Raw genomic sequence first — 55,814 nt, 5'->3', positions numbered from 1 at the left:
GCCGTCCGGACGGGCACCCGGGCTGTAGCCGCGCTGATCGATGGTGACGGTGCGCAGGCCCGCATCGTGAATCCGGGGAAGGGCCGCGTCGAAGCAGGACGAGTTCACCGGGAACCCGTGCAGCAGCACGACGGCCGGCGCCTGTTCCGGTCCGCCGAGCGCCACGTCGAAGACGAGTCCGTCGACGTCGATCCGGCGGTGCGTGGTGGTGTGCTGCCCCGATTCCATGCCTGTCAGCTTAGGCGGGAGGGTCGTTTCCGCTCATCTCGGCGACCGGTGATTGTGCTCATATCGGCCAGGTCACAGGCGGTGAGCAGGCGTGGCGGAGCTTGCTCCGGCGTGCGGGCGGAGGGGCCCGCCGCTACCGATCCCGGTCCGGAAGGGTCAGGACCTCGGCACCGCTGTCGGTCACGACCAGGGTGTGTTCGAACTGGGCGGTCCACCGGCGGTCGCCGGTCACGACGGTCCAGCCGTCGTCCCACTGCTCCCAGGTGTCGGCGCCCAGGTTGATCATCGGCTCGATGGTGAACACCATGCCGGGCTCGATGACGGTGTCGATGTTCGGCTGGTCGTAGTGCAGGACGACGAGGCCGTTGTGGAAGGTCTCGCCGATTCCGTGGCCGGTGAAGTCGTGGACGACCGAGTAGCCGAAGCGGCTCGCGTAGGCCTCGATGACGCGGCCGATCACGTTGAGTTCGCGCCCCGGCTTGACCGCCTTGATGGCGCGATCCATCGCGTTGCGGGTGCGCTCGACCAGCAGACGGTGTTCTTCGGAGACGTCGCCGGCGAGGAAGGTGGCGTTGGTGTCGCCGTGCGCGCCGTCGATGTAGGCGGTCACGTCGATGTTGACGATGTCGCCGTCCTCGATGACCGTCGAGTCCGGAATGCCGTGACAGATCACCTCGTTGAGGGAGGTGCAGCACGACTTCGGGAAGTCCTTGTAGCCGAGTGTGGACGGGTAGGCGCCGTGATCGCACATGTACTCGTGGGCGATACGGTCGAGGTGATCCGTGGTGACGCCGGGGGCCACGGCCTTCCCGGCTTCGGCGAGGGCGTTGGCGGCGATCCTGCTGGCGACCCGCACCTTCTCGATGACCTCCGGAGTCTGGACCCACGGTTCGCTGCCTTCGTTGACCGTGTCCTTCCACACGTACTCCGGGCGCTCGATCGCGTCGGGAACGGGCAGGGTCGGCGACACCACGCCGGGGGTCAACAGGGCACGCTCACTCATGGCCGCCAGTCTACGGCCGCCGGACGGGACCGGGTCGCCGCACCGGCGCGGCCGGCATGCCCGGCGCGCGAGGTAAGGTTTGCCTAAACCCCACCGCTGGAGAAGGACACCGTGTTGCGCCGATCGCCCCGACTCGACCGCCGTGGCCGGCGGCGCGGCGCGGTCGCCGCGATTCTGGCCGTGGTGGCGGTGCTGGCCACCGGTTGCAGTACGGCGCCCATCGACATCGCTTCGGCCGGCGACCCCGCAGCGGCGCATCTGCGGGGCGGTGATCAGATCGCCACGATTCCGGCCGACGCTCCGGTTCCGGTCACCACCGATCCTGCAGCCGGGCCGCAGGCGGACCGGATCATCGCGATCGACCGCAACGGAACCCTGGCCGCCACCGTGTTCGCCCTCGGTCTCGGACCGCATGTGGTGGGCCGGGACGGGTCCACCACCTTCACGGCGGCCGCCGGTCTTCCGCAGGTGACCGATCCGGGGCATGCGATCAACGTCGAACGCGTCCTCGAGCAGCGGCCGACGATCATCCTCACCGGTGAGGATGCCAATCCGAACGGCGTTCTGGACCAGCTCCGGGCCGCGCACGTCAACGTGGTCACCTTCTCCCCCGAGCGCAGCGTCGCCGGGACTCCCGCCCTGATCCGGAAGGTGGCGGCCGCATTGGGTGCCGAGAAGGCCGGCGAACAGCTCGTGACCCGCACCGAATCACAGATCGCCGAGGCGAAGGCCGCACAGCCGACACCGACCGGCGATCCGACCATCGCGTTCCTGTACATCCGCGGCGAGCGCCTCATCCTGCTCGCCGGACCGGGCAGCGGTGCCGATGATCTGATCGAGAACCTGGGCGGTCGGGATGCCGGCACCGAAGCGGGAATGACCGCCGCGTTCACGGTGGTCGGCACCGAGTCGCTGACGCGTGCCGATCCCGAGGTGATCCTGGTGATGACGCAGGGTGCCGACTCGGTGGGAGGCATGGACAAGGTGCTGGCACTGCCGGCGGTCGCCGGTACCCGCGCGGGACGCGCGCATCGGATCGTCGCGATGGACGAGACCCAGATCCTGTCGTTCGGGCCGGATGTCGGCCTCATTCTGACCGCGATGTCGAAAGCGATCTACCGGTGAGCACGCGACGGCCCCGCGGCCGCGCCGCGGCGGTGCTGGCCGGCACTCTGGTCCTGCTGCTGGTGGTGGTCGTCGTATCCGCCGGTACCGGGCAGTTGCACGTCCCCGCCTCCCAGGTGCTCGGATCGATCGCCCACCACTGGCATCTCGACCTGGGTCCGCTGCCGTCCGATCAGGCCGCCGAGGACGCCCTCTGGGTCTCCCGGTTCCCGCGCATCGTGCTGGGGATCTTCGTGGGCGCTGCGCTCGGTGCGGCCGGGTGTCTGTTGCAGGGTGCGCTCGCGAATCCGCTGGCCGAGCCCGGGATCATCGGCGTCTCCTCGGGCGCGGCGGTCGGCGCGTGCCTGATGTTCGTTCTGGGCGGCACCTCACCGAACAGCTGGGCGATCGCCGGCGCGGCCGCCGTGTTCGGGCTGGCGACCACGTTCGCGGTCTACACGCTGAGCATGCGCGACGGCGGGGCGTCGGTGGTGATGATCGTGCTCACCGGTATCGCGGTCAACGCGTTCGGGCTCGGCGTCATCGCGTATCTGACGACCATCGCGTCGACCGCTACGCGCGAGCAGATCGTGTTCTGGCAGCTCGGCTCGCTGGCCGGCGCGGTCACCTGGACCCAGGTGTGGGTGGTGGCCCCGCTGGTGGTCGCCGCGGTCGCGGCGTCGTTCCTGCTCGTGCACAAACTCGACCTGCTGGCGCTCGGTGAGATCCAGGCGAGTTCGCTGGGCATCAACGTCGAGACGGTGCGGCGGCAGGTGATCGTGCTCGTCGCGCTCCTCACCGCGGCCGCCGTCGCGTTCACCGGCATCGTGATGTTCGTGGGCCTGATCGTGCCGCACGTCATGCGTCTTCTGGTCGGACCGCGACACCGCATCCTGCTGCCGGCCTCGGTGCTCGGCGGTGCGCTCGCCATCGCCGCGGCCGATCTGGGCGCGCGCACCCTGACCCACGGCGAACTGCCGCTGGGCATGCTGACCTCGCTGATCGGCGGCCCGGTGTTCTTCCTGCTGCTGCGCCGCACCGCGAAGACGGGGTGGTGACGTGACCGGACCTTCCCTCGTCGCCGACGACGTTCGTGTCGCTCTCGGCGGGCGCCCCGTTCTGCACGGCGTCAGCCTGACCGCGCGACCCGGCGAGATCCTTGCGCTGGTCGGCCGCAACGGCTGCGGCAAGTCGACACTGCTGTCGGTGCTCGCCGGCATCCGGCGGCCCGATTCCGGTTCTGTACGCATGGGCGACCGCATCGTGGCTGACGTCCCGCCGCGTGAGCTGGCACGTCATCGTGCCCTGGTGACCCAGAGCAACCGGGTCGACACCCCGTTCACGGTGCGCGAGGTGGTGGAATTGGGCCGCTATCCGTGGCTGCGCGAACCCGAGGCCGCCGGGTCGCCCCGGATCATCGACGAGGCGTTGCGGGCCTGCGAGATCGACGATCTGGCCGACCGTCCGTTCCCTCAGCTGTCCGGCGGCCAGCAGGCCCGGGTCAGCCTGGCCCGGGCCCTCGCCCAGAGCACCCCGATCCTGCTGCTCGACGAGCCGACCGCGGCTCTGGACATCGGCCATACCGAGCAGGTGCTGACTCTCCTCACCGACCGTGCGAAGGCGGGCGCCACCGTCGTGCTGGTGGTGCACGACCTGTCATCGGCCGCCGCGTACGCCGATCGTGTCGCGTTGATGAAGGACGGCGGGCTGCTGGCCGTCGGTCCGGTCGCCGAGACCATGACCGCCGAGCTGCTGGGCCGGACCTATGACCATCCGGTCCGGGTGACCGACCATCCCGACACCGGCGAGCTGATCATCACCCCGGAGCGACCGGCGGCGCGCTAGCGACGTCAGGCGTTCTCGGTCTCCGCATGCGGCCGGTAGACGATCCACATGCCGACCACCACCAGCGCCAGCCCGGACAGGGCCAGCAGCCAGGGACCGAATCCGGGCGTGAAATTCACGACGTGGTTCTCGATTCCGTCCGGCAAATGCGCCCGTGACCCGTGGAGCCGATCCGAGCCGATGAGGGCGTCGAACCCGTATCCGGCCAGCACGACCCCGCAGATCAGCAGGATCGTCTTCGCCACCACCGTCAGCAGCCGGTTCCGCGAGACGATGACCGTGATCGCGAAGATCAGTGCGACCAGCGCCACCACGAGGACGACCACACCGCCGTCGAAGTCGAGTCCGGCGAGACTGCCCGAATAGCCGTCGCCGGCGTACCGGGACCACGGTGCGAACACCGATCCGAGTGCCAGGACGCTGAGCACCAGCGTCAGCCAGGCGGTGATGTCGAACGAGTCGCGAGTCATGTGTCAGCCTCCCGGGCCCAGGAACGAGAAGAAGTCTCGGGTCACGTTGACCGAGTTGGTCGAGTCCCCGCCGCCGACGATGAGTGTCGCGAAGGCGAGATCCCCACGGTAACCGGCGAACCAGGCGTGTGAGCCGCCATTGAACTCGGCTTCACCGGTCTTGCCGTAGACCTCTCCCTGCCCGGCGATCGACGTCGCTGTGCCGCTGGTGACGACCGCGCGCATCATCGGGCGCAACTGGTCGTACACCTGTGAGGCGAGTTCGGCTTTGGGGCCCTCGACGGTGGTCCGGGTGCCCTCGATCAGCAGCGGGGTCGGCGGCTTGCCCGTGTCGGCGGTGGCGGCCACGACGGCCATTCCCAGCGGCGTGGCCAGCACGGTGCCCTGCCCGAAACCGTCCTCGGCACGGCGAACCAGGTCGGGCTCGATCGGCACCGAACCGGATTTGGCGTCGATGCCGGCGATCGAATACTGCGCGCCGAGCCCCATCGCGGTGGCCGCATGGGACAGGTCCGAGGCACCCATCTGGCCGGCCAGGTTCGCGAAGGTCGTGTTGCACGACTGGGCGAACGCCTCGGTCAGTGGGACCGTGCCCAGGGAGAAGCCGTCGTAGTTGGGGACGACGCGGGTACCGATGGTGATCTCGCCGGGGCACGGCACCATCGCCTGCGGGTCGGTCAGGTGGGCGGACATGGCCGCAGACGCGGTGACCATCTTGAAGGTCGAACCGGGCGGATAGGTGCCCATGGTGGCCAGCAGGCCGTCACGGTCGGCGGCCGGGTTCTGGGCGACGGCGAGGATCTTGCCGGTCGACGCCTGCAGCACCACCATCATCGCCTGCCGGCTGACGGCGTTCACCGCCTGTTGTGCGGCGTTCTGCACATGCCGGGACAGGGTCAGCCGGACGGCCGGCGACGGCACCGCCGCGTGATCCTCCACCACGTCGGCGACGACGCCGTTGTCGTTGAGGACGGACACCTGCCAGCCGGGGGTGCCACCGCCGTCGTTGGTGACGCGCGTACGGACCTGGGCGAGCAGCGCCGACGCGAACCCGGGGTCGACCGGCGCCAGGCTGGACTTCTCGGTGGCCACTACTCCGGGGATGTCGAGTTGCTGGCGCAGCCGGTCGTAGTCCGGTCCGGACAGGTCGCCGATCGGGATGGGCTGATCGGAGGCGGTGGACTTCTCGGCGATCGCCTGCGCCGACAGTCCCGGCACCAGCGGATTGAGCACGTTCACCATGGCGTTGACCGAGTCGATCACCGGCCCCGACAGGGCGGCGGCCTGGGCGTCGAAGCTGATGCCGACGCTGCGGCTCTCCCCCATCACCTCACTGCCGTCGGCTTCGTTGACGGCGCCGCGGGGCGGGCTGATGACACTGAGGGCGAGGGTCTGGTCGGCGCCGAGTTCGGGGTGCACGACAGTGGATGCCCAGCGCACCGACCAGCCTGTGTCGCTGCGGCCCATCGTCAGTCGCGCCGGGTACGACCAGGTGCGGTTCCCGTCCAGTGTCCAGTCGTAGGTGACGTCGACGTCGGCGATGTCCTGGTTCTCGCGGACCCGCCCGGTGTGCGCGGTCATTCCGGTGGCCTTCAAGCCGGACCACGCTTCTTTCAGCGTGGGCTGAGCACGGTCCGGGGCGGTCGTCATCTGTGCGGCGTCGGCGTACTCGCGCTGCCCGAAGGCGTCGAGGAAGCGCTGGGCGGCGCCGCGCGGACCGGAATCGGTGCCGCACGAGGCCAGCAGCACGATCAGCGGAGCCAGCACGGCGACGACGGCGCCGGCGCGCACACTCGTCGACGTCCGGCTTCTCACCGGGTCGATGATAGGTGTGTTCCGACCACGGACCGGTGAGGCGCAGGGGCGCGTCCGGAGTTTGCAGTCAACGGTCGTGATCAAGAACCGAAACTCAGACCGTTTCCACCCTATTCCCACCCCAGTAGCATCGAGGTATGAAGCTGAGTGTCAGCCTGAGCGAGAGTGACCTCGCCGATCTCGACCGCTATGTCGAGGAATATTCGCTGCCGTCCCGCTCGGCCGCCGTCCAGCGCGCCATCCGTCTTCTCGGCCGGTCGGCACTGAGGTCGGAGTACGACATCGCCTTCACCGAATGGACGACCTCAGGCGACGATGCGGCCTGGGATTCCACTGCGGCGGACGGACTGACCGATGAGACGTGGTGACATCTGCCTCGTTGAACTCGATCCGGTGAGGGGCGCCGAGGCCCGGCAGCGCCCGCTAAGAGAGAGTTCGGCTGGCGTTCGGGGGTCGCTTTCCACTACGGCGCTCCATCGAGTCTTGGGTGAAGTAGTCGTGTTCAGGTGCGGTGGTCAAACCCGACTGGAGTTGGTGGACGAGCCTCGCGAGCAGTCCTTTCCCTTCTTTCCGGGGAGGCAGTTTCCGCATAACTGCCTTCACCTCGGGAGAGGCGTGGCTGATCTGCCACAGAACCTCGCCGTGGGCGGCCTTCTCTCCTTCCGGTTCGGCGTGGGACAGAGCGAGTGCACCGTAGGTAACCCCTGGCGCATGGGAAGCCATGTGAGCGGTCGCGACCGCGTGGCCCGTTGCTCTGGCGGCTGCGATAGCTGCCGGGCTAGAGACCTCCCGCGCCGCAGCATGGGCGCTGGCGGCCAAAGCACGCGCGACGCCAATGCGTATCTCATCGTGTGCGAAGGCCCGTGCTCCTTCGATGGCTTCGCGCGGTCTCGGGTCGTCGGGGGCCTCGGCCAGGAACAGCGGTAGCGTGCGCTCGGCACAGTCGGCGGCCCACAACGCGAGGATTCGACGGTCGTTCTCACCCAGAGTGAGGGCGCCCGGTGCCTTGGTTCTCGCCCGATCCTTCGCGACCTGCGCTCGACCTGGGACGGCGCCGTCTCCCGATGCTGTGTTGTTCTGCTGTGCCATGTTCATCAATGATATCCCTGAACATCCTGTTGGCACTTTCCGCCGATGTACCTCTCAGACACAACGTAAACCCTCAAACGGAGGTCAAAGTTGAGGTCTATCGGCCCGATCATCGGACAGGTGCCGTCAGCGGTGATGGACAGGATCGACGACGCGATCCGGCTGCACCTCGACCTGTGAACGGTCAGTCGATGAGGACGGTGGCGAACGTGCCGACCTGCTCGAAGCCCACCCGTCGATAGACCTCGCGGGCCGGACCGTTGTAGGCGTTCACATACAGGCTCGCCGCCCGGCCGTGACGTTCGACGGCCTCGACGACGGCGGCGGTGCCGGCGACGCCGTGGCCCCGTCCGCGAGAGGCCGGATCCACCCAGACGCCCTGGATCTGCCCGACCGCGCGGGACATCGAGCCGACTTCGGCCTTGTAGACCACCCGGTCGCCGTCGAATCGGGCGAACACGCGGCCGGCGGCCACCAGGGCGGCCAGCCGGCGCCGATACGACCGGCCGTCGTCGCCGATGCGGGGATCGACACCCACTTCACCGATGAACATCTCGACGGCGGCCGGGAAGTACACGTCCATGTCCTCGGGGGTCACCCGCCGCACCAGCGGATCGGCGGTCACCCGAGGCGGGCCCGCCATCGCCATCAGTGGCTGTTCCGGGCGGATCTCCCGGGCGGTGCCCCACTCCGAGGCGACGCGGCCCCACAGTCCGAGTGCGAGGTCGGCGGGACCGACCACCGAGGAGCACTGGCGCGGATTCGCGAGTGCCCATTCGGCGAACCGGTCGAGGTGGTCGTGCGAGCCGCGCAGCGGCATCAGATTGGCGCCGGAGAAGCAGAGGGAATCCTCCGGATGCGACGCCGTCCAGAGACGTCCGCCGAGAAATCGCGGGGAAAGACCGTAGGCCTCGACGCGGGCGGCGACCATGCAGGAGACGACCGGATCGGCGTCGAGGGCGCGCGCGACGGCGGCCGCGTCGCGGGCACCGAGCGGGCGGTCTCCCACGAGTCCGAGCATGTCACCTCCGCCGGCGGGTCGTCGCTGTCCCGCCGTCAGCTCACGGTGACGACGGGTGTTCCTCCCCCAGTGTCCCCCGACTCCTCGGCGATCCGCATCGCTTCTTCGATCAGCGTTTCGACGATCTGTGCCTCGGGCACGGTCTTGATGACCTCGCCCTTGACGAAGATCTGGCCCTTGCCGTTACCGGAGGCCACACCCAGATCGGCTTCCCGCGCCTCACCGGGACCGTTCACCACGCAGCCCATGACGGCGACGCGCAACGGCACCTCCATGCCCTCCAGGCCGGCGGTCACCTCGTTCGCGAGCTTGTAGACGTCCACCTGGGCGCGGCCGCACGACGGGCACGAGACGATCTCCAGCTTGCGCGGGCGCAGGTTGAGTGACTGCAGGATCGCGTCACCGACCTTGATCTCTTCGGCCGGCGGCGCCGACAGCGAGACACGGATGGTGTCGCCGATGCCCTCGGACAGGAGCGCACCGAACGCGACCGCCGACTTGATGGTGCCCTGGAAGGCCGGTCCGGCCTCGGTGACACCCAGATGCAGCGGATAGTCGCACTGGGCGGCGAGTTGGCGGTACGCCTCCACCATGATCACCGGATCGTTGTGCTTGACCGAGATCTTGATGTCGCCGAAGCCGTGTTCCTCGAAGAGGCCGGCCTCCCACAGTGCCGACTCGACCAGCGCCTCCGGGGTGGCCTTGCCGTACTTCTCCAGCAGACGCTTGTCGAGGGATCCGGCGTTCACGCCGATCCGGATGGGGATGCCCGCGTCGCCGGCCGCCTTGGCGACATCCTTGACGCGACCGTCGAACTCCTTGATGTTGCCCGGGTTGACGCGCACCGCGGCACAGCCGGCGTCGATGGCGGCGAAGATGTACTTCGGCTGGAAGTGGATGTCGGCGATCACCGGGATCTGCGAGTGCTGGGCGATCTCGGCGAGCGCCTCGGCGTCCTCGTTGCGCGGGCAGGCGACGCGCACCATGTCGCAGCCCGAGGCGGTCAGCTGCGCGATCTGCTGCAGGGTGGCGTTCACGTCGTGGGTGGGCGTGGTGCACATCGACTGCACGGAGATCGGCGAATCACTGCCGACGCCGACCTTGCCGACCTTCAGCTGCCTCGTCTTGCGCCGCGGCGCGAGCACCGGCGGCGGGACCGGGATGCCCAGTCCGATCGGTTGACTCATCTCGTACTCCTCAGAAGACCTTGATCGGGTTGATGATGTCGGCCGAGATGGTCAGCACCATGAAGGCGCCCATCACGACGACCACCGCGTACGTCAGCGGCATCAGTTTGTAGTAGTCGACGGGGCCGGCGGCCGGCCGGCCGAACAGGCGGCGGATCCGGTCGCGCACGCTCTGATAGATCGCGATCGCCATGTGACCGCCGTCCAGCGGCAGCAACGGCACCAGGTTGAACGCGCCCAGGAAGAAGTTCACGCTCAGCAACAGGCCCAGGAACATGTCCCAGTAGCCGCGTTCGACGGCCTGCCCGCCGATCACCGAGGCCCCGACGATGCTGACCGGTCCGTCCACGTCGCGCTGGCCACCGGTGACCGCGTGCCACAGGCCGACGACCTTGGTCGGCAGCGAGACGAGAGCCTTGAAGGTCTCCACGAAGATCGATCCGGTGAACGTGGCCGCCCCCTCCCAGATGGTGGCGGCGTTGTAGTGCTCGACGGTCTTGGGATCCAGCCCGACGCCGACCGCTCCGACGGTTACCGACTTCAGCGAGCCGTCGGAGTTCTGATGCATGCGTTGAACCTGGCTGACCGGGACCGCGATGTCCCGGGTGGCGCCGTCACGCTCCACCGTCAGGGTGACGGTGCCCGAAGCGCCCTGGATCGCGGTGATGAGGTTCTCGCTGCCGGTCACCTTCTGACCGTTCACGTCGACGATCCGGTCCCCGACCTGCACGCCCGCCTGCCCGGCGGGGGCCGGTCCGGTGCACGGCGCGAGATCACCCTTGTCGTTCTGCGACGGCGCCACGCATTCCACCGTGCGCACATAGACGGGCTGGTCGCCGAGGATGGGCAGGCCCCAGCCGAGCCCGAGCACGATCACCAGGACGAAGCCGAGAATGAAGTTCTGGGCGGGTCCGGCGAACAGCACGATCAGGCGCTTCCAGGTGGCCTGCTTGTAGAAGGCGCGGGGCGCGTCCTCCTCACTGATCTCGTCGTACGGGGTCATGCCGGCGATGTCGCAGAAGCCGCCGGCCGGAATCGCCTTGAAGCCGTATTCGGTGACGCCGCCGTCGCGGGACGGACGGGTGGTGGACCACAGTTTGGGTCCGAATCCGATGAAGTAGCGGCGCACCTTCATGCCGGTGGCCTGGGCCGCCCACATGTGTCCGGCCTCATGCCAGGCGACGGAGATGAGGAGGGCGAGTGCGAACAGCACCACGCCCAGGACGAAACTCATTCCCGTTGCCTCACTCGGTCGATGCGGCCGCGACCAGTTCCGCGGCTCGTCGGCGCGCCCAGCTGTCGGCGGCCAGTACGTCGTCCACAGTACCCGGCTCGGCCGACCACTGATCGGCGCCGGCGAGCACGTCGGAGATCACGCCCACGATGTCCGGGAACCGGATCGCGCCGGCGAAGAATCCGTCGGCGGCGACCTCGTTGGCGGCGTTGTAGACGGCGGTCAGACTGCCGCCGCCCTCCCCCGCCTGGCGGGCGACCCGGATGGCCGGGAAGACGTCCTCGTCGACCGGTTCGAAGGTCCACGACGACGCGGTCGAGAAGTCGCAGGGCGCCGAGGAACCCGGCACCCGGTCGGGCCAGCCGAGGGCGAGGGCGATGGGCAGCTTCATCGACGGCGGCGACGCCTTGGCGATGGTGGCGCCGTCGACGAACGTCACCATCGAGTGCACGATCGACTGCGGGTGGACGGTCACGTCGATGCGGTCGTAGGGCACGTCAAACAGCAGGTGCGCCTCGATCACCTCGAGGGCCTTGTTGACCAGGGTCGCCGAGTTCAAGGTGATCAGCGGGCCCATCGACCAGGTGGGGTGTTTGCCGGCCTGTTCGGGGGTCACGTCACGGAGCCGTTCGGCGGTCCAGCCGCGGAACGGCCCGCCGGAGGCGGTCAGCACGAGCCGGTCGACTTCGTCGGCGGTGCCGCCGCGCAGGCACTGGGCGATCGCCGAGTGTTCGGAGTCGACGGGCACGATCTGTCCGGGTGCCGCGGCGTCGAGGACCAGGGAGCCGCCTGCCACGAGGGACTCTTTGTTGGCCAATGCCAGTCGTGCACCGCTGTGCAGGGTCGCCAGGCTCGGACGAAGACCGATGGCGCCGACGACGCCGTTGAGCACCACGTCGGCGGACACCGACTCGATGAGGTCGACCATGGCGTCGTCGCCACCCAGGACGGTGCCGCCCAGGACGGTGCCGCCCAGCCTGTCCGACAGTGTCTTGGCCGCCTCGGGGTCGGCCACCGCCACCTGTGTGGGGGCCAGACCGGTGGCCGCCACCTGCTGTTCGAGCAGATCGAGGTTGCCGCCGCCGGCGCCGAGACCGACGAGCTCGAAACGGTCGGGGTGTTCGGCGATCACCTCCAGCGCCTGCGTCCCGATGGATCCGGTGGAGCCGAGAACAAGAACCCGCTGCCGGGACCGGAGCGAGCGGGCCGAATCGTCAGATGTGGTCACACCGGTCATTGTCGCCTACCCGGATCGGGTTATGCTGTACCGCGTACTACTACCGACTGTCAGACCCGGTCGGTGATCACCGGCTGATACCGAGGAGCAGACGTGGCAAGCACCGATGTGGAACCCATCGACACCGGCTGGGTTCGTGAGGATCCCGACGCCCCTTCGGCTCGTTTCGGCTGGTCCGGCACGGCACCGCGTCTCTACTTGATCGCGGGCATCGTCAGTTCGCTGCTTCTGCTCGCCATGCTGATCGGTAACCAGATCGGCCATGTGGAGGACATCTGGCTGGTCGCTATCGCCGTGGTGATCTTCTTCGGCAGCATCGGCATGTATGTCCGTGACTCGCGCCGCTGGCGCGCGCGCTGACGCAGAACGCTTTCCGCGAAGGCTCCTCACCGGTCGGTGGGGAGCCTTCGTCGTACTCCACCTGTCGTCCTCCACCTGTCGTCCTCCATTTGTCTGCCCTCCAGCAAATCCCTGGCGGGCTCACAGCGGCCTGCCAGACATGTCCGGAACGATGGTTTTCACCGCGCCGAGATCTCGTCGGCGCCTGTGAGAAGGACGACCATGGTCACCCGTAAGAAAAAGGACGACATCACTGCTGCTGAGACGGCCGTGAACGCCGTCGAGCAGACTTCCCCTGTTGCCGCCGCCGCACCGGTCACCGGTGCTGCCGGCACACCTGCCGCACCGCAGCCCACCGAGGTGTCCGCAGTGAAGGTGCAGGCACCGAAGGCCACCGTCACCGCCCCGGTTCCGCCGGTGGCGCCGGGCACCGTCGCCGCGGCCACGGTTCCCGGCGCGGCGGCCCCTGCACCGGTACCCGCACCCGCACCGGTCACCACGCTGACCGAGACGGCGAAGAAGTGGCTGATCGGGGGTGCTGTGGCCGGCGGCCTGGCACTGTTCCTCATCGGCTTCGGCGGCGGCTACATCGTCGGCTCCAACCACACCGATTCCGGCCGCTCCAGCGAGTTCGGCGGCGGCATGGGCGGCGGCATGGGCGGTATGGGCGGCGGCATGGGTGGCCAGGGCTTCCCCGGCGGCGGCAGCTCGGACGGCCAGATGATGCCGGGCATGCCCGGTGGCCAGGGCGGCGGACAGTCCGGCCAGTACCTGCAGGAACAGCAGCAGCAGCAGGGCCAGAACGGCCAGCAGATGCCGGGCCAGCAGCAGGGTCAGAGCGACCAGCAGCAGACTCCGCAGGATCAGCAGCAGAGCTCGGGCACCTCGAGCTGAGCTACTGCTCCTCGGCGGCCAGCTGACCGCAGGCCGCGGCGATCTCCTGGCCTCGGGTGTCACGCACCGTGCAGGAGACGCCCTGCTCCCGAACCCGTCGGACGAATTCTCGTTCGACGGGTTTCGGGCTGGCGTCCCATTCCGAGCCGGGCGTCGGATTGAGCGGAATCAGGTTGACGTGTACCAGTGAGCCGAGTGCTCCGCGCAGCCGTTTGCCGAGCAGATCGGCGCGCCACGGCTGATCGTTCACATCCCGGATCAGCGCGTACTCGATCGAGACGCGGCGGCCGGTGGTGTCGGCGTAGTACCGGGCGGCCTGGAGGACTTCGGTGACCGACCACCGGTTGTTGACCGGGACCAGGGTGTCGCGGAGTTCGTCGTCGGGGGTGTGCAGCGAGACGGCGAGGGTCACCGACAGTCCCTCATCGGCCAGGCGGCGGATGGCCGGGGCCAGCCCGACCGTGGAGACGGTCACATGGCGGGCCGAGATCCCCATGCCGGCGGGTTCGGGCTCGGTGATCTTGCGGACGGCGTCGACCACCCGCTTGTAGTTGGCGAGCGGTTCACCCATCCCCATGAAGACCACGTTCGACAGCCGGCCCGGCTCCCCCAGGTCCCCGTCGCGCAGCGCACGCGCCGCCGACCGCACCTGGTCGACGATCTCGGCGGTCGACAGGTTACGCTGCAGGCCGCCCTGGCCGGTCGCGCAGAACGGGCACGCCATGCCGCAGCCCGCCTGCGACGAGATGCACAGGGTGTTGCGCTCGCTGTAACGCATGAGTACCGATTCGAGCAGGGTGCCGTCGTGCAGGCGCCAGAGCGTCTTCCGGGTGGTGCCGTCGTCGCAGGAGATGTGCCGCACCGGACTCATCAGCTCCGGAAACAGGGCGGTGCCCACGTCGTCCCGGATTCCCGCCGGCAGATCCGTCATCTCGGCGACGTCCGCGTTCAACCGGCCGTAGTACTGCTTGGCCAGCTGGTTGGCCCGGAATTTCGGCAGCCCCAGCTTCTCGACGGCCGCGATCCGTCCGGCCTCGTCGAGGTCGGCGAAATGGGTCGGCGGCTTTCCGCGCTTGGGCGCGTCGAAGACGAGGGGCAGGCTGGTCACCCGACCATTCTCTCACGGCGGCCGAGTGCGGCGAGAATCGTGAACTACATCAAGACGGTCAGGACGGCCCAGGTGACGAACGCCGACGGAAGCAGCGAATCGAGGCGGTCCATGATGCCGCCGTGGCCGGGCAGCAGAGTGCCCATGTCCTTGATGCCCAGGTCACGTTTGATCTGCGACTCGATGAGATCACCGCAGGTCGCCACCAGCACCATCAACGGGCCGAGGATCAGGCCCACCCACCAGTGGGTCTGCAGAAGCCATTGGGCGCAGCCGACGGCCGCGACGGTGCCGAACAGCAGCGAGCCGCCCATGCCCTCCCACGACTTCTTCGGGCTGATCGCCGGCACCATCGGATGCTTGCCGAACAGGACGCCGGCGATGTAGCCGCCGACGTCGGAGGCGACCACGATGATGAGCAGCGTGAACACCCGGTAGCGGCCGTCGTCCTGCTGCACCATGTCCACACCGAACGCGCCCATCAGCGGCAGCCAGGCCAGGACCAGGATGCTCAGTGCCACGTCCCGCGTGTAGTTCTTCGGCGCATCCGCCAGTCCCTGCGCGAACAGCTTCCACGCCATGACGACCAGCGTGGTCGCGGCGAACGCCGCCATCGCTCCACGCATGCCCCACGGCCAGGTGGACCAGATGATCGCCTGTCCGCCGGCGAGCAGCGGGATCAGGGCCACATCCATGCCGCCCTCACGGAGACGCTTGGCGACCTCCCAGGTGGCGATGGCCAGTGCGACCGCGACGACCCCGAACCAGACGCGGGGCACGTAGGCGAGCACCGCGATCAGACCGACGCCGAGAAGCACCCCGACGCCGATGGCGGCGGGGAGGTTACGTCCGGCCTTGGACGTCTTGGGAGCGTCGGCCTGGGGTGCGGCGGTCATACCTCGAGCAGCTCGGCTTCCTTGTGCTTCACCAGCTCGTCGACCTGGGCGACATAGCCCGAGGTGGTCTTGTCGAGATCCTTCTCGGCGCGAACCACCTCGTCCTCGCCGGCCTCGCCGTCCTTCTGGATGCGCTTGAGCTCGTCGACGGCCTTGCGGCGGATGTTACGGATCGAGATCTTCGCGTCCTCACCCTTGCCCCGGGCCTGCTTGACCAGGTCCTTGCGGCGTTCCTCGGTGAGCTGCGGGATGGCCACGCGGATCACGTTGCCGTCGTTGGTCGGGTTGACGCCCAGATCGGAGTTGCGGATGGCCGTCTCGATGTCGCCCATGATGTTGGCCTCGTACGGCTTGATGACCACGAGGCGCGGTTCCGGCGTCGAGATGCTGGACACCTGCGTGATCGGCGTGAGTGCGCCGTAGTACTCCACCATCACCTTGTTGAACATCGCCGGGTTGGCGCGGCCGGTGCGGATCGAGGCCATGTCGTCGCGGGCGACGGACACCGCCTTCTCCATCTTCTCCTCGGCGTCGAGCAGAGCGTCGTCGATCATCTTCGATGTCCTTATCCGTGGTGGTGCTGTGGTCGTGTGGTCTGTGCCGGCCCGGTCAGGAGACCAGGGTGCCGATGCGCTCGCCGGCCACCGCACGTGCGATATTGCCGCGTTCGAGCAGATTGAACACGAGAATCGGCATGTTGTTGTCCATGCAGAGCGAGAACGACGTCGCGTCGGCGACCTTGAGCTGCTTGTCGAGGACTTCGCGGTAGGTGATGTCGTGGAACATGGTCGCGTCCGGGTTGGTGCGCGGATCGGAATCGTAGATCCCGTCGACCGCCTTGGCCATCAGCACCGCCTCCGCCTTGATCTCCAGGGCGCGCTGGGCCGCGGTGGTGTCGGTGGAGAAGTACGGCATGCCCATGCCCGCGCCGAAGATCACCACGCGCCCCTTCTCCAGGTGACGGACCGCGCGCAGCGGAATGTACGGTTCGGCGACCTGACCCATGGTGATGGCGGTCTGGACCCGGGTGTTGATGCCGCGCTTCTCCAGGAAGTCCTGCAACGCCAGGCAGTTCATCACGGTGCCGAGCATGCCCATGTAGTCCGAGCGGGAACGGTCCAGACCGCGCTGCTGCAGTTCCGCACCGCGGAAGAAGTTGCCGCCGCCGATCACGATGCCGACCTGGACGCCGCTCTCGACGACCTCGGCGATCTGGTCGGCGACCGTGGCCACCACGTCGGGGTCGAGGCCGACGGCACCGCCGCCGAACATCTCGCCGCCCAGTTTCAGCAGGACCCGGCTGAAACCTCCGCGTGCCGGATCCGCCGGTTCGAGCGCATCCGATGCCGATTCGGTGGAGGTCGCAGAGTCGGTCATCGTTCCCCTTCGGTTCGCGGCGCGTCGCATGCACACATAGGCACACAAACTCTCTTCATCTTAGGGGGCGAGCACCCGACGGAAACACTCCGGCCCCGAACCCGGCGTGTGCGGGTTCGGGGCCGGAAAGCGTTCAGCCGGATTCAGCCGATCAGGCCTGGCCCACCTCGAAGCGGGTGAAGCCGGTGACGTTCGCGCCGGCCTCGTCGAGGATGGCCTTCACGGTCTTCTTCGAGTCGGTGACCGACGGCTGGTCGAGCAGCACGACGTCCTTGTAGAAGCCGTTGACGCGACCTTCCACGATCTTCGGCAGAGCCTGCTCCGGCTTGCCTTCGGCCTTGGCGGTCTCCTCGGCGATACGACGCTCGTTCTCGACGACGTCGGCGGGGACCTCGTCACGGGTGGCGTACTTGGCCTTCAGCGCGGCGACCTGCATGGCGGCGCCACGGGCGGCCTCGGCGGCGGCATCGCCGTCACCGCTGTAGGCGACCAGCACGCCGACGCTCGGCGGCAGATCCGACGCACGCTTGTGCAGGTAGATCGCGGTCGGGCCGTCGTAGGCGGCGACGCGACGCAGGACCAGCTTCTCGCCGATCTTGGCCGACAGGGCCTCGACGGCCTCGGAGACGGTGCCGTCGCCCAGCGGGGCGGCCAGCAGAGCGTCGACGTCGTTGCTGCGCAGCTCGACGGCTGCACCGAGGACGTCGTCGGCCAGCTTCTGGAACTCGTCGTTCTTGGCGACGAAGTCGGTCTCGCTGTCCAGCTCGATCATGACGCCGTCGCGCGCGGCGACCAGACCTTCGGCGGTCGCGCGCTCAGCGCGCTTGCCGACGTCCTTGGCGCCCTTGATACGGAGCTCCTCGACGGCCTTGTCGAAATCGCCGTCGTTGTTGGCCAGGGCGTTCTTGCAGTCGAGCATGCCCGAGCCGGTGACTTCGCGCAGACGCTTGACGTCTGCGGCGGTGTAGTTCGCCATGTGTGGCGACCCTCCTATGTCAGAAGTGGATGAATCAGGTCAGAACAGTGAGTGAGGTCACTCGGCGGCGGCGGGAGCCTGCGCGGCGGCCTCGGCGGGAGCGGCGTCACCGGCGGGGGCGGTGGCCTCCACCAGCAGATCCTTCTCCCACTCCGGCAGCGGCTCGGCGTCGGCGCCGGCCTCCGGCTTGGCGTCGCCCTCGGTCTTGCCGGCGCGAGCCTGCAGACCCTCGGCGACGGCCGAAGCGACCACGCGGGTCAGCAGCGCGGTGCTGCGGATCGCGTCGTCGTTGGCCGGGATCGGGTAGTCGACCAGATCGGGGTCGCAGTTGGTGTCCAGGATCGCGATGACCGGGATGTTCAGCTTGCGAGCCTCACCGACGGCGATGTGCTCCTTGTTGGTGTCGACGACCCACACGGCCGACGGAACCTTGTTCATGTCGCGGATACCGCCGAGGGTGCGCTCGAGCTTGTTCTTCTCACGCGTGAGCATGAGGATTTCCTTCTTGGTGCGACCCTCGAAGCCACCGGTCTGCTCCATGGTCTCCAGCTCCTTCATGCGCTGGAGACGCTTGTGCACGGTGTTGAAGTTGGTGAGCATGCCACCGAGCCAACGCTGGTTGACGTACGGCATGCCGACGCGGGTCGCCTCGGCGGCGATGGATTCCTGGGCCTGCTTCTTGGTGCCGACGAACAGGATGGTGCCGCCGTGGGCGACGGTCTCCTTGACGAACTCGTAGGCGCTGTCGATGTACGACAGGGTCTGCTGCAGGTCGATGATGTAGATGCCGTTGCGGTCGGTGAAGATGAACCGCTTCATCTTCGGGTTCCAGCGACGGGTCTGGTGTCCGAAGTGGGCGCCGCTGTCGAGCAGCTGCCGCATGGTCACGACTGCCATGGGTATTCCTTTTTCTCGGTTGTCACCGGTCATCGGTCGATGCCGGTCCTGGCGCCTGCCGCCGAACCCGCCCTGACCTGCTCTGATGAGCAGTCGGGACCGTGGGAAACGGTCGTGGTGTCCATCGGCGGATCGGGTGATCGTCGATGGACGCGCAGACGCGCGAAGTCACCCCGTCCACGAGGGACGAGATGCAGTGAGCAAGTCTACGCGTCGACACGCCGGTGACAAAAACGGAGCCGGAGCGGTCCCCGGCACGTCTGAACTGTATGAAGCCCGATTCTGTGTGGCGCGTGGTGTTGGTGGCCGTGACGGTGTTCCTGTGGGTGACCGAGCCGTCGGCGGTGGCGGCGACCGGACGGTACGGCTGGCCGCTGGATCCGCGGCCGGCGGTGGTCCGGGGATTCGATCCGCCCGTCCACCGCTGGGAGCCGGGTCATCGCGGGATCGATCTGGCGGCCTCCGCCGGCTCGGCGGTGCTCGCCGCGGGCGTCGGAACCGTCCGGTTCGCCGGCTCGCTGGCCGGCCGGCCGGTGGTCTCGGTGCTCCATCCCGACGGGATCGTCACCACCTACGAGCCGGTGACGGCGCGCGTACGGGCCGGCGACCGGGTGCGCCGGGGTGAGGTCCTGGGGCTCGTGGAGGCCGGCCATCCCGGCTGCCGATCGTCGGCGTGCCTGCACTGGGGTGCCAGACGGGGTGCCGGGTCGACGGAACGCTATCTGGATCCGCGCACGCTGGTCGGCGGCGTGCGGGTCCGACTCAAGCCGTTCGCGTCCTAAGTGGTGGTCACCGCCGTCAGGCGCGCGGATGCGCCTGATCGTGGACGGCGCGCAGGCGTTCGACGCTCACGTGGGTGTACAGCTGTGTGGTCGCCAGCGACGAGTGACCGAGGAGTTCCTGGACGACGCGCAGGTCGGCACCGCCCTCGAGCAGGTGGGTGGCGGCGCTGTGCCGCAGTCCGTGTGGGCCGATCGACGGACCGTCGCCGGAACCGGTCGCCCGATGCACGACGGTGCGCGCCATCCGCTGGTCGAGGCGTCCACCCTTTACTCCGAGGAGCAGTGCGTCCGCGGAGGCGGCGGTCGCCAGCCTCGGCCGGCCGCGGTGGAGCCAGGCGTCGAGGGCCTCGGCCGCCGGTGTTCCGTAGGGCACAGTGCGCTGTTTGTCGCCCTTGCCGATCACCCGGACGACCCTGCGGTCGGGGTCGACGTCGGACAGGTTCAGGCCGCACAGCTCCCCCACGCGGATGCCGCACGAGTACAGCAGTTCCAGGATGAGCCGGTCCCGGATGCCGACCGGATCGTTCGGGTCGACATCGGCGCCGGCGGCGGCGGTCACCGCGTCGGCCGCCTGCTGCGGGTCGAGAACGGGCGGCAGGGTGCGGTGGGCCTTCGGGGCCTGCAGGCGCACGGCCGGGTCGGTCGGCATGATCTGTTCGCGGACGGCCCAGCCGCAGAAGGTCTTGACCGATGACACCTGGCGCGCGATCGTCGTGCGCGCCGCGCCGCGCCGGGTGTGGTCGGCCAGCCAGGACCGGAGCAGGGACAGGTCGAGGTCGGCGACGCCGGATCCGCGGGCGCCGGCGTAGCTGATCAGGCCGCGGACGTCACCGAGGTAGGCGCGCACGGTGTGCTCACTGCGCCCCTTCTCGAAGCGCAGGTACTCCTCGAACTGCTCGAGCACCTCGGCCATGAGTGTGAGTGTAGGTGCGAGATCGCTGCGGGCGTCGGAGGCGGGGTTCAGGACTCCTGCTTGCGCAGTTCGGCCTTCCACTGCCGGAAGCCCTCTTCGGTGCGGCCGCGGCGCCAGTACCCGGAGATGGACTGACCGCGCTGCGCTCCGACACCGCGCTCCTTGCGGATGTAGGGGCGCAGGTTCTTCATGACGGCCTGCGCCTCCCCGTGCACGAAGACCTGCGGCTCGCCGTCGAGCCATGCGGCGTTCTTGACGGCTGCGATCACCGGGGCGTTGTCGCCGGCGACGTCGTCCCCGGCGGTGTCCGACGAAGCACCCCGGTGCACCCAGGTGATGTCGGCGCCGGCCGGGGCGGTCAGCTCGATCTCGTCGTCGGGTCCGCCGACCTCGATGAAGACCTTGGCGATCGCGTCGTCGGGCAGGGCTTCGAGTGCCGCCGACAGCGCCGGCAGGGCGGCTTCGTCGGCGACGAGCAGATGCCAGGGCGCCTCCGGGTCGGGGCGGTAGCCGCTGCCGGGGCCCAGGAAGCTCACGGTCTCTCCCGGTGCGACGGTCGCGGCCCACGGGCCGGCGATGCCTTCGTCGCCGTGGACGACGAAGTCGATCGCGATCTCCCCGGCGTCCGCGTCGTAGGTGCGGACGGTGTAGGTGCGCAGGATCGGCTGCTGGTCGGCCGGGAAGTCGTCGCGGATCTGTTCGAGGTCCAGCGGCTGGGGGTAGTCGACGCCGTCCGGGGTGAAGACGAGCTTCACGTACATGTCGGTGTCGTGGTCGTCGGCGGTGCCGGCGCCGCCGGCCGGGACGAACTGGTCGAATCCGTCACCACCGAGCCAGACGCGGATCATGTGGTCGGTGAGCTTCTCGGTCCGCTGGACCGTCATGGTGTTCAGACGCCGTGCCATGACACCCACCGTACCGGCCTCCGGCACGATCGGTTAGCCGACCCTAATCTGGTCGGCCGGATCTTTCAGTGGACCGGTTCGGTACAGCTCGACGGCGGATCGACGACCGAGCAGACGGCAGCCGGCCGGGTCGGACGGTAGTGCGGACCGACACCGTCGGCGGCGGTGATCTGCCGGTACACGGCCACCGCGTCGGTCGGTGTGCGGGTGAGCGAGGGATCGGTCTCGACGTCCACGCGGTACAGCCCGAATCGGGTGTGGTAGGTGCCCCATTCGTAGTTGTCGGTGAGGCTCCAGTAGTTGTAGCCGATCACCGGGATCCCGTCGGCCCGGGCACGCTGCACCCAGTAGACGGTGTCGGCGAGGTGATCGCCGCGGCGGTAACCGTCGGCCCGGGGTGCGCCGTCGGCCGTCGGCATTCCGCTCTCCACGATGTAGAGCGGTTTGCCCGGGTAGCGGCGGTGGTTGTAGCGCAGTGCGTAGTAGATGCTGTCGGCGTCGACGGGCAGGCTCGGCATCGCCTTCACCAGCGACAGGTTCCCGCCGGTGAGGGCGGCCGAACCGGCCAGCGGATTCCCCAGCGAGAATCCGTAGTAGTTGTCGATGCCGACGAAGTCGGAGGTCCGCACGAACCGGTCGGTGAGTGCCGGGTCGATCAGCGGCTCGCCGCCGAGCGGCAGGTAGGCGGAGTTGGAGGTCACCATCGCGCCCGGCTGCGTCCGGTGGATCACCCCAGAGATCTGATCGTGCGCCGACACCATCCGGTCGACCGCCGTCGGTGCATCCGCCGCCGGCATCTCGCCGCGCGACACCTGCTGCAGAAGGTTCATGACCGGCTCGTTGAACGTCACCCACATCGGGTTGTATTTCGCGTAGCGGCGCACGATCTCGCGGGCGTAGGTCATCCACCGCTGCGTCGCGGACGGGCTGGTCCAGCCTCCCGCACGCATCACCCACTGCGGATAGACCCAGTGGTCGAGGGTGATCATCGGCCGCATGCCGGCGGCGGCGATCGCCCCGATCATGTCGTCGTAGTAGGCGAGTTCACCCTGGTCGAAGCCGTTCGGCGTGGGCTGGACACGCGCCCACTCGACACCGACCCGGTAGACGCCGACACCGAGCCCCTGCGCCAGGGCGATGTCGGACCGGTAGCGGTGCCGGAAGTCGACCGACCGGCCGACGGCCACGTTGTCCGGCTTGACCACCGTCCAGTTGCTGGCGGGGTGACCGCCGGGTGATCCTTCGGACTGGAATCCGGAGGACGCGACTCCCCACAGGAAGTTCGCGGGCAGTGCCGGGGTGTCCGCCTGTACCGGTGAGGTCACCACCGCGGTGAGCAGAACGACGGCGGCGACCGCCGTGGACAGACGTCGTGACAGAGCGCGCAACTCGGTTCTCCCCCCGCGAGGTTTTCGGTGAGAGTAGCCGTCGAGGGCTGCCCGGACGTCGCCTTCCGTGAACTCCGGCTAGGCCGGACACTGCCACGCGCCCATCAGCGCGCCAACGCCCATGTTCCGCCCGAGCAGACGACGAGGCCACGCAGCTCGAGGATCGCGAGCGCGGCGCGCACCCGGTCGGCCGGCAGGCTCGCCCCGAACGCGATCTCGTCGACGCGGAGGGTTCCGCGTGCGGGCAGCGCCTCGATCACCGCGAACTGTGACGGACTGAGGTCGTCGGTGGGGCGCGGCGACGACGGCGGCTGCGGGTCGTGGCCGTCGGGTTCGGCGAGCGCGGCGGTCGAGGCGGCGTCGGTGACCAGGTGTGCCTGGCCGTCCGCGATCATCTGGTGACAGCCCACCGACGTGGCGCTGGTGACGGGGCCGGGTACGGCGCCGAGCGGCCGGCCGAGCCTTCGCGCCCAGGCGGCGGTGTTGGCGGCCCCCGAACGGCGTCCGGCCTCCACGACCACCACCGCCGACGACATCGCCGCGACGAGGCGGTTGCGGGTCAGGAACCGATGTTTCGCCGCGGTGGTGCCGGGTGGGTATTCGGTGACGATCAGTCCTCGGCGCCCGATCTCAGCCAGCAACCGGGCGTGCCCGGCCGGATAGTCCCGGTCGATTCCGCAGGCCAGGAATGCGATGGTCACGCCGGCAGCGGCCAGGGCCCCGCGGTGGGCCGCTCCGTCAATGCCGTAGGCGCCGCCGGACACCACGGTCCATCCGGCGCTCGCGAGGTCCGCACCGAGCCGCCCCGCCACGTGGTCACCGTACGACGAGGCCGCCCGCGATCCGACGATCCCGATCGAGCGCTGCGTCGCCTCCGCCAGATCATGTTCGCCGCGCACCCACAGCGCGAGCGGCGCACCGCCGCGTGCGGCGGTGCTCGCCTGGTCGAGGGCCAGCAACGACCATGCCGGCCACTCGGCGTCCTCCCGCGTGATCAGCCGCCCACCGCGCCGCTCGCAGGCCTCCAGATCGGCCGCCGACCGGTCGACGGCGTACCGCGCCCGGGTCGCCTCCAGAACGTCGACGTCACCGTCGGTCAGACGCCGGGTGCGGATCCGGTCGGCGGCCTCGACCGCGCCCACGTCCTCGGTGAGCGCGATCACCGGCGCGCACGGGGGTTCGGCCACCGCCGACAGGTACGCCCAGGCGCGTCGTGCGTTCCGGTCGGGGCCGCTCATCGCAGGCTCCGGTCGCGGTACATCAGCGCCTGCGCCACGTCGTCGACGCCGGGCCGGTCCGCGCCGCGCAGGTCGGCGAGCGTCCACGACAATCGGAGCGCGCGGTCCGCGCCGCGCGGCGTGATGCGCCCTTCCCGCAGGAACTGCTCCACCCGGCCGACCGCGTCGGGTTCCGGCGGATACCGGCGGCGCAGTGCACTGCCCGGCACTTCCGCATTGGTCAGCCAGCCGTCGTCACCCCACCGCGCCCGTGCCCGGGCGCGAGCAGCCGCGACGCGCAGTGCGATGGCGTCGCTGGCCTCCCCCGGCTCGGTCATCAGGACCGCGGCGCCGGGCGGCTCCATCTGCACGCGGATGTCGATGCGATCCATCAGCGGCCCGGACAACCGGGCGAGGTAGCGTCGCCGAACCGGTGACGGGCATTCGCAGTCGACGTCGTTGGCGGCGGCGCACGGGCACGGGTTCGCCGCCAGGAGCAGCAGGAATCTCGCCGGATAGGCGGTCACGCCGTCCCTGCGCGAGATCCGCACCGCCCCTTCCTCGAGCGGCTGGCGCAGGCCGTCGAGCACCTTCGGTCCGACCTCCGCGCACTCGTCGAGGAACAGCACGCCGCGGTGTGCCCGGGACACCGCCCCGGGGCCGGCCAGTCCGGTGCCGCCGCCGAGCAGTGCGGCCATCGAGACGCTGTGGTGCGGGGCGACGAACGGCGGTGCGGTGATCAGTCCGGACTGTGGCGGAAGCGTCCCGGCGATCGAGTGGACGGCGGTCACCTCCAGCGATTCCTCCGGTTCGAGGGGCGGCAGGATCCCGGGCAGCCGGGCGGCCAGCATCGTCTTGCCGACGCCCGGTGGGCCGGTCATCAGGACGTGATGACCGCCGGCGGCCGCCACCTCCAGGGCATGCCGGGCGACCGGTTGTCCGACGACGTCGGCCATGTCCGGCACCACCGGGGCCTCGACGGCGGGGCCGGCGTGCACGGTGTCGAGAACGACGTCGCCGGCCATCCAGGCGACCACCTGCGACAGTGAGGACGCTCCGCCCACCTCGAGCCCGTCGACCAGGCTCGCCTCCGCGACGTTCGCCGCCGGGACCACCGCTCGCGTGTATCCGGCACGGCGGGCGCCGAGCAGGAGCGGCAGGATTCCGCGGACACCGCGGATCCGGCCGTCGAGGGCGAGTTCACCGAGGAACACGGTGCCGGCCACCTTCTCGTGCGCGGCCTGTCCGGTGGCGACGAGGACGGCCAGCGCCATCGGCAGGTCGAAGCCGGGGCCGCCTTTCGGCAGGCTGGCCGGCGCCAGCGCCAGCGTCACCTTCCAGTCGTTGATCTTGAATCCGCTGTTGGACGTCGCGGCGCGGACGCGTTCCTTCGCTTCGCGGGCCGACGCGTCGACGGTCCCGGTGACACTGATTCCCGGCATGCCGGCCGAGACGCTGGCCTGGATCTCGATCACGTGCGCAAGGAACCCGGACAGTCCCATGGACGCGATGTTCCCGACTCGGACGGCCACGGTCAGTCCACCAGTCCGCGGTGGTGACGGAGAGTCGCGGCGGCCCGGTCCTCCGGGTGGGCGACGTCCAGGCGCACCGAGATCACGTCGAACCGGATGGTCTCGTACCAGCGCGCACCGGGCGGCCGGGCGGAGAGCCATTGCCGGGTGACCAGACGCATGCGCTGCAGTTTGCGGGCGTCGACCGCTTCGACCGGGTCGTCGTAGGTGCGGGACATCCGGGTCTTCACCTCGACGACGATCAGAGTGTCGCCGTCGGCGGCGATCAGGTCGAGTTCGCCGTAGCGCGTCCGCCAGTTCCGGTCCAGGACCGTCCAGCCCAAGGCGCGGACGTGGTGGTCCGCGAAGTCTTCGCCGATCCGGCCGACCATGCGCCGCCGGTCGCCGTGCAGTGTGTTCTCCCCCATGGATCGAGCCTGACGGCGGCCGGCGTCCGCGTCACCGGGTGGGCGCCGGACCCTGTCGACGGAGGGCATCCGTCCACAGGCGGGCGTGATCGAGGGAACCGGTCAGGACCGACGTGGCCGCCAGGCGGCGCGTGCGTCGCGCGCGGCCGGGTCGCCGGTCGATCCGGTCTGCACGCGGATGTCGTCGTCGACGCGGACGTTCCGGGCGAGCCGCCGCAGCATGCGGCGTCCGAGGGTCGGGAACGCGAGCGCCGGCCGGTAAATGCGTGGGTAGACGACGTCGATGCGATCGTGTTCGAGGGCCGCGACGGGCGCCGCGACACCGGCGCCGGCGTTGTTGACCAGGATGTCGACCGGTCCGACCGCGGCGGCCAGCGTCGCCGCGGCGCCACGGACCGACAGGTCCACGGTGTGCACCTCGGCCCCGGTCAGTGCGGCGACCTCGTCGAGCGCTTCACGGCCGCGCGCGGCGACCACCAGCCGGACGTTCCGGGCGGCCAGCTGAAGCGCGATCTCGCGGCCGATCCCGCTGGAGGCACCGGTGATCAGTGCTCGCCGGCCGGTCAGATCCACGCGATCACGGCTCGTCGGGCAGCTGCAGTTCGCTGCGCTCGAGTTCCTCGATGTTGACGTCCTTGAAGGTCACGACACGGACCTGCTTGACGAAACGTGCCGGGCGATACATGTCCCACACCCAGGCGTCGGTCAGGTGGATCTCGAAGTACACCTCGCCCTCGGCGTTGCGCGGCACCACGTTCACGCCGTTGGCCAGATAGAACCGTCGTTCGGTCTCCACCACGTATGAGAACTGGCCGACGATGTCCTTGTACTCCTTGTACAGGGACAGCTCCATCTCGGTTTCGTACTTCTCGAGATCTTCAGCGCTCATCAGGCCAGCCTATCGCGAACGTTGCGGTACGACATTCGGTGCTCCGGTGACGGCCCCAGCCGATCGAGCCGCGCCATGTGGTGCGCCGTGCTGTAGCCCTTGTGGATCGCGAAGTCGTAGCCGCCGTCGTCGTCGCCGATCCCCTGCTGTGCGAACCGTCCGTCCAGGTCGACCATGATCCGGTCGCGGGTGACCTTGGCCAGGATCGAGGCGGCGGCGATGCAGGCGGCGTTGGCGTCCCCGCCGATCACCGGCAGCGACGGCATCGGCAGGCCGGGGACGGCGAAGCCGTCCGACAGCACGTAGCCGGGCCGGTCGGACAGTCCGGCGATCGCCTGGCGCATGCCACGGATGTTGGCGACGTGGATGCCGATGCGGTCGATTTCGGCGGCCTCGATCACCACCACGCTCCAGCTGACCGCGTGACGGGTGATGGCGCCGTACAGCCGTTCCCGGACGGCTTCGGTCAGCTTCTTGGAGTCGTCGAGGCCGTCGAGCGACTTCAGCTGGTTCGGACCGAGCACGCACGAGGCGACGACGAGGGGGCCGGCGCAGGCGCCGCGGCCGGCCTCATCGACACCGGCGACCGGTCCGAGACCGCTGCGGGCCAGGGTGAACTCGAGGGTGCGCAGCCCGGATGCCCGGCGCACGGTGGCGCGGGGCGGCCAGCGGAGGGAGGTGCTCGTCATGACGCACTCACATCGCTCTACTGGGGGTCGACCGAACCCACTCCGCCGATCCGCGAGAACGGGTAGATGATGAATCGGACCTTGCCGCGGATGTCGGAAACCGGGATGGTGCCCTGGAACTCGTCTTCCATGTGGGCGCGCGAGTCGGCCGAGTTGCTGCGGTTGTCGCCCATCACCCAGACGTGTCCCTCGGGCACCTTGATCGGGCCGAAGCCGGCGTTGCCGGGATCCTCGACCCCGGCACCCATATAGCAACTGCCGCCGCCGAGGGTGCCGTCGGACTGCTGGAACTCCTGGTTCTGCAGGTTCTTGTCGATGTAGGGCTCGTTGAGCGGTTTGCCGTCGACGGTCACGCCCTTGCCGTCGGACTCGTGGCACTCGACGGTCTGGCCGCCGGTGGCCACGATGCGCTTGACGAGGTCGTTCTCGTTGGGCGGGGCGAGTGCGAACAGCGACAGCACGTCCTGCAGCTTGTGCACGACGGCGTTCGACGACCGCGGCGAACTCCACGTTCCGTCCCACGACTCGGTCGGTGCCTTGAAGACGACGACGTCGCCCGGCTTGGGATCGGTGAATCGATAGGTCAGCTTGTCGACGACGATCCGGTCGTTGTGGCAGCCGTCGCAGCCGTTCAGGGTCGGCTCCATCGATTCGCTGGGCACCACGTACTGCCGGAACAGGAACGTGGTGCAGACGAACATCAACGCCAGGACGATGCCGATGACGATCGCGACCTCGCGGAGCAGACTGCTCTTCTTCTGGTCCTTCTCGTCCTTGGTGTCCTCGTCGGGATCGTTGAAGGTGAATCCGTGCTCGGCTGACTCGTCGGGGATCTGCCGGTCGTCGTCGCTGTGTGCCACGGGATTCAGGTTAGCCGACGCCGGTGTGCACGGTCAGCGTCGATACCGCTCGAGCAGCAGCGAGACGTTGTGCCCGCCGAAACCGACCGAGTTCGTCAGCGCGTACCTCATGGAGACGTCCCGCCTCGTTTCGGCGACGATGCCGAGTGCAAATTCGTCGTCCTGCGCGGTCATGTTGAGGGTCGGAGGAACCGTCGAGGTGGCCAGGGTCTGCGCTGTCAGCGCAGTCTCGAGCGCCCCCACCGCGCCGATCGAATGCCCCAGCGCCGACTTCGGCGCGTAGACCGAGGCGTTCGGGGTCACGGCGGTGATCGCTCGGGCCTCCGCCGCATCGCCGACGCCCGTCGACGTCGCATGCGCGTTCACGTGGTCGACGTCCGCCGCGTGTATGCCGCCGACGTCGATCGCCTTTCGCATGGCTCGTTCCACTCCCCGTCCTCGTTCGTCGGGCGCGACGATGTGATGCGCATCGGACGTGATACCGGCGCCTCGGATGTAGGCGAGCGGCGCGGCACCGCGCGCCAGGGCATGCTCCTCGGATTCGAGGAGCACCAATGCCCCGGCCTCACCGAACACGAAGCCATCACGGTCGCGGTCGAAGGGACGCGACGCGGCTTCTGGGTCGTCGTTGCGGGTACTCATCGCGCGCATCATCGCGAAGCTGGCGATGGGCACCGCGTGAATCGTGCCTTCGACCCCTCCGGCGACGACTACATCAGCCTCTCCGTCGGCGATCATCCGCCAGCCGATCGCGACCGCCTCCGAACCGGATGCGCAAGCCGATACCGGCGTGTGCACACCTGCCCGCGCCCCGATCTCGATGGCGACCCAGGCCGCCGCGCCGTTCGGCATGATCATCGGCACCGACAGTGGCGACACCTTTCGATAGCCGCCTTGGTTCAGTGCGTCGACCGCCGACACGAGCGCCTCGCCGCCGCCTAGACCTGTACCGATACTGACGGCGATCCGATCAGGGTCTGTGGCGGGGCAACCGGCCTGCGACCAGAGTCGACGGCCGAGAACCACGGCCATCTGCTCGACGAACGACATGCGGCGTACCTCGACGCGGGTCAGTTCGTCGGCTGGATGCAAGCCCATCACGCCGCCGATGCGGACGGGTAGGTCGTAATCGTCGACGAAGTCTGCAGTCAGCGTTCCAATGCCGGAGTCGCCGGCCACCAGTCTGGCCCAGGTCTCATCGAGACCATCCGCCACCGACGTGGTGACCGCCGCGTCGGTGAGCACCACCGAACGACGTCCTCCCTTAACTGAACCATCTGCTTCATTCATGCCGATATTGATAGTTGAACCGACTGCTACAGTCAAACGCATGGCCCGGCCACCCGACGCGAATAAGCGCGCAGAGATCGCCGCCCGTACCGCCGAGTACCTCGCGTCTCATGGGATCGCCGAAACGTCTCTGCGCACGGTCGCCGCCGAGCTCGGCACCACGGCACGCATGCTCGTCCACTACTTCGGGACCAAGGAACAGCTGTTCACTGCAGCACTGGAGAGCCAGCGCCAAGACTTCGCCGAATCGTTCACCCAGATCACCAACGCCGACGAGTTGAAGCCGGCTCTGATCGACCTGTGGCGCTCGATGACGATCGGCGAGAGGGCCACTGGAGCACGCCTCTTGATGCAGGTGCTGGCGGCCGGTGGTCCGTATCAGGAGTACGCGCGCAGCGTCGCCGCAGATATCAGCGGTGCGCTGCAGCTCGCCCTGCAGCGCGCAGGAATCTCGCCGGTATCCACACGTGCGCTGTCACTCCACCTGAGTGCCACGTTCCGCGGCCTGCTTCTCGAGCGCTTCAACTCCGACGATCCCGAGTCGGTCGACGAGTCAGCAGTGGCGATTCTCAGCGCGATCGCCGATTGGGAAGCCGACTACACCGACCGTCGCGGATCCGGCCGTGCCGCAGAGTGAACCGCTTCACCCGGGGAATACGACGATCCCCTCCGCACCGGGGTGCGAAGGGGATCGTCGATGGAATCGCTGAAGGTCAGCGCTTCTCCTTGATCTTGGCGGCTTTGCCGCGCAGGTCGCGCAGGTAGTACAGCTTGGCGCGACGGACGTCACCACGGGTGATGACGTCGATCTTGGCGATGTTCGGGCTGTGCACCGGGAAGGTGCGCTCCACGCCGACGCCGAAGGACACCTTGCGGACGGTGAAGGTCTCGCGGACGCCGCCGCCCTGGCGACGGATCACGGCGCCCTTGAACACCTGGATGCGCTCCTTGGAGCCCTCGATCACCTTGACGTGCACGTCGAGGGTGTCGCCGGGGGCGAACTCGGGCACGTCGTCGCGGAGGGACTGCTTGTCGAGGAAGTCGAGGGTGTTCATGATGGTCCAATCTGGCGTGTGCGTGGACAGAGGAACCCAGCGGCCCGGCGCGCGAGATCCTTCGGATTCCGTGGCGGGTTCAACCGGTTCGTGCCCGTGTCAGTAGTCGGTGGCCGCGCCGCGCGCGGACAACCTGAACCATTCTGCCAGACGGACCCCGCCGGGCGGAAATCGTCCCACCCGGGTCTCGGGTCACAGAGTGGGGTCGAGTTCCTGCTCGTCGTCGGCGATCTCGGGCGGTGCCGGGGCCCGCTCCCCGAGCACGGCCGGCGTCGCGTCGGGAAGCGCCCCGATCAGGCCGGCGCCCTCCCGTGACGTGACCAGGTAGTCGGGGCGGCGCCGGGTGTCGTCCTCCCGGGCTCCGCCGCGGGCCGCGCCCGGCGGCAGGAACGACGATCCGCTCCGCCCGGTACTCGCACCTGCGAGGCCTCCGGGGTTCACGACGGCGGGCCGGGCGACGGCGGACGGTGAGGCTGCCCGCGCGCCGGATGCTCCCGACGCTCCCCCGGCGGTCCCGGGTGCCGGCGGCCGGACCGCACCGGTGACGCCCGGCATGGGCATCGCCGGCGACGGGGCGGGCCGCGCCCTCCCGGCCGCCGACGGTGCGGCGGGGCCGGCTCCGCCGCCGCCCGCGCCGGCGGTCGGCACACCGAACGGTCCCCCGCCGCCCGGCGCACCCGGAGCGGCGGGTCCCGCCGGGCCACCGGACGGGCCGGCACCGGGAACGGCCGGGATCGGGGCCGAACCGCTCCCACCCGTCGGTGGCGGCATTGCCGCCACCGGGGCCTCCGGCCCCGCTGCAGACTGGGCGCTGACCGCGTCGGGAACGACGGAACCCGCCACCGCCGGCGAACCCGGAGAGGTGCCGAACGGGGCGGCGGCGGCCGGCGCAGGGACGGATGCGCCTCGACCGACCGCGCCGGGAGCGCCCGCGAGTGCGTCGGCGCCGTGCGCACGACTCCCCGCGTCCACGTCGTGCACGCCGGCGCCCCGCGAGCCCATCGGCACGTTGTAGACACCGTCGAACAGGCGCGCGGTCTCGGCACGACGCTCGGCCTCCCGCGGCCCGCCGTCGGAGAGCACGGATCCGAGGAACACGCGTTCGCGCAGCGAGCGGGTGGCGGCGAGGTCGGCGGCGGCACCGCTCATCGACTCATGCACCGGGTCGAGGGCGGCGGCCGCGTCGTCGATCAGTCGGCCCGCCTGCAGGCCGGCCCACGCCGCAGCCTCGGCGCCGCCGCCCTCGAGTGGTCCGGCGTCACCGAACGCCGCCGTCAGCCGGGCGGCCACGGCACGGGCCGCGTCGACGATGCGCCGGAGTTCCGCGGCGTCGGCGGTGGCGCTCGACGGATCCATCGAATCGAGGCGAGCGAGGATCACCTCGACCGGCACCATCCAGTCGGTGCGTCCAGGAGCCATGCCCGTTAGACGCTCCGGAACGCCGGCCGGTTCCCTAGTGCGGCGTGTCGGTGTCGTCGGGCAGCAGATCGGGGCGCCGCTGCCGGGTGCGTTCCAGTGACTGTTCGTGGCGCCACCGCGCGACGCGGGCGTGATCGCCGGAGAGCAGAACCGGCGGAACCTCCAGGTCGCGCCACACCTGCGGACGGGTGTAGCTGGGGCCTTCGAGGAGACCGTCGGAGAACGAGTCCTCCTGATGGGACTGCGGGTTGCCGATCACCCCCGGGATCAGCCGGGTGGTGGCCTCGACCATCGCGAGGACGGCGGCTTCACCGCCGATGAGCACGAAGTCGCCGAGGGAGACCTCTTCGACGCGGACCCGGCGGGCCGCGTCGTCGAAGACCCGCTGGTCGATGCCTTCGTAACGGCCGCAGGCGAACACCAGGTGCTTCTCGGTACTCCAGCGCTCCGCCGTCTCCTGCGTGAACGGAACGCCGGCCGGCGTAGGCACCACCAGAAGCGCACCGTCCGGGCACACGTCGTCCAGTGCCGGCCCCCACACGTCGGGCTTCATCACCATGCCGGGGCCGCCGCCGTACGGCTGGTCGTCGACGCTGCGGTGCACGTCGTGCGCCCAGTTCCGCAGGTCGTGGAGTTCCACGTCGAGCAGGCCGGCGTCGATCGCCTTGCCGAGCAGCGCGACCCGCAGCGGGGTGAGATATTCCGGGAAGATGGTGACGACGTCGATGCGCACGGCTACTCCGCCGGTTCGATCAGGCCCTCGGGCGGATCGATGACGATGCCGTCGGCCGACACCGTCGGGACGATCTCCCGCACGAACGGCACCAGCACCTCGGCACCGGCCGGGGTGGCCACCGACAGCACCTCTCCGCCGGGCAGGTGCAGGACGTCGGCGAGGGTGCCGACCTCGTCGCCGTCGACGGTGGTGACGGTCATGCCGATCAGTTCGTGGTCGTAGAACTCGTCGGGGTCGTCGCCGGAGTCGACGTCGTCGGCATCGATGACGAACAGGGTGCCCCGCAGCGCGTCGGCGGCCGAACGGTCACCGACACCTTTCAGGGACAGCAACAGCCGCCCGGCGTGGGGCCGGGCGGCTGTCACCTGATAGTCGGTCTCCCCCGCACCGCGCGGCGCGCGGCCGCGCAGTCGGGTGCCGACCGCGAATCGTTCTTCCGGGGAATCGGTGCGGACGTCCACGACGAGTTCGCCGCGGACACCGTGGGTCTTCACGACCCGGCCGATCACCAGATCCATCGCGACGAGTCGATCAGCGATCGGTGTCGACGATGTCCACCCGCATGCCGCGGCCGCCGACACCGGCGACCAGGGTGCGCAGGGCGGTGGCGGTGCGACCGTTGCGGCCGATCACCTTGCCGAGATCCTCGGGGTTGACGTGCACCTCGATCATCCGCCCGCGACGGCCGGTGACCAGGTCCACCCGGACGTCGTCCGGGTTCGAGACGATGCCGCGCACCAGGTGCTCGACAGCGTCGGCGACGACGACCGAGCTCACTTGTTGTCCTTGGCGTCCACGTCGCTGTCGGCGACGGCCTTCTCTTCAGCAGCCTCGTCGTCGGACTTGTCCTTGGACTCCTCGACGACCTCGGCGACGGTCTCGCCGTCGGCCTTCAGGTCCTCGGCCTCAGCCTTGGTCTCCGGCTCGGCCTGAGCGACCTCGTCCTTGACCTCTTCGACGGCGGCCTCGTCAGCCTTGGCCTCGTCGGCCTTGGCAGCGTCGGCCTTCTTCTTCGCCGCAGCCTTCTTCTTGGCGGTGGTGGCCTCGACGGTCGGCTCGTTCTCGGCGGCGGCCAGGGCGGCGGCGAACAGCTCCTGCTTGCTCGGCTTCGCCTCCTTCACCTTCAGAGTGCCCTCGGAGCCCTTCTCACCCTTGAACTTCTGCCAGTCGCCGGTGATCTTCAGGATGGCGGCGACGGGCTCGGTCGGCTGGGCGCCGACGCTGAGCCAGTACTGCGCGCGCTCGGAGTCGACCTCGATCAGCGAGGGCTCTTCCTTGGGGTGGTACTTGCCGATGGTCTCGATGGCGCGACCGTTACGACGGGTGCGCGAGTCGGCGACGATGATCCGGTACTGCGGGTTGCGGATCTTGCCGAGGCGGGTGAGCTTGATCTTGACGGCCATGAGTGGTCCTTGTTTCCTTCTCGTCACTGCGCAATTCAGCGACCCGTTCGATGGAACAGGCCCGGTTTTGCGATCTCTTACGGGGTGACCGCCGGTCGGTACGTAACCGGATCCAGCGAACCAACTGTCCATTCTGCCACCGACCGGGTGCCGGAACCAAAACGCGAGGCGCCCGACGATTCGGCGGTGTGGCCGATCCCCGCTAGGCTCGACCGCACCATGCTCAACGCCCTCGCCTACGCGTTCGTCGACGCGATCAACGTCCTGGTCATCGGCGTTCTCGTCGGTATGGCCATCATGTTGGGCACCGGGAAGTACGCCAAGAGTGCGTTCCTGATGCTGATCGGCGACTGGCTCGGTGTCCTCGGTCTCGCACTGGTGGTGCTGCTGGTGTTCGACGGTCTCGGCGACTGGGTCAAGGGGTTCGTCGAATCCTGGATCTTCGCGGTGATGCTGATCATCACCGGTGTGGTGACCGCGATTCTCACATTCCGCGGCAGCGGGGAAGACAACGCTCTGTCGGACTGGATCCTCGAGAAGCTGAACTCCCCCGGCCTGGTGACCGTGGCGGTGGGTGCGGTGCTCGGTCTCGCGCAGTCGGCGACGTCGCTGCCGTTCTATGCGGGCCTGGCGGTGCTCTCGACCAGCAACATCCCGACCGCTGAGCGGTACCTCGGCCTGTTCCTGTATGCGAGTGTCGCGGTCAGCCTGACGGTGTTGTCGGCCCTGTTGCTCGGACTGGTTCGCCGAAAGCCGGATTCGGCCGTCGGCCGGCTCTTCGCCACCGCACGCCGGCATCCGGGAGAGGCAACCAAGCTGGCCGGTTACCTGGTGGCGGTCCTGCTCATCGGTATCGGCGTCCTGCACCTGTTCTGATTCTCAGATCACCACACCGCCGACCACGATGTGCGTCGGCCGGCGCAGTGTCGACGGATCGTCGAGCGGGTTCGCATCGAGCACCAGGAAGTCGGCACGATCGCCGTGGTCCAGAACACCCGCACCCAGCCATTCGCGCGGCGCGACCGACGACGCGGACAGTGCCTGCTCCGGTGTCATCCCGATTCCGGTGAGTGCCTCGATCTCGTCGACGATGCGGCCGTGGTCGACGAAGCCGCCGGCGTCGGTGCCCGCATACATCCGGACACCCGCCTCCCGGGCGGCGGCGAACACGTCGTGCGCGGCGGCGTACAGGGCCCGCATGTTCGCCTGATAGACCGGAAACCGGTCGGCGCCGTCGGCGATGGACGGGAAGTTCTCCACCTGGATCAGGGTCGGGACCAGGGCGATGTCCTTCGCGACCAGATCGTCGATCAGGTCCGCGGTGAGTCCGGTGCCGTGCTCGATGCAGTCGACTCCGGCACCGATCAGGTCGGGCAGCGCGTCGGTGCCGAAGACGTGTGCGGTGATGCGTGCGCCGCACTCGTGGGCGGCGGCGACGGCCGCGTCGAGCTGCGGACGCGTCCACAACGGGGCGAGGTCGCCGAGTTCCCGGTCGATCCAGTCGCCGAGCAGCTTCACCCAGCCGTCACCGGCGGCGGCCTGTCGTCGTACCTCGTCGGCGAGGTCGTCCGGGTCGGTCAGCTCCACGCCGTAGTCGCGCAGGTAGCGCTTGGGGCGGGCGATGTGCCGGCCGGCGCGAAGGAATCGCGGGCAGCGCGGATCGTCGTCCAGCGGGTGTGTGTCGAGAGGTGACCCGACCTCGCGGATCAGCAGTGCGCCGGCGGCCACGTCGCGGTAGGCGTTCGTCCTGGCGTCGGCGAGCGACATCGGCGCACCGTGCGCGATACCGACGTGGTTGTGCGCGTCGACCAGCCCGGGGACGATCCAGCCGCCGTCGGCGACCGTCGTCGCCCCACCGACCGGTTCCCGGCTGATCGTTTCCCCCGACACCCACAGTTCCTGCGGGGAGCCGGTGAACGGATCGGTGCCCCGGTAGCAGGTCACCGTGTCGGACACGCTACTTGTCCTTCGGCTTGTCCTTCGGCAACTTCAGATCGTTGAGGTCGATACCGTCCAGGCCGGGCGGCAGCTCATCGAGGCCGGGCGGCATGTTCGACAGATCGAAGCCGGGCGGCATCCCGGGCATGCCGCCCATACCCGGCATCCCCATGCCGGGGAATCCGCCCCGCATGTTCTTCGGCGGCGTCGGTCCCCTGCCCTTCGCCTTGCCCTTGCCCTTCTTGCCCTTCTTACCCTTGCGCGCGTTCCGCTTGCCGGCGCCGGGCATGCCCATCCGGCCGGACATCTGCGACATCATCTTGCGGGCCGCGAAGAACCGGTCGACCAGCTGGTTCACGTCCGTGACGGTGACGCCCGAACCGTTGGCGATGCGGATGCGGCGGGAGGCGTTGATGATCTTCGGGTTGGCACGCTCGGCGGGAGTCATGCCGCGGATGATCGCCTGAATGCGGTCGAGCTGGCTGTCGTCGACCTGCGCGAGGGCATCCTTCATCTCGCCGGCGCCCGGCAGCATGCCGAGGAGATTGCCGATCGGACCCATCTTCCGGATCATCAGCATCTGCTCGAGGAAGTCCTCGAGGGTCAGCTCGCCGGACGTCATCTTCTCGGCGGCCTTCTCGGCCTCGGCCGCATCCCAATGCTGTTCGGCCTGTTCGATCAGCGACAGGACGTCGCCCATGCCGAGGATCCGGCTGGACATACGGTCCGGGTGGAAGACGTCGAAGTCGTCGAGCTTCTCGCCGGTGGACGCGAACATGATGGGCCGGCCGGTGATCTCGCGGACCGACAGGGCGGCACCACCGCGGGCGTCGCCGTCGAGCTTGGTGAGGACGACGCCGGTGAAGTCGACGCCCTCGGCGAAGGCCTGCGCGGTGGTGACCGCGTCCTGGCCGATCATCGCGTCCAGGACGAACAGGACCTCGTCGGGCTGGGTGGCGTCGCGGATGTCCGACGCCTGCTGCATCAGGACCTCGTCGATGCCGAGGCGGCCGGCGGTGTCGATGATGAGCACGTCGTACTGCTTCTCGCGGGCGTACTCGACGCCGGCGGTGGCGACGGCGACCGGATCACCGGAGCCGTCGACGCCGAGCTCGCCCTCGCCGCCCGTCGACGTTCCCGGATGCGGCGCGTACACCGGCACACCGGCACGTTCACCGACGATCTGAAGCTGCTGGACCGCGCCCGGACGCTGCAGGTCACAGGCCACCAGGATCGGGGTGTGGCCCTGCTTGGTCAGCCAGGCCGCCAGCTTGCCGGCCAGGGTCGTTTTACCGGCACCCTGCAGGCCGGCCAGCATGATGACCGTCGGCGGCGTCTTGGCGAGCTGGATCCGGCGTGTCTCGCCGCCCAGGATCTCGACGAGCTCCTCGTTGACGATCTTGACGATCTGCTGGGCGGGGTTGAGGGCGCCGGAGACCTCCGCACCCTTCGCCCGCTGCTTGACGCGTGCGATGAAGGTCCGCACCACCGGGAGCGAGACGTCGGCCTCGAGGAGCGCCAGCCGGATCTCCCGGGCGGTCGCGTCAATGTCGGCGTCGGTCAGTCGCCCCTTGCCGCGCAGGTCCTTGAGGGCACCGGTCAACCGGTCGGAGAGGGATTCGAACATTCCCCCATCTTTCCACGACTAGTGCGACGGTGAACCGCCGCCCGGCGCGGCGCCGGGACAGACTCGCAGGACGGCGTCGATCAGTTCGGCCCGGGCACCGTCGGTGTCGCGGGCCAGTTCGACGCAGAACGTGTCGACGACGGTGGAACCCAGCGTCGCGACCTTCGCCCAGCGCACGTCCGCTCCGGCCCGTTCGAGGACCGAGGTGATGCGGGCCAGCAGACCCGGCCGGTCCGCGGCACGCACCTCGAGCAGCAGCGAACCGGATGCCGAATCGTCGATCCAGCGCGCCTTCGGCGGAGCGACGGCCGTGCGGGCCTCGCCCTTCGCCGAATCCCGGGCCACCAGCTTCGCCGGCACGTCCAGCCGGCCCTCCACGGCCGCCCGCAACTGTTGTTGCAGCACCTGGACGTCGGGGGGACCGCCGAACGCGGGCTCGACGACGAACGTGTTGATCGCCGAACCGGCGTGGCTGCGCACCTGGGCGTCGTGGGTCGCCAGACCGGCGAGCGCGATGACGCCGGCCATCTGGGACAGCAGGCCCGGCGTGTCCGGAGCGACCATGGTCGCCCGGTACGTGCTCGGTCCGTCGCCGGTCTCCAGGCGCACATGGACGCCACCGCTGGCGGCCAGTCCTTCCTGCTCCACGCTCAACGGCTCCGGCGGCGCGATCTCGTCGCCGCCGATCAGGTCGAGGGTGTTGCGGACCAGTCGCGACACCAGGGTCGCCTTCCAGTCGCTCCACACACCGGGACCGGTCGCGAGACTGTCCGCCTCGGTGAGCGCGCCGAGCAGTTCGACGAGGACCCGGTCGTGGTCGAGGGTGGTCGCGACGGAGGCGACGACCCCCGGATCGGACGGGTCGCGGCGTGTCGCGATCTCCGGCAGCAGCAGGTGATGCCGGACCATCGCGGCGAGGGTGTCGACGTCCTGCGGCCACAGACCCATCCGGGTGCCGATGTCGCGGGCCAACTGCTCCCCGACCTCGCTGTGGTCGCCGTCGCGGCCTTTGCCGATGTCGTGCAGCAGCGCGCCGATCAGCAGCAGATCCGGGCGCGACACGCTGGTGGTGAGCGCTGCGGCGTTCATCGTCGTCTCGAGCAGGTGACGATCGACGGTCCATTCGTGCACGGCATCGCGGGGCGGCAGGTCCTCGATCACCTCCCACTCCGGGAAGAGTCGCGTCCACAGTCCGATCTGGTTGAGCGCCTCGACGGTGGGCGCGGTCGTCCGCCCGGCCGCCAGGAGCACCAGCAGGTCGCCGAGGGTGTCGGGCGACCACGGCTCGGGGATCTCGGGCGAGTACTTGGCCAGCCGGTCCAGCACGCCGGCGTTGATGGGCAGATCGTTGGTGGCCGAGGCGGCGGCCACGCGGAGGGCGAGGCCGGCGTCCTGGCTCGGGATCACGCTGCGTGCGAGCACCACCTCGCCGTCGTACTCGACGACGCCCTCGTCGAGGGGGCGGCGTCCCGGCAGCCGGCGCAGACGGGACGTGAGGCCCTTCTTGCCCACCGAATGCCGCGCGGTGCGGACGCCGGTGTCGACGGCGAACCGGGTGATGCGTGCCGACCGGCTCACCTCTCGGGCCAGATCGAAGCGGTCCCCGAGGCCGAGGGCGGCGGCCAGCTGGTCGGCGTCCTGCGCCTGCACCCGGTCGCGGGCGCGACGGGCGATCAAGTGCTGTTGGGTGCGGACGTCGAGGAGTCGTTGGTAGGCGGCACCGACCTCCGAGCCGGGGCCGTCGGGCCCGAAGCGGGACATGCCGTCGGTGAGCTGGGCGAGCGCCAGCGCGTTGAGCAGCTGAACGTCGCGCAGGCCTCCGCGACCGTTCTTGAGATCGGGTTCGGCGCGCTGGGCGATCTCTCCGGCACGGTCCCAGCGGGCCCGTGCGGCATCGAGGATCTCCGGCAGCCGGGTCCGGGCCTCCACCCGCCACAGATTGCGGACCGAGGCGATCAACAGCGAGGCGAGGTCCTGATCGCCGGCGATGTAGCGGGCGTCCAGCAGGCTCAGCGTCGCGGTGGCCTCACTGCGGGCCACGCGGAGCGCTTCGGGGATGGTGCGGACGCTGTGGTCCAGGCCGACCCCGGAATCCCAGATCGGGTACCAGAGGCCGTCGGCCTTGTCGGCCAGCTGATCGGGGAACCGGTCGTCGTGGACCAGCATCAGGTCGAGGTCGGAGCCGGCGACGGTTTCGCCGCGGCCGAGTGCTCCGACGGCGACGATCGCGAAACCGCTGCCCTGGGTGATCCCCAGTTCGTCGGCACGCTGCGTCAGCCAGCCCTCATAGGCTTCGGTGAGTCGGTCACGGAACTCCTGCCCGGCGGGCCGGTCCGGCGAGAACTCCGCGAGCACGCCCGCGCGGGCGGCTGCGAGATCCTTCGCCGGACCGGAGATGCCGGGACCGGAGTCAGAGAGCTTCGGTGCCGCGTTCACCGGTACGCACCCGGATCACCGAGTCGACCGGGGACACCCAGACCTTGCCGTCACCGATCTTGCCGGTGCGGGCAGAGTCCACGATCGCCTCGGCGACCTTGTCCGCGTCCTCGTCGTCGACGACGACCTCGACGCGCACCTTCGGCACGAAGTCGACGGCGTATTCGGCACCGCGGTAGACCTCGGTGTGCCCCTTCTGCCGTCCGTAGCCTTGCACTTCACTGACCGTCATCCCGACGACGCCGATCTGTTCGAGACCCGCCTTCACGTCGTCGAGCGTGAACGGCTTGATGATTGCGGTGATCAGCTTCATGAGTAGACCTTTCCTGTCCTGCTGTTCAGCCTAGTGGTGGAGGCGGGGAGCCCCGGCCGGGCGACACGCGCCCGGCCGCGGGACTCACGCCATGTCATATGCGGTCTCCGCATGCTCGCCCTGGTCGATACCGCGGGCTTCCTCGTCCTTGTCGATCCGCCAGCCCATGGGCTTGAGGATGTAGGCGATGACCGCGGTCAGGATTCCGGTGAAGGCCAGTGCGAACAGGGCGATCACCACCTGCACGGCGAGCTGCTTCGGGTTGTGGCCGTAGAACAGGCCGCTCTCCTTGGCGAACAGACCGATACCGACGGTGCCCCAGAGGCCGGCGACCAGGTGGACGCCGACGACGTCGAGCGAGTCGTCGAAACCGAACTTGAACTTCAGGCCGATCGCCAGGGCCGACAGGATGCCGGCGATGACGCCCAGGCCGAGCGAGCCGACCGGGGTGAGGGCGCCACACGCGGGGGTGATGGCGACCAGACCGGCGACGATGCCCGAGGCGGCGCCGACGCTGGTCGGCTTGCCGTCGCGAATCCATTCCACAGCCAGCCAGCCGACCATCGCGGCCGCAGTGGCCACCGTGGTGTTGACCCACACCAGACCGGCGGTGGCGTCGGCGGCGAGCTCGGAGCCCACGTTGAAGCCGAACCAGCCGAACCACAGGAGTGCGGCGCCGAGCATGACGAACGGGATGTTGTGCGGGCGGTAGCCGGTCTTGCCGAAGCCGACACGCTTACCGACGATCAGGGCGAGCACCAGGCCGGCCATACCGGCGTTGATGTGCACCACGGTGCCGCCGGCGAAGTCGATCGGCGCGACGTTGGCCGCCCCGTCCGTCGAACCGAACATCCACGAGGCGAAGCCCTTCTCGGCGCCGCTCATGATGCCGCCGCCCCAGACCATGTGGGCCAGCGGGAAGTAGACGAAGGTCGTGAACAGGACGGTGAAGGCGCACCAGGTGGAGAACTTGACGCGTTCGGCCAGCGAACCGCTGACCAGCGCGACGGTGATCACGGCGAAGGTCAGCTGGAAGGCCAGGAACACGATCGCCGGGATGTGCACGCCGTCGGCGCCACCCCACAGCACGACCTTGTCGCCCTGGGTCTCCATCAGCTGATCGGAGCCGAACAACGCGAACGGGTTCGAGAAGATGCCCCAGATGTCGTTGTCTCCGGTGAGGGAGTTGCCGAAGGACATCGAGAAGCCCCACAGCACGTAGATGACCGAGACGGTCGCGATGGACGCGAACGACATCATCATCATGTTGAGCACGGACTTGCTGCGCGAGAGTCCGCCATAGAAGAACGCCAGGGCCGGAGTCATGAGCAGCACGAGAGCCGCGCTGATCAGAACCCACGACGTATTGCCTGCGTCGATAGAGCCGAATGTGCTCTCCGGTAGAGCCACGATCACGGTGAGACCTCCTCATCACGTCGTATTTCGACGGGTGAGGTCACTCTGTCGTGGCGAGGTTTCCCCGGGCAGCGCTGCGGTGTTTCGTCGCGGTTACGTGCCGAGTGCCGGCGTTAACCGCGCGTTTCGTGCCGAGCGCCGGATCCGCGTGCCGTCAGAGCAGCGCGTCGACGAAGGCCTCGGGCACGAAGGGGGCCAGGTCGTCGGCGCCTTCACCGAGGCCCACCAGTTTCACCGGCACTCCGAGCTCGTCCTGGATGCGGAAGACGATGCCGCCCTTGGCGGTGCCGTCGAGCTTGGTGAGCACCACGCCGGTGAGGTCGACCACCTCGGCGAAGACCTTGGCCTGGTTGAGCCCGTTCTGCCCGACGGTGGCGTCGAGGACCAGCAGGACCTCGTCGACGGGTGCCTTCTTCTCCACGACGCGCTTGACTTTGCCGAGCTCGTCCATCAGACCGGTCTTGGTGTGCAGACGCCCGGCGGTGTCGATCAGCACCACGTCGACGCCCTCGTCGATGCCGGTCGTGACGGCGTCGAAGGCGACCGAGGCCGGGTCTGCGCCTTCGGCGCCGCGGACGGTCTCGGCGTCGACGCGCTCACCCCAGGTCTGGAGCTGGTCGGCGGCGGCGGCACGGAATGTGTCGGCGGCACCGAGCAGCACGCGACGGCCGTCGGCGACCAGGACGCGGGCCAGTTTGCCGGTGGTGGTGGTCTTGCCGACGCCGTTGACGCCGACCACGAGGACGACGGCGGGGCTGTCGGCGTGCGGCAGCGCGCGCACCGAACGGTCGAGTTCGGGATGAAGTTGTTCCACGAGCACCGACTTGAGTGCGGCACGGGCCTGTTCGGGGCTGCGGACCTTACCGGCGGCGAGCTGTTCCCGGAGGCTGTCGACGACGCGAGTGGTGGCACCGGTGCCGAGGTCGGCCATCACCAGGGTGTCCTCGATCTCCTCCCAGCTGTCCTCGTCGAGGTCGCCGGCGCCGAGGAGGCCGAGCATCGAGGTGCCGATGGCGCCCTGCGAGCGGGACAGCCGCCCGCGCAGCCGGGAGAGCCGTCCTTCGGTCGGGGCGATCTCGTCGAGCGCGGGTGCGGACGCCTCCTCGATGACCGGGGTGGACTCCGCTTCACGAACCAATGCCTCGCCGGCGGCCCGCGCGGCGTCTTCGTCGACGCCGACCTGCGGTGCGGTATCGACGGCCTCGTCGGGTGTCGTGTCGGCGGTCTCGGTCTGTGCCGCGTCGGCGAGCCCCGGAATGATCTCGTCGTCGGCAGGGGTGGTCGCGGCCTCACGGATCGACGCCTCCCCCGCTGCCTTGGCGGCGGCCTCGTCGACACCGATGACCGCTTCCTCGACGGGCGTCTCGGCCTCCGCGGCGACCGGTTCCTCGGTGGCCGGCGCCGTGGCCGGAGCCTTGGTGGCCGGTTCCTTCGCGACCGGTTCCTTGGTCGCGGTACCGCCCTGACTGAACGAGAAGCCGGTGTCGGCCTGGTAGCCGCCGGACTTGTCGACCTGGCGCCGGCCGTCGGTCTCGATCGCGTCCTTGCCGGCGATGGAGATGCGGTTGCGGCGCTGCATCGCGATGCCGACGCCGATGATGAGCGCCAACAGCACGATGACGCCGACGACGATCCCGATGATGACTCCGGTGTTCACTTCGTGGCCTTTCAGTCCGGGGCGGTGACGGAGGCGGGGCCCAGTTCCACGCCGCGCATGCGCTGCGAGATGACCTGGGTGATGCCGTCGCCACGCATGCTGACGCCGTACAGGGCGTCCGCGATCTCCATGGTGGGCTTCTGGTGGGTGATGACGATCAGCTGCGAGCGCTCTCGCAGCTGTTCGAACAGGCTGATGAGCCGGCGCAGGTTGGCGTCGTCCAGGGCGGCCTCGACTTCGTCCATGACGTAGAACGGCGACGGCCGCGCCCGGAAGATCGCGACCAGCATCGCGACCGCGGTGAGCGACTTCTCTCCGCCGGAGAGCAGGGAGAGCCTCTTGATCTTCTTGCCAGGCGGGCGGGCTTCGACCTCGACGCCGGTGGTGAGCATGTCGCTCGGGTCGGTGAGGACGAGCCGTCCCTCGCCCCCGGGGAACAGGGTGGCGAAGACCTGCGAGAACTCGCGTTCGACGTCGGCGTAGGCCTCGGTGAACACCTGCAGGATGCGGTCGTCGACGTCGGCGACCACGTCGAGCAGGTCTTGGCGCGCGGCCTTGACGTCCTCGAGTTGTGCGGACAGGAAGTTGTAGCGCTCCTCCAGGGCGGCGAACTCCTCGAGGGCGAGAGGATTGACCTTGCCCAGTTCACCGAGGTCCCGGGCCGCCCGCTTGGCGCGCGACTCCTGGGTGGCGCGGTCGTAGGGCATCGGCGCCGGTGCCACGACCAGCTCGCCGCGGGCCTTGGCCTCCTCGTATTCGCGCTGCTCCAGGTCCGAGGGCGGCATCGGCACGTCCGGGCCGTATTCGGCGACGAGGTCGTCGGGCGCCATCGAGAACTGTTCGAGGACCTGCTCTTCGAGTTGTTCGATGCGCAGCTGGGCCTGAGCCTTCGCCAGCTCGTCGCGGTGTCCGGCGTCGCGGAGCGTGTTCAGTTCGGCGGTGAGCGCGTCGACGGAGGCGCGCAGTTCCTCGGTCTCGGTGGACCGGGCGGCGCGGGCCTGCTCGAGTTCGTCGCGCCCGGAGGCGGCGGTCTCCCCCGCGATCCGGACCGCCTCGGCGAGTTCGGCGGCCGCCTCGGCCACCACCCCGGCCACCCCGGCCGCGTATCGGCGCTGTGCGTCCTGTCGGCGCCGGCGTTCCCGGTCGGCGCGTTCGGCGGCCGCGGCGCGGCGCAGGCCGTCGGCCTTGCCGCGCACCGAGGCGAGGCGTTCTTCGGCGGTCCGCAGGGACAGCCGGGTCTCCACCTCGACGGCGCGGGCGCCGGCGACGGCGGCGGCCGCGACCTCCCGCGCTTCGCGATCGGTGTCGCTGTCCGGGTCGTGCTGGTTCTCGTCACGGGCCAGACGCAGCCGCTCATCGGTCTCGGTGAGTTTCGTCAGGCTCTCGGCACGGCCTTCTTCGGCGGCCTCGCGCTGATTCACCAGGCGCTGCGCCTCGTGTTCGGCACTACGGATCTCGGCGCCGAGCCGGCCGAGCAGCTCATAGGCGGCACCGACGTTGGCGTCGGATTCGCCGAGGGCGGCCAGGGCGCCTTCGGCGGCTTCTTCGGCCTTCCGTTGCGCGGTGAGCGCCTCGGTGAGTTCGCTTTCGATCCGTTCGGCGTCGCGTCGCGCACCGGCCAGGTCTTCGGTGGCGGCGTCGATCGCCGACTGGACCTCGAGGGTGGACGGACGGGAGGCGGCTCCGCCTTCGACGGAGGCCCGCGAGATGCGGTCGCCGTCCGAGGTCACCGCGATCACGTCGTGTTCGCGGGCCACGCTCATGCCGGCGTCGGCGTCGTCGACCAGCACGATCCGGTCGAGTAGCACGTCGACGGCGCCGGCGATGGAGCCGGGCGCGGTGACGACGTCGCGGGCCCACTGCGCACCCGGCGGCAGCGTCGGCCGGGCGCCGCGCGGCTGGTCGGACAGACCGCCGACGATGAGTGCGGCCCGTCCCCCGTCTCCGGCGCGGAGTGCGCCGAGCGCGCGGACGGCGGCCAGCTGGTCGACCGTGGCGATGGCGTCGACGGCGGGGCCGAGGGCCGCGGCGACCGCGGTCTCGTATCCGGGTTCCACGGTCAGCAGCTCGGACAGTGGGGCGAGCAGCCCGTCGGCGGAGTGTTCGAGCAGCCAGGCACCGCCGTCGGCGCGTTCGAGGCCGACGGCGAGGGCGTCGATCCGGGCGGTGAGCGAGGCGATGCGTTGTTCGGCTTCGCGTTCGGCCTGCCGCAGTCCGGCCACCGTCTCCGTGGCGTCGTTCAAGTCCGCGACGCACCGCTCGTGATGCGAGTCCAGGCCCTGTTCGTGGTCTTCCAGGTCGCGGACCTTCTCGGTGGCCGCGTCCATCTCCTTCTGGGCGGCCGCGCCGCGTTCGCGCGCCTCCTCGATGGCGGTGGTGAGCCGCTGGGCTTCACCGTCCATCGATTCGATGCGGGTCCGCAGGTTCGCGGCCTCGCCTTCGAGCCGGGCGAGGCCTTCGCGGCGATCGGCGACGGCCTGGACGGCGGCCATGTGGGCGCTCTCGGCCGCGGCGGACGCGCCTTCGGCGTCTTTGAGCACGGCGGTCGCCTCGGAGAGGGCGGCGGCGGCCTGCTGCACGGCGGCGGCCTGCTCGGCCTCGTCGGCGGCGGCCTGCTCGGCGCGGCGTTCCAGTTCTTCGGGGTCGGGGCCGGTCGACGGGGCGCTGGTCTCGCCGAGATGGCTGGCCCGTTCGGAGGCGAGCCGCCGGGTTCCGTCGACGCGCTCGGAGAGCGCCGAGAGCGAATAGAAGACCCGTCCGGCTTCGGCGGCGGCGGGTGCGACCCGTCCCAGATGTTCCTGGGCGGCGGCCAGAGCCTCGGTGGCGGCGTCGAGCCGGGCGGCGACCTCGTCGCGGCGACGGTTCAGTTCGGCTTCGACGGCCGAGTGTTCGGCGAGCTCGGAGCGTCGGGCGACCAGGTCGTCGGCGGCCAGACGGAGCCGGGCGTCGCGCAGCTCGGCCTGAATGGTGGCGGCGCGGCGGGCGACCTCTGCCTGTCGGCCGAGTGGCTTGAGCTGGCGGCGCAGTTCGGTGGTCAGGTCGGTGAGCCGGGCGAGGTTCGCCGACATCGACTCGAGTTTGCGGACGGCCTTCTCTTTGCGGCGCCGGTGTTTGAGGACGCCGGCCGCCTCTTCGATGAAGGCGCGGCGGTCTTCAGGCTTGGATTCGAGGATGGCCGCCAGCCGGCCCTGCCCGACGATGACGTGCATCTCGCGACCAATGCCGGAGTCCGACAGCAGTTCCTGGACGTCCATCAGCCGGCAGGGCGTGCCGTTGATCTCGTATTCGCCGGCGCCGTCGCGGAACATGCGGCGGGTGATGGAGACCTCGGAGTATTCGATCGGCAGGGCGCCGTCGGAGTTGTCGATGGTCAGCGTGACCTCGGCGCGACCCAGGGGTGCGCGGCCGGAGGTGCCGGCGAAGATGACGTCGGCCATCTTTCCGCCGCGCAACGCCTTCGCACCCTGCTCACCCATGACCCATGTCAGAGCGTCGACGACGTTCGACTTGCCCGAGCCGTTGGGGCCCACCACACAGGTGATGCCCGGCTCGAACTTGAGGGTCGTCGCCGACGCGAAGGACTTGAAGCCCTTCAGGGTCAGGCTCTTGAGGTGCACGACGGTAAACACTACCGAGTCGGCGGCGCCCCGTGGTCCCCGTGGGGACACTCAGCGTTCAGTGAACCCGTTCTCGCCTCCGCGCGCCGGCCCGAAGCTCTCCACGACGAGGTCTACCCGGCCGGGCGTCTGCCCCGACCGCAGCGCGGCCAGCAGGGACTCCAGTGCCGGCCGGGGGCCTTCGGCCACCACCAGCACCCGTCCGTCGGGCTGGTTCTTGGCGTATCCGGTCAGGCCCAGTTCCAGTGCCCGCGACCGCGTCCACCACCGGAATCCGACGCCCTGGACGTACCCGTGCACGAAGGCGGTCAGCCGTTCCATCGGTCGCCGGATCAGTCGGCCTGGATGTCCAGGTTGACCTCGGTGCCGGCCTTGAGGGTGCGGCCGACCGTGCAGACCTTGTCGACGGCGCGCTCGACCACCACGAGCAGCCGCTTGGCGGCCTCCGGGTCGAGTTCGGAGAGGTCGAGCTCCATGACCTCGTCGATCTTCGGATACACCTCGTTGTCGCGGTCGGCGTCACCGGAGACCTTGATGGTGACGTCGTAGTCGTCGCCGAGCCGGCGCGCGAGCGGGATGTCGGTCGACAGACCCGAGCAGCCGGCCACCGCGATCTTGAGCAGCTCGCCGGGGGTGAACACGCCCTCGACGTCCTGCGATCCGATCAGCACGTGCGCGCCACGGTCGTTGTGTCCGGTGTAGCGACGGGCTCCGGTGCGCTGCACCCACAGCTCGGTCATCTCGGGTCGGTCCTCTCGATCGGCGACGTCTCTCCTCGGGCCAACGCCCGGACCGCTCAAGGTTATTCCAGCCGCGATGCCGGCGGCCGGGAGGTCAGCCGTCGTGGACGGTGATCGCGTATCCGTCGGGATCGGTGAAGGTGAAGGCCGTACCGAAGGGGCCGGGTGCGGGCGGGGCGACGATCGGGTCATGCCGAGCTCGTTCTCGTAGAAGGCGGCCGCGGCGTCGAGGTCGCGAACCTGCAGGGCGATGAAATCGGGACCGGAGAAGGCCATGGTGACACTCCTCAGCTATGTCAATGTTCTGACATATCCAGAGTATGTCAGAATACTGACATGGTGCAAGCGGGATTCCCCTACGACGGATCGATCGGCTACACGCTCAAGCGAGCGCAGTCGGCGCTGCGCTCACGGATGGACGAGGTCCTTCGTCCGCTCGGACTGACCACGCCGCAGTACTCGTGCCTGGAGGCGCTCAAGCACTCGCCGGGCGCCTCGAACGCCGAGCTGGCTCGGGCGGTGTTCGTGAGCCGGCAGTCGATGAACACCCTGCTTCGCGGCTTGCAGGACCGCGGTCTGGTGGCCCGGGCCGACGCTCCGGTCGGCGGACGCGCTCTGCCCACGACTCTCACCGATGAGGGCCGTTCCCGCCTGGCCGCAGCGACCGCCCTGATCGGTGACATCGAGACCGAGCTGGTCGACGCCCTCGGGCCGCAGCGCCGCGATGACCTCGTCGCCGCTCTCTCGGCGTGCATCGACGCGTTGGACGGGCACTGAGGGCCTCCGTAGAGGCCGATCACACACGGTCAGATCCGTCCTCGCTCGTCGACCGGTCGATCGCGGTAGCGCTGCCAGGCCGCTAGGAGTTGCGCCCGGTCGTCGTCCGGATGCTCTGCTCGCCACCACCGCGTGAAGCGGTTGTATTCGAACTGCGGATCGATCTCGCGTCGGCCGTCGTCCCGGGTCGCATACCAGTGGTCGACCGCGTCCTGCAGGGTTCGGCGACCGTCCGCCGACGCGATGAAGTCTCGCATCGGAGCGTCATACCGGAAGCCGGGCCCGATCCTTTCGGTGAACCAGGCCCGCAGCACCTGACTGCAGCGCTGCCCCGATGGAATCACCGTCTCGGAGGCGAGATCGCCCGCCAATGCCGCGCCGGGCCGCGGCCCGGCGGTTCTCGGGGGTTCGGTGAAATCGCTGCCGTCGAGCAGCGCCGCGATGCGATCGGTGAGCAGCTGTTTTCCGCCGGAAGCGCCGATGCCAGCGCTACGGGCGAAGTCGGCCAGCTCGCTTCTGAGCCAGTACCACTGCCGGAATTCATTCCCGCTCAGATGGCGAGTGAGTTCGGGTCGCTCGGACATCGACGAAGGCTCCATGGGAGCACGGTAGATCTCCCCTACGACACCCACCCCGGTGCCGATCAAGTGCAGAATCGCCCGGAACATCGGAAGACCTTCGATACGGTGCTGTTATGAACCGTCCCGTGAATGAACGACAACGGGAAGTCTTACTGTGGATCGCCGACGGCTGCCCCGAGGGCAAATGGTCCAAGGATGACAATGGCTACAAGCTGAGTGCTGCCGCCCTCAAAGCTCGGGGCCTTGCAAACGTCACCGGCCACGGCAAGTCGTGGACCGCTGCGATCACCGATGCCGGGGCGCACTATCTGGCGCATGGCAACTACCCGCCAAGCGCTGCGCCAGCGACCCCGAGAGTTGCTGCCGATCGCTCCCACCGGGCAAGACCCGCCAAACTCGACCTCGGCACAGGCGCGTCAGAGACACTCGCAGAGGCTAAGGCCTTGATCAAACAGCTTCAGGACCACGGAACACTCACTATTAGGGACCCGGATGAGTCGGTTCGAGCCCGCTACCGGCGAATGCTGCACGCATGCAGAATCCACCACCTGGTGCCAACGACAAGCGAACTCCGCTTCACTGGACGCAGCTCTGGTGACATCGTTGTCATGCTCGGCACCGACTCACCCACAGACTCCGCGAGCTGGGACCGCATCAGGACGAGAGCCCGAGCCGTTACGACGAACCTCGACGCACTTCGCTCCGCATTGGAGACCACATCAATCCTCAACGAGGTCACTCAGACCCTTCACCCGCGCGCTATCGCGATAATCCTCGATCTCGCTGAGGAGCTACGCGCAGAGGAACTCAGGCTCGGAGTGAATACCAAACTGAAGACACCCAGGCTCTTCATTCAGGTGGATTCCCGTCGTCGAAACCTCCGGCTGACGGAGATCCTGGACGAGATCCCACATATTCCGAGCGATGCGGAGAAGCGTGAGCTTCGGCGCGTGCCATGGAAGCAGCTTCCGAAGTTCGACAGCGTGCCATCGGGTCGACTCAGTCTCGAGATCGAAAGAGACGGTTCGCAGCTAGTCCAACTCGATCGCCACAGCTCTTCGTACGTGCGCAACAGCGACAGCTGGTCCGATGAGAAAATGAGGCCACTGGAGAGCAGAGTTCACGACATCGCACTCGCAATCAAGAAGGGCGTGGTCGACGACACCGATGCGCGAGAACGGGAGGAAGAGCGGCGCGCCAAGGCCCGAGAAGAGTACGAGCGCAAGCAGGCCGCGGAACAACAAGCTTGGGAGGAGCTACGTGAGCGGGCGCGTGGCAAAGCACTCCGTGCCCAGCGCGAAACGATCTTCATGGCCGCGTTTGAGCGGTGGCAGGAAGCGAGAGAGCTACGACAGTTCGCGGAGCAGCTTGAGGTGGAGGCGATAACGAAGGGGGTCTTGGACAATCGGCCGAGGTTACGGGAATGGATGGAGTGGGCGCATACACTCGCGGACGAGATTGACCCTGTTGTGAACCTCAACCATCTCGATGATGGAGTGTTCGATGCTGAGCCGTCGGACGACGATCTGCGCCCGTATATGCAGGGGTGGGATCCATCTGCACCGCACAAGGACTACAGCCTCAGTCAAAGCGCACGGCAGTCTCCAGCTCAACATGCGCCACAGTCACGCCCGTGGCATCCAGGCATGCGCAACCGGCCCGCCTGGTGGCGTCACTGATTTAAGGCGTATTAGCCCACCACGGTGCTGGCACGACGTTGGTCTATCGTCGTGTGCGCGGCGCCTTCTGGCACAACGGACAAAAGAATGAGCTGCGGTTCATGAACTGTTCCCTGGCTATCTGCGTCCCGCAGCGGTCACACGACTGACCTTCTCGGCCATAAGCGTGCAGTTCCCTTGAGAAGTAGCCCGACTGGCCGTTGACGTTCACATACAGGTCGTCGAACGACGTTCCGCCGACCGTGATCGCGTCGGCCATCACTGCGGTCACCTCGTCCAGCAGCGCCGAGAGCCGGGCGGCCGGAATCCCCCGCGTCTTACGGCGCCCGTGTAGTCCGGCACGCCAGAGCGCCTCGTCGGCGTAGATGTTCCCGACCCCGGACACCACGGTCTGGTCCAGCAGCGCGCGCTTGATCTCGGTGTTCTTGCGGCGCAGCGTCGCGACGACGGCGGGCTGGTCGTAGGCCGGATCGAACGGGTCCGGAGCGATGTGCGCAACCGATTCGGGTAGCCGTGCGCCGCCGACCTCCGCATAGTCGTCGAGGTGCCAGCCGCCGAAGGTGCGCTGGTCCACGAAGCGGAGTTCGTTGCCGTCATCGAGAACGGCACGGATCCGCAGATGGACCGGGTCGGGTGCGCCGGCGTCGGCCATCAGCATCTGACCGCTCATACCGAGGTGGACCACGACGGCCACCTCGTCCGTCGGCATCGGAGGCCTGCAGCCAGAGGTACTTGCCTCGCCGGGCGACACCGGTGATCGTCTTGCCGGACAGCCGATGCTCCAGGTCGGTCGGGCCGACGACGTGACGCCGCGCGGCCCGGGGATGCAGGACGGTCACCGAGTCGATCCGCCGGCCGGTGAGGTGCGTGACGAGCCCGAGACGGATGGTCTCGACCTCGGGAAGTTCAGGCACCCGGCTCAGGCACCCTTCTCCGCGGCGGCCGCGTCATCGGGCTGCTGCGCATCCAGGGTCTTCCACGCGAGTTCGGCGGCCTGTTGCTCGGCTTCCTTCTTGGTGCGCCCGACACCGGTACCCAGGTCCTCGCCGCCGATCACGGCGTGCGCGGTGAACTCCTTGTCGTGGTCCGGACCGGTCGAGGTGATCTGGTACTGGGGCACGCCGAGACCCCGTGTGGCGGTCAGCTCCTGCAGGGAGGTCTTCCAGTCCAGACCGGCACCGAGGTCGCCGGCACGGGCAATCACCGGCTCGAACAGGCCCATGATCACCTCTTTGGCGACGGCGATCCCGTGATCGAGAAACACCGCACCGAAGATCGATTCGAGGCCGTCGGCCAGGATCGACTCCTTGTCCCGGCCGCCGGTCAGCTCCTCACCGCGGCCCAGGTACAGGTGCGCGCCAAGGCCACCGGGACCCAGCTCGCGGGCCACGCCGGCGAGGGCGTGCATGTTGACCACGCTCGCCCGGATCTTCGCCAGTTCGCCCTCCGGCCGGTCCGGGAAGCCCAGGTAGAGACGTTCGGTCACCACCACGCCGAGCACCGAGTCGCCGAGGAACTCCAGCCGCTCGTTGGTGGGCAGTCCGCCGTTCTCGTAGGCGTAGGACCGATGGGTCAGCGCCAGTGTCAGCAGATCAGGATCGATCTCGACACCGAGGGCCTTCGTCAGTTCCGACGTGTCGGGCTTGCTCACGACTCCGACTCCTGCGTGCCCTGGTCGCTCACCCGGTCGGCGAGCTTCGCCCATCGCGGGTCGATGAGGTCGTGGCCATGCTCGGGTTCGGCGTCGGCCAGGCGGGTCCCGCATTCCGGGCACAGGCCCGGGCAGTCCTCGCGGCACAGCGGCGAGAGCGGCAGTTCGGTGGCGACCGCGTCGATCACCGTCTGCTCCAGATCGATCTTCTCGTTCTCGATGCGCTCGACGTCGTCCTCATCGGACGTCTGGTCGGTCTCACTGTCGGGGTAGGCGAACAGCTCGGTCAGATACACCGACACGGTGCCGGTCAGCGGCTCCAGGCATCGCGAGCACTGACCCTGTGTGTCGCCGCTGACGGTGCCCGAGACCAGCACGCCTTCGGAGACCGATTCCAGTCGCAGGTCCTCTTCGACGTCGCCGCCGGCGGGAATGCCGATCATCTCGGCGCCGATCCGATCCGGGGTCACCACGGTGCGGTGGATCTCCTTCATCGATCCGGCGTACCGGGGCAGGCTGCGGACGTCGAGGACGAAGGGTTCCTCCCCCCACGGGGAGGGACCGGACGGACTGGTGGCGGACTGGGCACTCACGTTCTCGGATGTTACGCGGCTACCCGGTGTGACGTGGGTCAGCCTGCCATCGGGGCGGCCGACGGCCGATCCCCGTCGCCGGCGGCGTTCCCGTAGGCAGCGGAGTCGTAGTCCTGGTTGCCGTACTCGACGTAGTCGTGCATGCCGGCACCGGTGCGCAGCTGCTGGCGTCCGCGGTTCACCGACCGCAGGGTGCCGGTGAGGACGTCCTCGAATGCGGCGAGCTTCTCGTCGACGTAGACGTCGCATTCACCACGCAGGCGATCGGACTCGGCGTACGCGGCGTCGACGATGCGCTCGGCCTCGGACTTGGCGGCCGCGACGACCTCGGTCTCGGAGACCAGCCGCTGCTGTTCGGCGATGCCGTCGGCGACCGACTTCTCGTAGCTGGCGTTGCCGGATTCGACGACGCGGGAGGCTTCGGCGTGGGCGCGGCCGGTGAGGGCGTCGAACTCGCGCTGGGCGCTGTGCTGCAGGCGCTGGGCCTCGTCGTCGGCGGCGTCGGTGATGGACTGTGCGTGCGCGGTGGCCTCGTCGACCATGCGGTCGGCACGGGCCTTGGCGTCGGCCAGAAGACGGTCGGCCTCGGCGCGGGCGTGCGCGAGCATGGCCCCGGACTCCTCCTCGGCGCCGCTCAGCATGCTGTCCGAGCTCTGCCGGGCGTTGCCGATCAGTGTGTCGCGCTCGTCCAGGACGTCCTGGGCGTCGTCGAGTTCGGTGGGCAGGGCGTTGCGGAGGTCGTCGAGGAGTTCGCGGACCGGCTCGCGCGGAACCACGCAGTTGGCCGACATCGGCACGCTGCGGGCCTCTTCGACGATGGTCATCAGCTCGTCCAGTGCTTCAAAGACGCGGTACACGGTTACCCCTATCCGGCGCAGTCTCCTCGACTGGCCAATGGTCGACGCTCGTCTGTTGAGCTTGTGACCATTGTGCCGAATGGTACGTGTGTGACTGGGGAGGTCCGCGGGCGTGTCGCGGACCGGGTTCGCCCCGTCTCAGGTGTTCGCGACGCCCGCGATCCGGTCGGTCAGAGCGCTGTGGATCGCCGGCGACAGATACGGGCTCACATCGCCGCCCAGCTTGGCGACCTCCTTGACCAGTGAGCTGGAGACGTGGGCATAGCGCGGATCGGTCAGCATGAACAGCGTCTCCGCGTCGGACAGTTCACGATTCATCTGAGCCATCGGCGCCTCGTAGGCGAAGTCGGTCTCCGCACGCAGTCCCTTGACGAGCGTCTTGGCGTTCTCCTCACGGAGCAGATCCACCAGCAGTCCGGTCCAGCTGCGCACCTCGACGTTCGGCAGGCCGGTGCAGTCCTGCTCGATCATGGCGATCCGTTCGGCGACGGTGAACATCCCGGCCTTGTTCGGATTCACCACCACGGCCACCACCACCCGGGCGAACCGCGCGGCGGTGCGCTCGACCACGAAACGGTGGCCGAGGGTGAACGGATCGTACGACCCGGGGCAGACGGCGGTCTCGACGGCGGCGCTCATGGTCATCGAGCGTACTGCGCCAACGTGACCCGGGTATCGCCGTAGACCTTCTCCGCCACCTCGTCGAGACCGTCCGGCCATCGCGGGGCGTCGCTGCGGACGGCGCGTTCGAGCACCACCCAGCCGTCGTCGGCCAGATGGTCGCGGAGGTCGGCGAGAACGGCCGAGACGTCCTCAGTGGACAGGTCGTACGGCGGATCGAGGAACACCAGGTCGTACTGCTCCCCCGGCGCGGCCAGGAAGGCACTCACCGTCCGGTGGACGACCCGCGCACGTCCACCCGCCCCGCAGGTCGCGATGTTCGCACGCGCCACACCGGCCGCGGTCCGGTCCGCTTCGACGAGAACGGCCGACCCGGCTCCTCGCGACAGGATCTCCAGTGCGAGGGCCCCGGTGCCGGCGTAGAGGTCGAGCACCCGCGTGTCGGCGACGTCCATCCGGGAGCCGAGCATCGAGGCGACGGCCTCCCGCACCCGGTCGGAGGTGGGCCGGGTGCCGTCGGACGGGGTGGCGAGGCGGCGACCGCGGAAGTCGCCGGCGATGATGCGGGGCACGCCCTCATCGTAGGGGCGTCCGCGGACTCGGCGGAACCGCCTGTTGTGGAACCATGGCGTCATGGCCGGTGCACGATCTCTCCGAGCCGGGTCGAGCGGCGCAGCGACGGCCGCCGCGGCCCGGACCGAGCCCGATCCCGATCCGGCGGCCCGCGCGGCACTGCTCGCCACTCTGCTCGCCGGCCGGCGCACGATGGTGCTGACCGGCGCGGGCCTGTCGACCCCGTCGGGCATTCCGGACTACCGCAGTCCCGGGTCGCCGCCCCGAACGCCGATGACCATCCAGATGTTTCTGGGTTCGGCGGACTTCCGGCGCCACTACTGGGCGCGCAACCATCTCGGCTGGCGGCACATGGATGCGGCCGAACCGAACGACGGGCACCGTGCCGTGGCCGCGCTCGAGGCCGCCGGATGCGTGACCGGGGTCGTCACGCAGAACGTCGACATGCTCCACGTGAAGGCCGGCTCGCGGAGGGTGGTGGATCTGCACGGATCGTACGGCCGGGTGATCTGCCTGGACTGCGGCCACCGGAT

The 55,814-nt window shown here is 69.1% G+C and carries 59 protein-coding genes and 1 pseudogene (2 of these 60 running past the window's edge); 12 read left to right on the top strand and 48 right to left on the bottom strand.

Features of this window, described 5'->3' with window-relative positions; genetic code table 11:
* Positions 1–228, bottom strand: the beginning of a protein-coding gene (locus tag QM774_RS03020) for an alpha/beta fold hydrolase (protein ID WP_414974475.1). Its footprint begins 615 nt before the window's first position; the window shows 228 of its 843 coding nt (coding positions 1–228); it begins with the start codon at positions 226–228; its stop codon lies off the left edge, out of view.
* A gap of 133 nt (positions 229–361) precedes the next feature.
* Positions 362–1,231 (bottom strand): type I methionyl aminopeptidase, encoded by an 870-nt coding sequence (gene map, locus QM774_RS03015; RefSeq protein ID WP_414974474.1) that lies wholly within the window; start codon positions 1,229–1,231, stop codon positions 362–364.
* Positions 1,232–1,345: 114 nt separating this feature from the next.
* Here map and QM774_RS03010 point away from each other — a divergent pair, with 114 nt between their 5' ends.
* Genes QM774_RS03010 through QM774_RS03000 form a run of 3 tightly spaced genes read left to right on the top strand, consistent with a single transcriptional unit; the run spans position 1,346 to position 4,180 of the window.
* The gene (locus QM774_RS03010) at positions 1,346–2,356 is read left to right on the top strand and encodes a heme/hemin ABC transporter substrate-binding protein (RefSeq protein ID WP_414974473.1); all 1,011 of its coding nucleotides are present in this window, start codon (positions 1,346–1,348) and stop codon (positions 2,354–2,356) included.
* On the top strand, positions 2,353–3,393 hold the full coding sequence (locus QM774_RS03005; protein ID WP_414974472.1) for a FecCD family ABC transporter permease: 1,041 nt from the start codon (positions 2,353–2,355) through the stop codon (positions 3,391–3,393). The genes QM774_RS03010 and QM774_RS03005 overlap by 4 nt, the downstream gene beginning before the upstream one ends.
* Before the next feature lies 1 nt (position 3,394).
* Complete coding sequence (locus QM774_RS03000; protein WP_414974471.1) at positions 3,395–4,180, top strand: heme ABC transporter ATP-binding protein; 786 nt, start codon at positions 3,395–3,397, stop codon at positions 4,178–4,180.
* A gap of 5 nt (positions 4,181–4,185) precedes the next feature.
* On the opposite strand, the gene QM774_RS02995 is transcribed toward QM774_RS03000, so the two are convergent.
* Together QM774_RS02995 and QM774_RS02990 are read right to left on the bottom strand one after the other, a co-directional pair.
* On the bottom strand, positions 4,186–4,650 hold the full coding sequence (locus QM774_RS02995; protein ID WP_414974470.1) for a hypothetical protein: 465 nt from the start codon (positions 4,648–4,650) through the stop codon (positions 4,186–4,188).
* 3 nt (positions 4,651–4,653) lie between these two features.
* Positions 4,654–6,465 (bottom strand): penicillin-binding transpeptidase domain-containing protein, encoded by a 1,812-nt coding sequence (locus QM774_RS02990; protein WP_414974469.1) that lies wholly within the window; start codon positions 6,463–6,465, stop codon positions 4,654–4,656.
* A 137-nt stretch (positions 6,466–6,602) separates the two neighbouring features.
* Here QM774_RS02990 and QM774_RS02985 point away from each other — a divergent pair, with 137 nt between their 5' ends.
* Positions 6,603–6,833 (top strand): ribbon-helix-helix domain-containing protein, encoded by a 231-nt coding sequence (locus QM774_RS02985; protein ID WP_414974468.1) that lies wholly within the window; start codon positions 6,603–6,605, stop codon positions 6,831–6,833.
* Positions 6,834–6,888: 55 nt separating this feature from the next.
* Here QM774_RS02985 and QM774_RS02980 read toward each other — a convergent pair whose 3' ends face one another.
* From QM774_RS02980 to dxr, 5 genes are all read right to left on the bottom strand, one after another.
* A complete protein-coding gene (locus tag QM774_RS02980; protein ID WP_414974467.1) occupies positions 6,889–7,554 on the bottom strand; it encodes a putative immunity protein in 666 nt (221 codons plus the stop codon).
* 184 nt (positions 7,555–7,738) lie between these two features.
* A complete protein-coding gene (locus tag QM774_RS02975) occupies positions 7,739–8,575 on the bottom strand; it encodes a GNAT family N-acetyltransferase (RefSeq protein WP_414974466.1) in 837 nt (278 codons plus the stop codon).
* Positions 8,576–8,610: 35 nt separating this feature from the next.
* Positions 8,611–9,762, bottom strand: a complete 1,152-nt coding sequence (ispG, locus tag QM774_RS02970; RefSeq protein ID WP_414974465.1) for a flavodoxin-dependent (E)-4-hydroxy-3-methylbut-2-enyl-diphosphate synthase — start codon at positions 9,760–9,762, stop codon at positions 8,611–8,613.
* A gap of 10 nt (positions 9,763–9,772) precedes the next feature.
* A complete protein-coding gene (locus QM774_RS02965) occupies positions 9,773–10,996 on the bottom strand; it encodes a M50 family metallopeptidase (RefSeq protein ID WP_414974464.1) in 1,224 nt (407 codons plus the stop codon).
* Between the two features lie 10 nt (positions 10,997–11,006).
* Positions 11,007–12,233, bottom strand: a complete 1,227-nt coding sequence (dxr, locus tag QM774_RS02960; RefSeq protein ID WP_414974463.1) for a 1-deoxy-D-xylulose-5-phosphate reductoisomerase — start codon at positions 12,231–12,233, stop codon at positions 11,007–11,009.
* Positions 12,234–12,326: 93 nt separating this feature from the next.
* On the opposite strand from dxr, the gene QM774_RS02955 reads away from it, so the two are divergent.
* Together QM774_RS02955 and QM774_RS02950 are read left to right on the top strand one after the other, a co-directional pair.
* On the top strand, positions 12,327–12,593 hold the full coding sequence (locus QM774_RS02955; protein ID WP_414974462.1) for a DUF2631 domain-containing protein: 267 nt from the start codon (positions 12,327–12,329) through the stop codon (positions 12,591–12,593).
* A 201-nt stretch (positions 12,594–12,794) separates the two neighbouring features.
* Positions 12,795–13,466: a hypothetical protein gene (locus tag QM774_RS02950; RefSeq protein ID WP_414974461.1), complete on the top strand. Its 672-nt coding sequence runs from the start codon at positions 12,795–12,797 to the stop codon at positions 13,464–13,466.
* Position 13,467: 1 nt separating this feature from the next.
* On the opposite strand, the gene rlmN is transcribed toward QM774_RS02950, so the two are convergent.
* The 6 genes from rlmN to rpsB form a co-directional block, all read right to left on the bottom strand.
* Positions 13,468–14,574: a 23S rRNA (adenine(2503)-C(2))-methyltransferase RlmN gene (gene rlmN, locus QM774_RS02945; protein ID WP_414974460.1), complete on the bottom strand. Its 1,107-nt coding sequence runs from the start codon at positions 14,572–14,574 to the stop codon at positions 13,468–13,470.
* A gap of 44 nt (positions 14,575–14,618) precedes the next feature.
* Entirely contained in the window at positions 14,619–15,470 is an 852-nt protein-coding gene (locus QM774_RS02940) for a phosphatidate cytidylyltransferase (protein ID WP_414974459.1), read from the bottom strand.
* Positions 15,467–16,024, bottom strand: a complete 558-nt coding sequence (gene frr / locus QM774_RS02935) for a ribosome recycling factor (RefSeq protein ID WP_414974458.1) — start codon at positions 16,022–16,024, stop codon at positions 15,467–15,469. Before frr ends, QM774_RS02940 begins: the two co-directional genes overlap by 4 nt.
* Positions 16,025–16,079: 55 nt before the next feature.
* Positions 16,080–16,847 (bottom strand): UMP kinase, encoded by a 768-nt coding sequence (gene pyrH, locus QM774_RS02930; protein WP_414974457.1) that lies wholly within the window; start codon positions 16,845–16,847, stop codon positions 16,080–16,082.
* 151 nt (positions 16,848–16,998) lie between these two features.
* Positions 16,999–17,823, bottom strand: a complete 825-nt coding sequence (tsf, locus tag QM774_RS02925) for a translation elongation factor Ts (RefSeq protein ID WP_414974456.1) — start codon at positions 17,821–17,823, stop codon at positions 16,999–17,001.
* A gap of 57 nt (positions 17,824–17,880) precedes the next feature.
* Positions 17,881–18,720, bottom strand: a complete 840-nt coding sequence (gene rpsB, locus QM774_RS02920; protein ID WP_414974455.1) for a 30S ribosomal protein S2 — start codon at positions 18,718–18,720, stop codon at positions 17,881–17,883.
* Between the two features lie 269 nt (positions 18,721–18,989).
* Between rpsB and QM774_RS02915 the strand changes: the two genes are divergently transcribed.
* Positions 18,990–19,502, top strand: a complete 513-nt coding sequence (locus QM774_RS02915) for a M23 family metallopeptidase (protein WP_414974454.1) — start codon at positions 18,990–18,992, stop codon at positions 19,500–19,502.
* Between the two features lie 16 nt (positions 19,503–19,518).
* On the opposite strand, the gene QM774_RS02910 is transcribed toward QM774_RS02915, so the two are convergent.
* From QM774_RS02910 to QM774_RS02860, 11 genes are all read right to left on the bottom strand, one after another.
* Complete coding sequence (locus QM774_RS02910; protein WP_414974453.1) at positions 19,519–20,415, bottom strand: tyrosine recombinase XerC; 897 nt, start codon at positions 20,413–20,415, stop codon at positions 19,519–19,521.
* A gap of 47 nt (positions 20,416–20,462) precedes the next feature.
* Positions 20,463–21,320 (bottom strand): siderophore-interacting protein, encoded by an 858-nt coding sequence (locus QM774_RS02905; RefSeq protein WP_414974452.1) that lies wholly within the window; start codon positions 21,318–21,320, stop codon positions 20,463–20,465.
* Positions 21,321–21,385: 65 nt separating this feature from the next.
* Positions 21,386–22,708, bottom strand: a complete 1,323-nt coding sequence (locus QM774_RS02900; protein WP_414974451.1) for a family 1 glycosylhydrolase — start codon at positions 22,706–22,708, stop codon at positions 21,386–21,388.
* Between the two features lie 104 nt (positions 22,709–22,812).
* Positions 22,813–23,946: a DNA-processing protein DprA gene (gene dprA, locus QM774_RS02895; protein ID WP_414974450.1), complete on the bottom strand. Its 1,134-nt coding sequence runs from the start codon at positions 23,944–23,946 to the stop codon at positions 22,813–22,815.
* The gene (locus QM774_RS02890; RefSeq protein WP_414974449.1) at positions 23,943–25,457 is read right to left on the bottom strand and encodes a YifB family Mg chelatase-like AAA ATPase; all 1,515 of its coding nucleotides are present in this window, start codon (positions 25,455–25,457) and stop codon (positions 23,943–23,945) included. Before QM774_RS02890 ends, dprA begins: the two co-directional genes overlap by 4 nt.
* 2 nt (positions 25,458–25,459) lie before the next feature.
* Entirely contained in the window at positions 25,460–25,864 is a 405-nt protein-coding gene (locus tag QM774_RS02885; protein ID WP_414974448.1) for a YraN family protein, read from the bottom strand.
* 102 nt (positions 25,865–25,966) lie between these two features.
* Complete coding sequence (locus tag QM774_RS02880) at positions 25,967–26,437, bottom strand: SDR family NAD(P)-dependent oxidoreductase (protein ID WP_414974447.1); 471 nt, start codon at positions 26,435–26,437, stop codon at positions 25,967–25,969.
* A 4-nt stretch (positions 26,438–26,441) separates the two neighbouring features.
* The gene (locus QM774_RS02875) at positions 26,442–26,753 is read right to left on the bottom strand and encodes a DUF2469 domain-containing protein (RefSeq protein ID WP_414974446.1); all 312 of its coding nucleotides are present in this window, start codon (positions 26,751–26,753) and stop codon (positions 26,442–26,444) included.
* Positions 26,753–27,442, bottom strand: a complete 690-nt coding sequence (locus tag QM774_RS02870; RefSeq protein WP_414974445.1) for a ribonuclease HII — start codon at positions 27,440–27,442, stop codon at positions 26,753–26,755. The genes QM774_RS02875 and QM774_RS02870 overlap by 1 nt, the downstream gene beginning before the upstream one ends.
* A gap of 17 nt (positions 27,443–27,459) precedes the next feature.
* Positions 27,460–28,302 (bottom strand): signal peptidase I, encoded by an 843-nt coding sequence (gene lepB, locus QM774_RS02865; RefSeq protein WP_414974444.1) that lies wholly within the window; start codon positions 28,300–28,302, stop codon positions 27,460–27,462.
* Between the two features lie 33 nt (positions 28,303–28,335).
* Positions 28,336–29,592 (bottom strand): beta-ketoacyl-ACP synthase II, encoded by a 1,257-nt coding sequence (locus QM774_RS02860; protein ID WP_414976571.1) that lies wholly within the window; start codon positions 29,590–29,592, stop codon positions 28,336–28,338.
* Positions 29,593–29,632: 40 nt separating this feature from the next.
* On the opposite strand from QM774_RS02860, the gene QM774_RS02855 reads away from it, so the two are divergent.
* A complete protein-coding gene (locus QM774_RS02855) occupies positions 29,633–30,229 on the top strand; it encodes a TetR/AcrR family transcriptional regulator (protein WP_414974443.1) in 597 nt (198 codons plus the stop codon).
* Positions 30,230–30,305: 76 nt separating this feature from the next.
* Here QM774_RS02855 and rplS read toward each other — a convergent pair whose 3' ends face one another.
* The 6 genes from rplS to rpsP form a co-directional block, all read right to left on the bottom strand.
* Complete coding sequence (gene rplS, locus QM774_RS02850; RefSeq protein ID WP_414974442.1) at positions 30,306–30,647, bottom strand: 50S ribosomal protein L19; 342 nt, start codon at positions 30,645–30,647, stop codon at positions 30,306–30,308.
* Between the two features lie 192 nt (positions 30,648–30,839).
* A complete protein-coding gene (locus QM774_RS02845; RefSeq protein ID WP_414974441.1) occupies positions 30,840–32,066 on the bottom strand; it encodes a hypothetical protein in 1,227 nt (408 codons plus the stop codon).
* A gap of 34 nt (positions 32,067–32,100) precedes the next feature.
* On the bottom strand, positions 32,101–32,799 hold the full coding sequence (gene trmD / locus QM774_RS02840) for a tRNA (guanosine(37)-N1)-methyltransferase TrmD (protein ID WP_414974440.1): 699 nt from the start codon (positions 32,797–32,799) through the stop codon (positions 32,101–32,103).
* A 2-nt stretch (positions 32,800–32,801) separates the two neighbouring features.
* Positions 32,802–33,320, bottom strand: a complete 519-nt coding sequence (rimM, locus tag QM774_RS02835; RefSeq protein ID WP_414974439.1) for a ribosome maturation factor RimM — start codon at positions 33,318–33,320, stop codon at positions 32,802–32,804.
* A gap of 13 nt (positions 33,321–33,333) precedes the next feature.
* Positions 33,334–33,579: an RNA-binding protein gene (locus QM774_RS02830; RefSeq protein WP_414974438.1), complete on the bottom strand. Its 246-nt coding sequence runs from the start codon at positions 33,577–33,579 to the stop codon at positions 33,334–33,336.
* Complete coding sequence (rpsP, locus tag QM774_RS02825) at positions 33,576–34,205, bottom strand: 30S ribosomal protein S16 (RefSeq protein WP_414974437.1); 630 nt, start codon at positions 34,203–34,205, stop codon at positions 33,576–33,578. The genes QM774_RS02830 and rpsP overlap by 4 nt, the downstream gene beginning before the upstream one ends.
* Positions 34,206–34,391: 186 nt before the next feature.
* Here rpsP and QM774_RS02820 point away from each other — a divergent pair, with 186 nt between their 5' ends.
* The gene (locus QM774_RS02820) at positions 34,392–35,081 is read left to right on the top strand and encodes a hypothetical protein (protein WP_414974436.1); all 690 of its coding nucleotides are present in this window, start codon (positions 34,392–34,394) and stop codon (positions 35,079–35,081) included.
* A gap of 3 nt (positions 35,082–35,084) precedes the next feature.
* On the opposite strand, the gene QM774_RS02815 is transcribed toward QM774_RS02820, so the two are convergent.
* The 9 genes from QM774_RS02815 to QM774_RS02775 all read right to left on the bottom strand — a co-directional run bounded on the left by QM774_RS02815 (position 35,085) and on the right by QM774_RS02775 (position 47,949).
* Positions 35,085–36,161 carry an amidohydrolase family protein gene (locus QM774_RS02815; protein ID WP_414974435.1) on the bottom strand — a complete coding sequence of 359 codons (1,077 nt, stop codon included), beginning with the start codon at positions 36,159–36,161 and terminating at the stop codon, positions 35,085–35,087.
* A 1-nt stretch (position 36,162) separates the two neighbouring features.
* The gene (ffh, locus tag QM774_RS02810; RefSeq protein ID WP_414974434.1) at positions 36,163–37,770 is read right to left on the bottom strand and encodes a signal recognition particle protein; all 1,608 of its coding nucleotides are present in this window, start codon (positions 37,768–37,770) and stop codon (positions 36,163–36,165) included.
* Positions 37,771–37,788: 18 nt separating this feature from the next.
* Positions 37,789–40,206 (bottom strand): [protein-PII] uridylyltransferase, encoded by a 2,418-nt coding sequence (locus QM774_RS02805; RefSeq protein WP_414974433.1) that lies wholly within the window; start codon positions 40,204–40,206, stop codon positions 37,789–37,791.
* Positions 40,181–40,519, bottom strand: a complete 339-nt coding sequence (locus QM774_RS02800; RefSeq protein WP_414974432.1) for a P-II family nitrogen regulator — start codon at positions 40,517–40,519, stop codon at positions 40,181–40,183. The genes QM774_RS02805 and QM774_RS02800 overlap by 26 nt, the downstream gene beginning before the upstream one ends.
* An 84-nt stretch (positions 40,520–40,603) precedes the next feature.
* A complete protein-coding gene (locus QM774_RS02795; protein WP_414974431.1) occupies positions 40,604–41,935 on the bottom strand; it encodes an ammonium transporter in 1,332 nt (443 codons plus the stop codon).
* 154 nt (positions 41,936–42,089) lie between these two features.
* Positions 42,090–43,592 (bottom strand): signal recognition particle-docking protein FtsY, encoded by a 1,503-nt coding sequence (gene ftsY, locus QM774_RS02790; protein ID WP_414974430.1) that lies wholly within the window; start codon positions 43,590–43,592, stop codon positions 42,090–42,092.
* 11 nt (positions 43,593–43,603) lie between these two features.
* A complete protein-coding gene (gene smc, locus QM774_RS02785; RefSeq protein WP_414974429.1) occupies positions 43,604–47,209 on the bottom strand; it encodes a chromosome segregation protein SMC in 3,606 nt (1,201 codons plus the stop codon).
* 51 nt (positions 47,210–47,260) lie between these two features.
* The gene (locus QM774_RS02780) at positions 47,261–47,530 is read right to left on the bottom strand and encodes an acylphosphatase (protein WP_414974428.1); all 270 of its coding nucleotides are present in this window, start codon (positions 47,528–47,530) and stop codon (positions 47,261–47,263) included.
* A gap of 11 nt (positions 47,531–47,541) precedes the next feature.
* Positions 47,542–47,949 carry an OsmC family protein gene (locus QM774_RS02775; RefSeq protein ID WP_414974427.1) on the bottom strand — a complete coding sequence of 136 codons (408 nt, stop codon included), beginning with the start codon at positions 47,947–47,949 and terminating at the stop codon, positions 47,542–47,544.
* A gap of 336 nt (positions 47,950–48,285) precedes the next feature.
* Between QM774_RS02775 and QM774_RS02770 the strand changes: the two genes are divergently transcribed.
* Positions 48,286–48,726, top strand: coding sequence for a MarR family winged helix-turn-helix transcriptional regulator (locus tag QM774_RS02770; RefSeq protein ID WP_414974426.1), 441 nt, complete (start codon positions 48,286–48,288; stop codon positions 48,724–48,726).
* 29 nt (positions 48,727–48,755) lie between these two features.
* On the opposite strand, the gene QM774_RS02765 is transcribed toward QM774_RS02770, so the two are convergent.
* Positions 48,756–49,394, bottom strand: a complete 639-nt coding sequence (locus QM774_RS02765; RefSeq protein ID WP_414974425.1) for a DUF6434 domain-containing protein — start codon at positions 49,392–49,394, stop codon at positions 48,756–48,758.
* A gap of 26 nt (positions 49,395–49,420) precedes the next feature.
* Between QM774_RS02765 and QM774_RS02760 the strand changes: the two genes are divergently transcribed.
* The gene (locus QM774_RS02760) at positions 49,421–50,986 is read left to right on the top strand and encodes a hypothetical protein (RefSeq protein WP_414974424.1); all 1,566 of its coding nucleotides are present in this window, start codon (positions 49,421–49,423) and stop codon (positions 50,984–50,986) included.
* A gap of 43 nt (positions 50,987–51,029) precedes the next feature.
* Here the strand turns inward: QM774_RS02760 and mutM are convergent.
* The 6 genes and pseudogenes from mutM to rsmD all read right to left on the bottom strand — a co-directional run bounded on the left by mutM (position 51,030) and on the right by rsmD (position 55,280).
* Positions 51,030–51,900: pseudogene (mutM, locus tag QM774_RS02755) on the bottom strand (bifunctional DNA-formamidopyrimidine glycosylase/DNA-(apurinic or apyrimidinic site) lyase).
* Positions 51,901–51,905: 5 nt separating this feature from the next.
* Entirely contained in the window at positions 51,906–52,691 is a 786-nt protein-coding gene (gene rnc / locus QM774_RS02750; RefSeq protein ID WP_414974423.1) for a ribonuclease III, read from the bottom strand.
* Positions 52,634–53,131 carry a YceD family protein gene (locus tag QM774_RS02745; protein WP_414976570.1) on the bottom strand — a complete coding sequence of 166 codons (498 nt, stop codon included), beginning with the start codon at positions 53,129–53,131 and terminating at the stop codon, positions 52,634–52,636. The genes rnc and QM774_RS02745 overlap by 58 nt, the downstream gene beginning before the upstream one ends.
* A gap of 137 nt (positions 53,132–53,268) precedes the next feature.
* Positions 53,269–54,087: a DivIVA domain-containing protein gene (locus QM774_RS02740; protein ID WP_414974422.1), complete on the bottom strand. Its 819-nt coding sequence runs from the start codon at positions 54,085–54,087 to the stop codon at positions 53,269–53,271.
* A gap of 138 nt (positions 54,088–54,225) precedes the next feature.
* Positions 54,226–54,726, bottom strand: a complete 501-nt coding sequence (gene coaD, locus QM774_RS02735) for a pantetheine-phosphate adenylyltransferase (RefSeq protein ID WP_414974421.1) — start codon at positions 54,724–54,726, stop codon at positions 54,226–54,228.
* Positions 54,727–54,728: 2 nt separating this feature from the next.
* Complete coding sequence (gene rsmD, locus QM774_RS02730) at positions 54,729–55,280, bottom strand: 16S rRNA (guanine(966)-N(2))-methyltransferase RsmD (protein ID WP_414974420.1); 552 nt, start codon at positions 55,278–55,280, stop codon at positions 54,729–54,731.
* A gap of 61 nt (positions 55,281–55,341) precedes the next feature.
* On the opposite strand from rsmD, the gene QM774_RS02725 reads away from it, so the two are divergent.
* Positions 55,342–55,814, top strand: the 5' portion of a protein-coding gene (locus tag QM774_RS02725) for an NAD-dependent protein deacetylase (RefSeq protein ID WP_414974419.1). Its footprint extends 442 nt past the window's final position; only the first 473 of its 915 coding nucleotides appear in the window; its start codon is at positions 55,342–55,344; the stop codon falls past the right edge of the window.

Source organism: Gordonia sp. (in: high G+C Gram-positive bacteria), from assembly GCF_047600565.1.
GTDB lineage: Bacteria > Actinomycetota > Actinomycetes > Mycobacteriales > Mycobacteriaceae > Gordonia.
This window is presented reverse-complemented; position numbering and strand designations above follow the sequence as displayed.

What these genes read in the sequence shown, in the direction of transcription:
- dxr (WP_414974463.1), bottom strand. Translation starts at nt 12,233, where the DNA reads ATGACCGGTGTGACCACATCTGACGATTCGGCCCGCTCGCTCCGGTCC.
- rplS (WP_414974442.1), bottom strand. Translation starts at nt 30,647, where the DNA reads ATGAACACCCTCGACTTCCTCGACAAGCAGTCCCTCCGCGACGACGTG.
- tsf (WP_414974456.1), bottom strand. Translation starts at nt 17,823, where the DNA reads ATGGCGAACTACACCGCCGCAGACGTCAAGCGTCTGCGCGAAGTCACC.
- rpsB (WP_414974455.1), bottom strand. Translation starts at nt 18,720, where the DNA reads ATGGCAGTCGTGACCATGCGGCAGCTGCTCGACAGCGGCGCCCACTTC.
- QM774_RS02940 (WP_414974459.1), bottom strand. Translation starts at nt 15,470, where the DNA reads ATGACCGCCGCACCCCAGGCCGACGCTCCCAAGACGTCCAAGGCCGGA.
- frr (WP_414974458.1), bottom strand. Translation starts at nt 16,024, where the DNA reads ATGATCGACGACGCTCTGCTCGACGCCGAGGAGAAGATGGAGAAGGCG.
- QM774_RS02965 (WP_414974464.1), bottom strand. Translation starts at nt 10,996, where the DNA reads ATGAGTTTCGTCCTGGGCGTGGTGCTGTTCGCACTCGCCCTCCTCATC.
- QM774_RS02950 (WP_414974461.1), top strand. Translation starts at nt 12,795, where the DNA reads ATGGTCACCCGTAAGAAAAAGGACGACATCACTGCTGCTGAGACGGCC.
- dprA (WP_414974450.1), bottom strand. Translation starts at nt 23,946, where the DNA reads ATGAGCGGCCCCGACCGGAACGCACGACGCGCCTGGGCGTACCTGTCG.
- QM774_RS02985 (WP_414974468.1), top strand. Translation starts at nt 6,603, where the DNA reads ATGAAGCTGAGTGTCAGCCTGAGCGAGAGTGACCTCGCCGATCTCGAC.
- QM774_RS02765 (WP_414974425.1), bottom strand. Translation starts at nt 49,394, where the DNA reads ATGTTCCGGGCGATTCTGCACTTGATCGGCACCGGGGTGGGTGTCGTA.
- pyrH (WP_414974457.1), bottom strand. Translation starts at nt 16,847, where the DNA reads ATGACCGACTCTGCGACCTCCACCGAATCGGCATCGGATGCGCTCGAA.
- QM774_RS02760 (WP_414974424.1), top strand. Translation starts at nt 49,421, where the DNA reads ATGAACCGTCCCGTGAATGAACGACAACGGGAAGTCTTACTGTGGATC.
- QM774_RS02800 (WP_414974432.1), bottom strand. Translation starts at nt 40,519, where the DNA reads ATGAAGCTGATCACCGCAATCATCAAGCCGTTCACGCTCGACGACGTG.
- QM774_RS02770 (WP_414974426.1), top strand. Translation starts at nt 48,286, where the DNA reads ATGGTGCAAGCGGGATTCCCCTACGACGGATCGATCGGCTACACGCTC.
- rpsP (WP_414974437.1), bottom strand. Translation starts at nt 34,205, where the DNA reads ATGGCCGTCAAGATCAAGCTCACCCGCCTCGGCAAGATCCGCAACCCG.
- QM774_RS02915 (WP_414974454.1), top strand. Translation starts at nt 18,990, where the DNA reads ATGAAGCCCGATTCTGTGTGGCGCGTGGTGTTGGTGGCCGTGACGGTG.
- QM774_RS02745 (WP_414976570.1), bottom strand. Translation starts at nt 53,131, where the DNA reads ATGAAGGAGATCCACCGCACCGTGGTGACCCCGGATCGGATCGGCGCC.
- map (WP_414974474.1), bottom strand. Translation starts at nt 1,231, where the DNA reads ATGAGTGAGCGTGCCCTGTTGACCCCCGGCGTGGTGTCGCCGACCCTG.
- QM774_RS02845 (WP_414974441.1), bottom strand. Translation starts at nt 32,066, where the DNA reads ATGGCTCCTGGACGCACCGACTGGATGGTGCCGGTCGAGGTGATCCTC.
- QM774_RS02855 (WP_414974443.1), top strand. Translation starts at nt 29,633, where the DNA reads ATGGCCCGGCCACCCGACGCGAATAAGCGCGCAGAGATCGCCGCCCGT.
- QM774_RS02780 (WP_414974428.1), bottom strand. Translation starts at nt 47,530, where the DNA reads ATGGAACGGCTGACCGCCTTCGTGCACGGGTACGTCCAGGGCGTCGGA.
- ispG (WP_414974465.1), bottom strand. Translation starts at nt 9,762, where the DNA reads ATGAGTCAACCGATCGGACTGGGCATCCCGGTCCCGCCGCCGGTGCTC.
- QM774_RS02975 (WP_414974466.1), bottom strand. Translation starts at nt 8,575, where the DNA reads ATGCTCGGACTCGTGGGAGACCGCCCGCTCGGTGCCCGCGACGCGGCC.
- QM774_RS02995 (WP_414974470.1), bottom strand. Translation starts at nt 4,650, where the DNA reads ATGACTCGCGACTCGTTCGACATCACCGCCTGGCTGACGCTGGTGCTC.
- ffh (WP_414974434.1), bottom strand. Translation starts at nt 37,770, where the DNA reads ATGTTCGAATCCCTCTCCGACCGGTTGACCGGTGCCCTCAAGGACCTG.
- QM774_RS02905 (WP_414974452.1), bottom strand. Translation starts at nt 21,320, where the DNA reads ATGGCACGGCGTCTGAACACCATGACGGTCCAGCGGACCGAGAAGCTC.
- QM774_RS02910 (WP_414974453.1), bottom strand. Translation starts at nt 20,415, where the DNA reads ATGGCCGAGGTGCTCGAGCAGTTCGAGGAGTACCTGCGCTTCGAGAAG.
- QM774_RS02775 (WP_414974427.1), bottom strand. Translation starts at nt 47,949, where the DNA reads ATGACCGAGCTGTGGGTGCAGCGCACCGGAGCCCGTCGCTACACCGGA.
- rimM (WP_414974439.1), bottom strand. Translation starts at nt 33,320, where the DNA reads ATGGATCTGGTGATCGGCCGGGTCGTGAAGACCCACGGTGTCCGCGGC.
- QM774_RS02875 (WP_414974446.1), bottom strand. Translation starts at nt 26,753, where the DNA reads ATGAGCGCTGAAGATCTCGAGAAGTACGAAACCGAGATGGAGCTGTCC.
- rnc (WP_414974423.1), bottom strand. Translation starts at nt 52,691, where the DNA reads ATGGGCGAAGCTCGCCGACCGGGTGAGCGACCAGGGCACGCAGGAGTC.
- QM774_RS02860 (WP_414976571.1), bottom strand. Translation starts at nt 29,592, where the DNA reads ATGAATGAAGCAGATGGTTCAGTTAAGGGAGGACGTCGTTCGGTGGTG.
- QM774_RS02870 (WP_414974445.1), bottom strand. Translation starts at nt 27,442, where the DNA reads ATGACGAGCACCTCCCTCCGCTGGCCGCCCCGCGCCACCGTGCGCCGG.
- coaD (WP_414974421.1), bottom strand. Translation starts at nt 54,726, where the DNA reads ATGAGCGCCGCCGTCGAGACCGCCGTCTGCCCCGGGTCGTACGATCCG.
- QM774_RS02980 (WP_414974467.1), bottom strand. Translation starts at nt 7,554, where the DNA reads ATGGCACAGCAGAACAACACAGCATCGGGAGACGGCGCCGTCCCAGGT.
- QM774_RS02885 (WP_414974448.1), bottom strand. Translation starts at nt 25,864, where the DNA reads ATGGGGGAGAACACACTGCACGGCGACCGGCGGCGCATGGTCGGCCGG.